This window comes from Halopseudomonas sp., assembly GCF_041579695.1.
Lineage (GTDB): Bacteria > Pseudomonadota > Gammaproteobacteria > Pseudomonadales > Pseudomonadaceae > Halopseudomonas.
Window position 1 is genome coordinate 1 of sequence record NZ_JBFGFI010000012.1, and the last position, 53157, is coordinate 53157.

General features: G+C 60.0%; 44 protein-coding genes and 1 tRNA gene. 22 read left to right on the plus strand and 23 right to left on the minus strand.

All coding sequences use genetic code 11. The annotated features are described in order from the left end of the window. The first annotated feature begins 281 nt into the window (after positions 1–281). The 11 genes from dsbD (at position 282) to ABYA88_RS04590 (ending at position 14477) form a co-directional block, all read left to right on the plus strand. Positions 282–2072, plus strand: coding sequence for a protein-disulfide reductase DsbD (dsbD, locus tag ABYA88_RS04540; RefSeq protein WP_373185700.1), 1791 nt, complete (start codon positions 282–284; stop codon positions 2070–2072). A 135-nt stretch (positions 2073–2207) separates the two neighbouring features. Next, complete coding sequence (gene aroQ / locus ABYA88_RS04545) at positions 2208–2660, plus strand: type II 3-dehydroquinate dehydratase (protein ID WP_373185701.1); 453 nt, start codon at positions 2208–2210, stop codon at positions 2658–2660. A gap of 24 nt (positions 2661–2684) precedes the next feature. Continuing rightward, positions 2685–3143: an acetyl-CoA carboxylase biotin carboxyl carrier protein gene (gene accB / locus ABYA88_RS04550; RefSeq protein ID WP_373185702.1), complete on the plus strand. Its 459-nt coding sequence runs from the start codon at positions 2685–2687 to the stop codon at positions 3141–3143. A 19-nt stretch (positions 3144–3162) separates the two neighbouring features. Further along, a complete protein-coding gene (gene accC / locus ABYA88_RS04555) occupies positions 3163–4503 on the plus strand; it encodes an acetyl-CoA carboxylase biotin carboxylase subunit (RefSeq protein WP_373185703.1) in 1341 nt (446 codons plus the stop codon). A gap of 131 nt (positions 4504–4634) precedes the next feature. Further along, a complete protein-coding gene (gene prmA / locus ABYA88_RS04560) occupies positions 4635–5522 on the plus strand; it encodes a 50S ribosomal protein L11 methyltransferase (protein ID WP_373185704.1) in 888 nt (295 codons plus the stop codon). Positions 5523–5582: 60 nt separating this feature from the next. Next, positions 5583–6977, plus strand: coding sequence for a DUF3426 domain-containing protein (locus ABYA88_RS04565; RefSeq protein ID WP_373185705.1), 1395 nt, complete (start codon positions 5583–5585; stop codon positions 6975–6977). A 186-nt stretch (positions 6978–7163) separates the two neighbouring features. Then, the gene (gene dusB / locus ABYA88_RS04570) at positions 7164–8162 is read left to right on the plus strand and encodes a tRNA dihydrouridine synthase DusB (protein ID WP_373185706.1); all 999 of its coding nucleotides are present in this window, start codon (positions 7164–7166) and stop codon (positions 8160–8162) included. After that, complete coding sequence (gene fis / locus ABYA88_RS04575; protein WP_373185707.1) at positions 8159–8485, plus strand: DNA-binding transcriptional regulator Fis; 327 nt, start codon at positions 8159–8161, stop codon at positions 8483–8485. Before dusB ends, fis begins: the two co-directional genes overlap by 4 nt. Before the next feature lie 87 nt (positions 8486–8572). After that, on the plus strand, positions 8573–10180 hold the full coding sequence (purH, locus tag ABYA88_RS04580; RefSeq protein ID WP_373185708.1) for a bifunctional phosphoribosylaminoimidazolecarboxamide formyltransferase/IMP cyclohydrolase: 1608 nt from the start codon (positions 8573–8575) through the stop codon (positions 10178–10180). Between the two features lie 101 nt (positions 10181–10281). After that, the gene (purD, locus tag ABYA88_RS04585) at positions 10282–11571 is read left to right on the plus strand and encodes a phosphoribosylamine--glycine ligase (RefSeq protein ID WP_373185709.1); all 1290 of its coding nucleotides are present in this window, start codon (positions 10282–10284) and stop codon (positions 11569–11571) included. Between the two features lie 164 nt (positions 11572–11735). Next, the gene (locus ABYA88_RS04590; protein ID WP_373185710.1) at positions 11736–14477 is read left to right on the plus strand and encodes a response regulator; all 2742 of its coding nucleotides are present in this window, start codon (positions 11736–11738) and stop codon (positions 14475–14477) included. Between the two features lie 12 nt (positions 14478–14489). Here the strand turns inward: ABYA88_RS04590 and ABYA88_RS04595 are convergent, their stop codons facing one another. The 8 genes from ABYA88_RS04595 to rnr all read right to left on the minus strand — a co-directional run bounded on the left by ABYA88_RS04595 (position 14490) and on the right by rnr (position 23881). Further along, positions 14490–16730: a YgiQ family radical SAM protein gene (locus ABYA88_RS04595; RefSeq protein WP_373185751.1), complete on the minus strand. Its 2241-nt coding sequence runs from the start codon at positions 16728–16730 to the stop codon at positions 14490–14492. A 14-nt stretch (positions 16731–16744) separates the two neighbouring features. Then, positions 16745–18136, minus strand: coding sequence for a replicative DNA helicase (dnaB, locus tag ABYA88_RS04600; protein ID WP_373185753.1), 1392 nt, complete (start codon positions 18134–18136; stop codon positions 16745–16747). Between the two features lie 204 nt (positions 18137–18340). Next, complete coding sequence (gene rplI / locus ABYA88_RS04605; RefSeq protein WP_373185711.1) at positions 18341–18787, minus strand: 50S ribosomal protein L9; 447 nt, start codon at positions 18785–18787, stop codon at positions 18341–18343. Positions 18788–18805: 18 nt separating this feature from the next. After that, on the minus strand, positions 18806–19705 hold the full coding sequence (locus ABYA88_RS04610) for a hypothetical protein (RefSeq protein WP_373185712.1): 900 nt from the start codon (positions 19703–19705) through the stop codon (positions 18806–18808). Positions 19706–19743: 38 nt separating this feature from the next. Continuing rightward, entirely contained in the window at positions 19744–19974 is a 231-nt protein-coding gene (gene rpsR / locus ABYA88_RS04615; protein ID WP_373185713.1) for a 30S ribosomal protein S18, read from the minus strand. Positions 19975–20015: 41 nt separating this feature from the next. Beyond that, complete coding sequence (gene rpsF / locus ABYA88_RS04620; protein WP_373185714.1) at positions 20016–20450, minus strand: 30S ribosomal protein S6; 435 nt, start codon at positions 20448–20450, stop codon at positions 20016–20018. Positions 20451–20592: 142 nt separating this feature from the next. Continuing rightward, the gene (gene rlmB, locus ABYA88_RS04625; protein WP_373185716.1) at positions 20593–21339 is read right to left on the minus strand and encodes a 23S rRNA (guanosine(2251)-2'-O)-methyltransferase RlmB; all 747 of its coding nucleotides are present in this window, start codon (positions 21337–21339) and stop codon (positions 20593–20595) included. A gap of 19 nt (positions 21340–21358) precedes the next feature. Beyond that, positions 21359–23881, minus strand: a complete 2523-nt coding sequence (gene rnr, locus ABYA88_RS04630) for a ribonuclease R (protein WP_373185718.1) — start codon at positions 23879–23881, stop codon at positions 21359–21361. A 208-nt stretch (positions 23882–24089) separates the two neighbouring features. Here rnr and ABYA88_RS04635 point away from each other — a divergent pair. The 6 genes from ABYA88_RS04635 to ABYA88_RS04660 all read left to right on the plus strand — a co-directional run bounded on the left by ABYA88_RS04635 (position 24090) and on the right by ABYA88_RS04660 (position 32459). Then, positions 24090–24176: transfer RNA gene (locus ABYA88_RS04635), tRNA-Leu, on the plus strand. Positions 24177–24549: 373 nt separating this feature from the next. Next, positions 24550–24900: a cation transporting ATPase C-terminal domain-containing protein gene (locus tag ABYA88_RS04640; RefSeq protein ID WP_373185720.1), complete on the plus strand. Its 351-nt coding sequence runs from the start codon at positions 24550–24552 to the stop codon at positions 24898–24900. Next, positions 24897–26510 carry a trehalose-phosphatase gene (gene otsB, locus ABYA88_RS04645; protein WP_373185721.1) on the plus strand — a complete coding sequence of 538 codons (1614 nt, stop codon included), beginning with the start codon at positions 24897–24899 and terminating at the stop codon, positions 26508–26510. The genes ABYA88_RS04640 and otsB overlap by 4 nt, the downstream gene beginning before the upstream one ends. Next, positions 26507–29056, plus strand: a complete 2550-nt coding sequence (locus ABYA88_RS04650) for a glycoside hydrolase family 65 protein (protein WP_373185722.1) — start codon at positions 26507–26509, stop codon at positions 29054–29056. The genes otsB and ABYA88_RS04650 overlap by 4 nt, the downstream gene beginning before the upstream one ends. Further along, complete coding sequence (ppsA, locus tag ABYA88_RS04655) at positions 29053–31455, plus strand: phosphoenolpyruvate synthase (RefSeq protein WP_373185724.1); 2403 nt, start codon at positions 29053–29055, stop codon at positions 31453–31455. Before ABYA88_RS04650 ends, ppsA begins: the two co-directional genes overlap by 4 nt. Continuing rightward, positions 31452–32459 carry a hydroxyacid dehydrogenase gene (locus ABYA88_RS04660; protein WP_373185726.1) on the plus strand — a complete coding sequence of 336 codons (1008 nt, stop codon included), beginning with the start codon at positions 31452–31454 and terminating at the stop codon, positions 32457–32459. Before ppsA ends, ABYA88_RS04660 begins: the two co-directional genes overlap by 4 nt. Positions 32460–32491: 32 nt before the next feature. Here the strand turns inward: ABYA88_RS04660 and ABYA88_RS04665 are convergent, their stop codons facing one another. The 12 genes from ABYA88_RS04665 to ABYA88_RS04720 all read right to left on the minus strand — a co-directional run bounded on the left by ABYA88_RS04665 (position 32492) and on the right by ABYA88_RS04720 (position 45569). Continuing rightward, positions 32492–33787, minus strand: coding sequence for an adenylosuccinate synthase (locus ABYA88_RS04665; RefSeq protein ID WP_373185728.1), 1296 nt, complete (start codon positions 33785–33787; stop codon positions 32492–32494). Between the two features lie 48 nt (positions 33788–33835). Continuing rightward, a complete protein-coding gene (locus tag ABYA88_RS04670) occupies positions 33836–35032 on the minus strand; it encodes an ATP phosphoribosyltransferase regulatory subunit (protein ID WP_373185755.1) in 1197 nt (398 codons plus the stop codon). Positions 35033–35083: 51 nt separating this feature from the next. Then, complete coding sequence (locus ABYA88_RS04675) at positions 35084–35269, minus strand: DUF2065 domain-containing protein (RefSeq protein WP_373185730.1); 186 nt, start codon at positions 35267–35269, stop codon at positions 35084–35086. Positions 35270–35419: 150 nt separating this feature from the next. After that, entirely contained in the window at positions 35420–36292 is an 873-nt protein-coding gene (gene hflC / locus ABYA88_RS04680; protein ID WP_373185731.1) for a protease modulator HflC, read from the minus strand. Next, entirely contained in the window at positions 36292–37476 is a 1185-nt protein-coding gene (gene hflK, locus ABYA88_RS04685) for an FtsH protease activity modulator HflK (protein ID WP_373185733.1), read from the minus strand. Before hflK ends, hflC begins: the two co-directional genes overlap by 1 nt. A 110-nt stretch (positions 37477–37586) precedes the next feature. Then, entirely contained in the window at positions 37587–38888 is a 1302-nt protein-coding gene (gene hflX, locus ABYA88_RS04690; protein WP_373185734.1) for a ribosome rescue GTPase HflX, read from the minus strand. 17 nt (positions 38889–38905) lie between these two features. Then, on the minus strand, positions 38906–39160 hold the full coding sequence (gene hfq / locus ABYA88_RS04695) for an RNA chaperone Hfq (protein WP_373185736.1): 255 nt from the start codon (positions 39158–39160) through the stop codon (positions 38906–38908). A gap of 137 nt (positions 39161–39297) precedes the next feature. Beyond that, positions 39298–40269, minus strand: a complete 972-nt coding sequence (miaA, locus tag ABYA88_RS04700; protein ID WP_373185738.1) for a tRNA (adenosine(37)-N6)-dimethylallyltransferase MiaA — start codon at positions 40267–40269, stop codon at positions 39298–39300. A 21-nt stretch (positions 40270–40290) separates the two neighbouring features. Further along, positions 40291–42171 (minus strand): DNA mismatch repair endonuclease MutL, encoded by a 1881-nt coding sequence (mutL, locus tag ABYA88_RS04705; protein WP_373185740.1) that lies wholly within the window; start codon positions 42169–42171, stop codon positions 40291–40293. Position 42172: 1 nt separating this feature from the next. After that, positions 42173–43534, minus strand: a complete 1362-nt coding sequence (locus ABYA88_RS04710) for an N-acetylmuramoyl-L-alanine amidase (protein ID WP_373185756.1) — start codon at positions 43532–43534, stop codon at positions 42173–42175. Between the two features lie 59 nt (positions 43535–43593). Next, complete coding sequence (tsaE, locus tag ABYA88_RS04715; RefSeq protein WP_373185741.1) at positions 43594–44070, minus strand: tRNA (adenosine(37)-N6)-threonylcarbamoyltransferase complex ATPase subunit type 1 TsaE; 477 nt, start codon at positions 44068–44070, stop codon at positions 43594–43596. Continuing rightward, positions 44067–45569 (minus strand): NAD(P)H-hydrate dehydratase, encoded by a 1503-nt coding sequence (locus ABYA88_RS04720; protein WP_373185758.1) that lies wholly within the window; start codon positions 45567–45569, stop codon positions 44067–44069. Before ABYA88_RS04720 ends, tsaE begins: the two co-directional genes overlap by 4 nt. Positions 45570–45649: 80 nt before the next feature. Here ABYA88_RS04720 and queG point away from each other — a divergent pair, with 80 nt between their 5' ends. Then, positions 45650–46717, plus strand: a complete 1068-nt coding sequence (queG, locus tag ABYA88_RS04725) for a tRNA epoxyqueuosine(34) reductase QueG (protein ID WP_373185742.1) — start codon at positions 45650–45652, stop codon at positions 46715–46717. Between the two features lie 9 nt (positions 46718–46726). On the opposite strand, the gene orn is transcribed toward queG, so the two are convergent. Next, the gene (orn, locus tag ABYA88_RS04730) at positions 46727–47269 is read right to left on the minus strand and encodes an oligoribonuclease (protein WP_373185743.1); all 543 of its coding nucleotides are present in this window, start codon (positions 47267–47269) and stop codon (positions 46727–46729) included. A gap of 83 nt (positions 47270–47352) precedes the next feature. Between orn and rsgA the strand changes: the two genes are divergently transcribed. Then, positions 47353–48384: a small ribosomal subunit biogenesis GTPase RsgA gene (gene rsgA, locus ABYA88_RS04735; RefSeq protein WP_373185745.1), complete on the plus strand. Its 1032-nt coding sequence runs from the start codon at positions 47353–47355 to the stop codon at positions 48382–48384. 13 nt (positions 48385–48397) lie between these two features. On the opposite strand, the gene motB is transcribed toward rsgA, so the two are convergent. Then, complete coding sequence (gene motB, locus ABYA88_RS04740; RefSeq protein WP_373185746.1) at positions 48398–49459, minus strand: flagellar motor protein MotB; 1062 nt, start codon at positions 49457–49459, stop codon at positions 48398–48400. 3 nt (positions 49460–49462) lie between these two features. Then, a complete protein-coding gene (motA, locus tag ABYA88_RS04745; RefSeq protein WP_373185747.1) occupies positions 49463–50317 on the minus strand; it encodes a flagellar motor stator protein MotA in 855 nt (284 codons plus the stop codon). Positions 50318–50433: 116 nt separating this feature from the next. On the opposite strand from motA, the gene ABYA88_RS04750 reads away from it, so the two are divergent. From ABYA88_RS04750 to ABYA88_RS04760, 3 genes are all read left to right on the plus strand, one after another. Next, positions 50434–52029, plus strand: coding sequence for a hypothetical protein (locus ABYA88_RS04750; RefSeq protein WP_373185748.1), 1596 nt, complete (start codon positions 50434–50436; stop codon positions 52027–52029). Positions 52030–52068: 39 nt separating this feature from the next. Further along, complete coding sequence (locus ABYA88_RS04755) at positions 52069–52878, plus strand: rhodanese-like domain-containing protein (RefSeq protein WP_373185749.1); 810 nt, start codon at positions 52069–52071, stop codon at positions 52876–52878. A gap of 9 nt (positions 52879–52887) precedes the next feature. Then, positions 52888–53157: phosphatidylserine decarboxylase (locus ABYA88_RS04760; RefSeq protein ID WP_373185750.1), on the plus strand; the 270-nt coding region annotated here is incomplete at its 3' end.

Consider the following 53157-nt stretch of genomic DNA (forward strand, 5'->3'; position numbering starts at 1 on the left):
CGGTCGAGCCTCCAGTCGATTTGCTGCCGAACATGCCCTTTCCGAACTTCATTTGCTGACTCCTGTTAACAACTCGATCCCGAGCATAGCACTCCCATCCGCGAAGCACACTTCACCCGCGCGGGCTCAAAGGTGACAAAAAGCGTACTGAATGAAGAACGGCCTCCTACAGAAGAGACAATCCCCCGCGCAAATGGTGCCCATGACACTTTGTCACTCGGCAAGGGCTCTCTCAGCGATTATGATGGTGCACCCTTATATGCCAACCGGGATCAATCAACTTGCTCTTACGTCTGTTTTTGCTGCTCTGCCTGTGCGTGCCTGGCCTGGTCGCGGGAGGTCTGCTCGACAACTCCTCCACAGGAGGCCCCGGCCTGCTCCAGGGCAGCGCCAGCCAGACCAACTTCCTGCAGGTCAACGATGCATTTCGCCCCGGCGTGGTGGGACTATCGGAGCAGGAAATCCGTGTACGATTCGAGATAGTGCCGGAATATTACCTTTACCGTCATAGGCTCGGCTTTAAGCTCACCGGCGATGGCGCCAGCGTGACGGATGTTTCGTTGCCCGCGGGCCAGAATCGTCACGATGAGTTTTTCGGCGACGTGGAGGTCTACTACGACCGTCTCGAGATAGCGTTGGTTTTCGAGGGCAGCCTGACACCGCAGCAACAGTTGCAGGTGGATTTTCAGGGCTGCGCCGATGCCGGGCTCTGCTACCCCCCGGAAACAGTGATTCTGCCCCTGCCGGGCAGCTCGCCCGCAGCCAGCGGGGAAGCTGACGCCCGCGCGGATGCGCCCCCCACCCAGGGGGCAACTCTGGCACTGCTGCTGTTTTTCCTCGCCGGCCTGGGGCTGACATTCACACCCTGCGTGCTACCCATGCTGCCGATTCTCAGCAGCCTGGTGGTTGGCCGCGCGGATATCGACCGCATGCGTGCGGTGGTGCTCGCGCTGAGCTACGTGCTGGGCATGGCGCTGACCTTCGCTGCCGTAGGCGCCCTGATTGGGCTGTTCGGCGCGGCAATGAACATTCAGGCCCGTCTGCAATCGCCCTGGGTGCTGGGAACCTTTGCGGTATTTTTCGTGATCTTCGCGCTGGCCATGTTCGGCCTGTTCGACCTGCGCCTCCCCGCTTTCCTGCGTGAACCCCTGGAACGCCTGGGCAGCCGCACCCGGGGCGGGTCGATCCCCGGCGCTGCAGTGATGGGAGCGCTCTCGACCCTGGTGGTGTCCCCCTGCATCTCCGCGCCGCTGGCTGGCGCTCTGGTTTACATCAGCACCACCGGAGATGCCGGCGGCGGCGCCCTGCGGCTATTCGCGCTGGCACTCGGCATGGGCGCACCCCTGCTTCTGGTGGCCGTCTTTGGCAATGCATTACTGCCCCGATCGGGGCCCTGGCTCGATACGGTCAAGCAACTGTTCGGCTTCGGCCTGCTCGGTGTAGCCATCTGGCTGCTTGAGCGCCTGCTTCCAGGGCCGATCAGCCTGGCCCTATGGGCTGTTCTCGCAGCCGGCCTGGCGGTGCAGCTTGGATTGTTCGAGCGCGCCAGCCAGAGTGTCGCCAGCAAGCTCGCCCGCATCGTGGCTTTACTCGCTGCGATTTACGCTGCCGTGTCTCTAGCCGGGGCTCTGGCTGGCGGCTCCGATCCGCTGCGTCCGCTCGCTCCGCTGACCACAGCGGGGCAGGCCCGGACCGCATCCAGCGAAGGGTTCTTTACCGTCGTGGGGAGCCAGGCAGGCATCGACGCACAACTGGCCCGCGCATCAGAATTAAGCCGCCCCGCAGTGATCGAGCTGTATGCCGACTGGTGTATCAGCTGCAAGGTCATAGAACGCCGCGTCCTGCGCGATGAAACTGTGCGCGGACAGCTCGAGGACTTCGTTCGCATCAAGCTGGACCTGACCGACAACACCGCAGATCAGCGTCAATGGCTGACCGATAAAGGGCTGTTCGGACCTCCGGCATTTCTCTTCTATAGCCGCGAAGGCTCCGAGATCGCCGGTTTGCGCATTCAGGGCGAAATCGACCGGGACGGCTTTTTGCAACGACTCGCGTCAGTCCCCGACAAGTAATCTATACTCATCTGCGGCAATCATGCGGGCATCTGAGGGCAACCGAGCGATTCTGGACAGCTCGCGCAGTTTCCGGCAGACTTCCACCCATGACCTGACGGTCAGCTTTTTCTCACTGCCTGTGGATCGATAGTAATGGCAAGCATTCTGGTACTCAACGGACCCAATCTGAACCTCCTCGGTACCCGGGAGCCGGGGGTCTATGGCGTTGCCACCCTCGAGCAGATCATACAGACCCTGCGCGAACAGGCCGCCTCCAGGGGCCATCATCTGCTGAGCCTGCAAAGCAATGCCGAACACGAACTGATCGAGCGCATTCATTCAGCGCGGGATGAGGCAATCGATTTCATCCTTATCAACCCAGCGGCTTTTACCCATACCAGTGTCGCAATACGTGACGCATTGCTGGCGGTGAGCATCCCATTTATCGAAGTGCATCTATCCAACGTGCATAAACGCGAGTCCTTCCGCCATCATTCCTACTTTTCCGACGTAGCAGTAGGCGTGATCTGCGGGCTGGGCGCCAGGGGTTACCAACTGGCGCTGGATGCGGCGATACATTTGATTGAACAAACCGAACAAGACTAAAACTGCTCTGGAGTGCAAGCACCAATGGATATCCGCAAAGTAAAAAAACTGATCGAGCTTCTGGAAGAATCCGGTATCGACGAACTGGAGATACATGAAGGCGAAGAATCGGTAAGGATCAGCCGCCACAGCAAGCAGGCCGCACAACCACAATATTATCCGCAACCGGCTCCGGCACCCGCGGCAGCGCCCGTCGCAGCTCCGACCGCCCCCGCCTCGCTGGTCGAAACCCCGCCAGCAGAGCCGGCCGGACACCTGGTTCGTTCGCCCATGGTGGGCACGTTCTACCGCTCGCCCTCACCGGCAGCCGGATCCTTCGTCGAAGTGGGCCATAGCGTGAAGGCAGGCGACGTCCTGTGCATCGTCGAAGCGATGAAGATGATGAACCATATCGAAGCTGACAAAAGCGGCGTAGTTCAGGCCATCCTGGCGGACAACGGCCAGCCGGTGGAATTCGACCAACCCCTGTTCAGCATCGCCTGAGCCCGACCCGGAGCCAACGATGCAAAAAGTACTTATAGCCAACCGCGGTGAGATTGCCCTGCGCGTGATTCGCGCCTGCAAGGAGCTGGGGTTGAAGACCGTCGCCGTGCATTCCACGGCCGACCGTGAACTCATGCACCTGGCCCTTGCCGACGAAACCGTCTGTATCGGTCCGGCCAATGCCACGGAATCCTATCTGAACATTCCTGCGATCATCAGCGCCGCAGAAGTAACCGGTGCCGATGGGATACACCCGGGCTATGGTTTTCTCGCCGAAAACGCCGACTTCGCCGAGCAGATCGAGAATTCCGGCTTTACCTTTATCGGCCCGAGCGCTGAAGTAATCCGGCTGATGGGTGACAAAGTCTCTGCGATTGCCGCGATGATCGATGCCGGCGTACCCACCGTACCCGGTTCCGACGGCCCCTTGCCGGATGATGAGGCCGAATGCCTGGCGATTGGCCGCCGCGTAGGCTATCCGGTGATCATCAAGGCCTCCGGTGGCGGTGGCGGTCGAGGCATGCGCGTCGTCCATGAAGAAAGCGAACTGATCAAGTCGATCGCGCTGACCCGCACTGAAGCCGGTGCAGCTTTCGGCAATCCGGTCGTCTACCTGGAAAAATTCCTGACCAACCCGCGCCATGTCGAGGTCCAGATACTCTCCGACGGGCAAGGTCATGCAGTACATCTAGGGGACCGCGACTGCTCGCTGCAGCGCCGTCACCAGAAGATCATCGAGGAAGCACCTGCGCCCGGCATCGACGAGGAAGCCCGCGCGATGGTTCAGGCCCGTTGCGTCAAGGCCTGTATTGACCTGGGCTACCGCGGCGCCGGTACCTTCGAATTTCTCTACGAAAACGGTGAGTTCTTCTTCATCGAGATGAACACCCGGGTTCAGGTGGAGCATCCCGTCTCCGAAATGGTCACTGGGATCGACATCGTCAAGGAGCAGATCCTGGTTGCTTCCGGACAGCCGCTGAGCATCACCCAGGAGGACGTGGTCATCCGCGGTCACTCGATCGAATGCCGGATCAACGCCGAAGACCCGAAAACCTTCATGCCCAGTCCGGGCACCGTAACGTTCTTCCACGCCCCGGGCGGCAATGGCGTGCGCGTCGATTCGCATCTGTACAGTGGTTACAAGGTACCGCCAAACTACGATTCACTGGTCGGCAAGCTGATCACCTATGGGGCGACGCGCGATGAAGCACTGGCGCGCATGCGCAACGCCCTGGACGAATTGGTGGTGGACGGCATCAAAACCAATACGCCGCTGCATCGTGACCTGGTTCGCGACGCCGGGTTCTGCAAGGGCGGTGTGAACATCCACTACCTCGAGCACAAGCTGGGCATCGAATAGGCCGCAGTTGCAAGCTGCAAGCGTATTATCCGATTCTCGGGAGCGGCCAGTCCGCTCCCGAGTTTTTTCTACTGCCTGGAGCCTGCAGCTTGAGGCCCTCCAGCTGAAACCCGGTTTGCGAAGGAACACCCATGCCCTGGCTACAACTCCGGCTTGCCATTACCCCCGAGCAGGCCGATCCGCTGGAAAATACCCTGCTGGCGCTCGGCGCAGTATCAGTCACTTTCATGGACGCTGAAGACCAACCCATTTTCGAACCCGACCTGGGAACCACTCCGCTCTGGTCCCACACCCACCTTCTCGCCCTGTTCGAGGCTGATACCGACCGCGCTGCCCTACTGGGCTCCCTGCAGGGTCTATGGCCGGGCGAACTGCCAGCACACGAGATCGAAGAGATTGCCGATCAGGATTGGGAACGCAGCTGGATGGAACATTTTCAGCCCATGCGCTTCGGTCGGCGGCTATGGATCGTGCCCAGTTGGCACGCTGCGCCGGAGCCGGATGCAGTTAACCTGCTGCTCGACCCAGGCCTGGCATTCGGCACTGGAACGCACCCCACTACCGCGCTTTGCCTGGAGTGGCTGGATGCCCAGGATCTGCAGGGCAAGCTGCTGATCGACTTCGGCTGCGGTTCCGGCATCCTGGCCATCGCGGCGCTGTTGCTCGGGGTCAGCCAGGCGGTGGGGACTGATATCGATACACAGGCGCTCGAGGCCTCTCGCGACAATGCCCAGCGCAACCGGGTGGCCGATGAGAAGTTCAGGCTCTATCTACCTGAAGCTATGCCGCAGGAGCCGGGGGATGTACTGGTAGCAAACATCCTCGCCGGACCGCTGGTCACGCTGGCGCCGCAATTGACGAGGCTGGTGAAACCGGGCGGACTGATCGCGCTTTCTGGCATCCTCAGCGAACAGACCGCGGATATACTTGCAGCCTACCGCAGCGATTTTGACCTCGATCCGGTCGCGGAATGCGATGGCTGGATTCGAATCAGTGGCAGACGCCGCCTGGCGACCTGACCCGGTTCACGGCACAATGTCATTCTAGCTTTCACGACGGCAAAGGATCACCGGTCAACCATGAGCGAATCGCTGATAGCGCAATGCCCTTTCTGTCGGACGCGGTTCCGGCTGTCGCAGGAACACCTGCAGGCGGCAGCCGGCAACGTGCGCTGTGGCGCCTGCCTGAAAGTTTTCAACGCCAACCTTACGATCACCTCGCCAACCCCGGCACCTGAAGCTGCAGACGAGCCGTCTGCCAGACACTCTGCCGTGCCCTCCGGCGCTACCAAAGCGGATGAGAGCCGCGACACACTGATGATCCATGACGAAATGGATCTGGATAATCTCGATCTCGAGGCCCTGGGTCTGGATGAGTCGATCCTCGATGAGATCAACCCGGCTGGCCGTTCAACCGAATCCGCCGCCGGGGAGCGTCCCGATCAAGCCGAGTTCCGGCTGGTGACAGAACCGGAGGATGAGTCCGAGCCAGAAGTGCCGACCGAGTCCGGCGTCGAAGATGTCGCCCAGCCGGATCTCGATTCGTCCATGGACGCTCAGGACGAGGAGGCTGACCCTTGGGACAGACTGTATGAGTCCGACACAGATCAGGCTCCCTCCAACAGCGAGGCGCAGTCAGAATCAGGGCCTGTGCCCACAGAAAGGAGGGACGAAGAATTCGACCTTCACGAGGACTTTCTTGCGGCACCGATCGCACGGGACTTCGAACTGGAAGCGCCGCCGACAGAAAGCACAGCCAGCAGCGCCGCCGACAGCCCGCGCGCCAATGCTGCCGCACCAGAGCCAGACAGCGGCATCTTCCTGCGGGGCCGTGCTGCCGACCCCCATACGGACGACGAGCAGACTGACGCTCAAGAGCCGCCAGAGCAAATCGATGATCCACGGCGACGCCGCGAACCGCGACTCGGCGAGCTGGTCGATCTACCCGATCTGGCGGATGAACCCATCCTGCTGTACGAGCAGCCGCGAGCCCGACGCAGCCGCTACCGACCCTTGTGGGTTGCGCTGAGCATTCTCGCCCTGCTCGGGCTGCCCGCCCAGGCAATCTTTTACAACTTCAACACCCTGACCCACAACGAGCAGACCCGCCCCTATCTGGACCAGTTCTGCATCCTGGCCGGATGCGAGCTGCCGGCGCGGGTCAACATCGACCTGATCCGCAGCAGCAACCTTATGGTCCGCCCTCACCCGGAATACCCCAACGCGCTGGCGATTGATGTAATTCTGTACAACCGTGCCGAGTTTGCCCAGCCCTTCCCGGTGCTGCGCATGACGTTCAACAACACCCGGGGACGAGAGGTCCTCAGCAAGCGGTTTCGACCCGATGAGTATCTGGGCGGAGAGCTGGCAGGTGCTACCCTGATGCCACCCCAGACGCCCGTCCGCGTAGCGCTTGATATGCTCGATCCCGGGCCCGAGGCGGCCGGCTATCAGCTGGACTTTCTGAGCCCCTGAACCAGTCGGCAGGTCTGTACACAATTCGTCCAATCCAGTCTTTATATGGTCACCCGGAGCGGGTATGATTAGCGCCCTTTTCGCGCAAACATAATGCCGGTGCGTTACGGCAGCCCTCGGGTCGCCCGCGGAATGACCCCGGGATTGTTTGACCGGGCACACCATCAATGAGCCGACAGTACAGGGATGGACCATGCTGTGATTCGAATCGGACCCTACCAACTCGCCAGCCAGGTCATACTCGCGCCGATGGCGGGTGTTACCGATCTTCCTTTCCGGCAATTGTGCCGGAAGCTGGGAGCGGGCCTGGTGGTATCCGAGATGGTCACCAGTGATATCCGTCTGTGGAACAGCCGCAAATCGCGCAACCGGCTCGACCATCGAGGTGAAGACGAGCCCCGTTCGGTCCAGATCGCCGGTGGCGATCCGCAGATGATGGCCGAGGCCGCGCGCATGAACGAGCAACTGGGCGCCCAGATCATCGACATAAACATGGGCTGTCCGGCCAAGAAAGTCTGCAACAAGGCCGCCGGCTCTGCGCTGATGCGTGACGAGACGCTTGTCGCCGAAATACTCGAAGCGGTGGTCAACGCGGTGAACCTGCCAGTGACACTGAAGATACGTACCGGCTGGTGCGAAGCACAGCGTAATGGCCTGACCATAGCGCGCATCGCCGAAGAGTCGGGGATTCAGGCGCTGGCAGTGCATGGGCGCACGCGCAATCAGCTGTATACCGGCTTCGCCGAGTACGACACCATTGCCGCGATAAAACAACAGGCCGGCATCCCGATCTTCGCCAATGGCGATATCGACTCTCCGCAAAAAGCCCAGCAGGTTCTGCGTCATACTGGTGCCGACGCCGTGATGGTCGGCCGCGCGGCACAGGGGCGGCCGTGGATATTCAACGAGATCAACCACTACCTGGAGCGTGGCGAACTGCTTCCGCCCCCGCCCCTGGAATGGCAACAGAAAACCCTGATTGAACACCTGCATGCCCTGCATCGCTTCTATGGCGAGCACCAGGGTGTGCGCATAGCCCGCAAGCATGTGGGGTGGTACCTGCAGACCCTGCCGGGTGCCGGAGACTTCCGCCGCACTTTCAATCGTCTCGAGTGTCCGGCGCAGCAACACCAGAACATACAGACCTTTTTTACCCGCTTGCTGGAAGGAGACCTTGCGGCATGACCCTATTGAATGCATCAGTGATGACTGGACCTGAAACCGTGAGCGACGTACCTGAAGACACCGCCTTTATTGAGCCGGACAAGCTCAGCCAGAGCAGCCGCACACTGCGCAACAGCGTCGAACAGGCTTTGCAGAATTATTTCGAGCACCTTGACGGCCAGGATGTTACCGACGTCTACAACATGGTGCTTTGCGAGGTCGAGGCACCGCTGCTTGAGAGCGTGATGGAACACGTCAAGGGCAATCAGACCCGCGCCTCCGAGATCCTCGGCCTCAACCGGGGCACGCTACGCAAGAAACTCAAGCAGTACGGGCTCCTCTGAAGCAAACTGCTGCAGCTGGAAAGGGCATGCCGGCCAGAGCGCCGGATGCCCGGCTCTGATTATCAATAGACCACAACTGGAAAACCCATGACCGACCAAACCAACCGCCTGCCGGTTCGTCGCGCGCTGATCAGCGTTTCCGACAAGACCGGAATCGTTGATTTCGCCCGCGAACTGAGCGCCCAGGGCGTCGAGATTCTTTCGACTGGCGGCACCTTCAAGCTTCTGCGTGAACAGGGTCTCGACGCCACCGAAGTGGCCGATTACACAGGCTTTCCGGAGATGATGGACGGCCGTGTAAAGACCCTGCACCCGAAGATCCACGGCGGCATTCTCGGCCGGCGCGATATCGACGGCGAGATAATGCAGCAGCACGGCATCCAGCCGATCGATATGGTCGTGGTCAACCTCTACCCTTTTGCCGCTACCGTCGCCAAGCCGGGCTGCAGCCTGCCTGATGCAATCGAGAACATCGATATCGGTGGACCGACCATGGTCCGTTCTGCCGCGAAGAACCACAAGGATGTTGCCATCGTTGTCAGCTCAAGCGATTACACCGACATCGTCGCAGCGCTGAAAGCCGGCGGCCTGACCTACGCACAACGTTTTGAGCTGGCGTTAAAGGCGTTTGAACATACTGCATCGTACGACGGCATGATCGCCAACTATCTGGGCACTATAGATCGGCAGGCAGATAACCTGACTACCGACAATCGCTGTGCATTTCCGCGCACGTTCAACCGCCAGTTCATCAAGGCGCAGGACATGCGCTACGGAGAGAATCCGCATCAGGCCGCCGCCTTCTATCGGGAAGCCGAGCCTGCCGATGCCTGTATCGCAACCGCGGTGCAGCTGCAGGGCAAGGAGCTCTCCTTTAATAACGTGGCCGATACCGACGCTGCGCTGGAATGCGTGAAAAGCTTCAGCAAACCTGCCTGCGTCATCGTCAAGCACGCCAACCCGTGCGGCGTCGCGGTGGTACCGGATGCCGAGGGAGGGATCCGTCAGGCCTACGAGCTGGCCTATGCTACCGACTCCGAGTCGGCCTTTGGCGGCATCATCGCATTTAACCGCGAGCTGGACACAGAGACGGCCAGGGCAATCGTCGAGCGCCAGTTCGTCGAGGTAATCATCGCTCCACGCATCAGCGCCGGCGCCCGCGAAGTAGTCAGCGCCAAGGCCAATGTGCGCCTGCTCGAGTGCGGCGAATGGAACGCCCAGCCGCAGGCCGACTGGGATTTCAAGCGCGTCAACGGCGGCTTGTTGGTGCAGAGTCGGGATATCGGCATGATTACCGCCGAGGATCTGAAGGTAGTCACACGGCGCGCGCCGACCGAGCAAGAGATCAACGATCTGGTGTTCGCCTGGAAAGTTGCCAAGTTCGTCAAGTCCAACGCCATTGTCTATGCCAGCCAGCGTCAGACCGTAGGTATCGGCGCCGGCCAGATGAGCCGGGTCAATTCGGCGCGTATCGCCGCGATCAAGGCCGAACACGCGGGTCTGCAGGTCAAGGGCGCAGTAATGGCCTCAGATGCCTTCTTCCCCTTCCGTGACGGCATCGAGAACGCCGCAGCGAACGGCATCAGCGCGGTGATTCAGCCCGGCGGCTCAATGCGCGATGCTGAAGTAATTGCGGCCGCCGACGAAGCCGGTATGGCCATGGTATTTACCGGCATGCGCCATTTCAGGCACTAACAACGAGCGGCAAGCCACCAGCTGCAAGCCACAAGCACCGACCACAGGATCTGCTTGAAACTTGTCAATTGGCGTTTGCCGCTCTCCCCTGGGAGAGACCCATGAATATTCTGATTATCGGTAGTGGTGGACGTGAACACGCCCTGGCCTGGAAAGCGGCTCAGGACCCTCGCGTGGAGACCGTATTCGTGGCGCCGGGTAATGCCGGCACAGCCACCGAAGGGAAGTGCAAGAACGTTGACATTGACGTTCTCGAGCTGGAGCGGCTTGCCGATTTCGCTGCCGAGAATGTCGCGCTGACCATCGTCGGGCCCGAGGCGCCATTGGTGGCCGGCGTGGTGGATCTGTTTCGCCAGCGCGACCTCAAGTGTTTCGGTCCTACCGCAGGGGCGGCCCAACTTGAGGGCTCCAAGGCTTTCACCAAGGACTTTCTGGCGCGCCACCGGATTCCTACCGCTGATTACGAGAACTTCACCGAGGTCGAGGCTGCGCTGGCTTACCTGAAACGCAAGGGCGCGCCAATCGTGATCAAGGCGGACGGTCTGGCTGCTGGCAAGGGCGTTATTGTCGCCATGACCCTGGCCGAAGCGGAAGACGCGGTACGCGACATGCTGTCAGGCAATGCCTTTGGCGAAGCCGGCTCGCGTGTAGTGATCGAGGACTTTCTCGACGGCGAGGAAGCCAGTTTCATTGTCATGGTTGATGGTGAGCATGTATTGCCCATGGCAACCAGCCAGGACCACAAGAGGGTCGGCGATGGTGATACCGGACCAAATACCGGCGGCATGGGGGCCTACTCGCCCGCGCCGGTCGTCACACCGGCCGTGCACCAGCGGGTCATGGACGAAGTAATCTGGCCGACGGTCCGCGGCATGGCTGCCGAGGGCAACGTCTACACCGGATTCCTCTATGCTGGCCTGATGATAGATCCCGATGGGGCGCCACGGGTGATCGAGTTCAACTGTCGGTTCGGTGATCCCGAAACCCAGCCGATCATGCTGCGGCTGCAATCCAGCCTGGTTGCGCTGATCGAGTCCGCATTGCAGGGGCAACTCGACAAGAGCGAAGCCGAGTGGGATCCGCGACCCAGCCTTGGCGTGGTCCTGGCCGCAGGCGGCTACCCGGGCAACTATGCCAAAGGCGCGGTAATCAATGGCCTGGAAGATGCGGGCAAGCTGGATGGCAAGATATTCCACGCAGGAACGGCGCTGGCCGACGGCAGGATTGTCACCAGTGGCGGCCGGGTCCTGTGCGCGACGGCGCTGGGCGAGGACGTCCAGCAGGCACAGGAAAACGCCTATCTGCTGGCGAAAAAGGCCAGCTGGGAGGGCAGCTTCTACCGCACCGATATCGGTTATCGTGCCATAGCGCGCGAACAGCAGAATGACTGACAACGGACCTGCCACCGGTTGATGCTGACCCGGCGGCAGGCGCTGGCCTGCTTAGCCAGCAACGAGGCTGGCGGACCCATGCCGACCGGGCTGGCCTTGAGCTATACTTACTACTCGCAGACACAACCTGCCTACCGATCGCCCATGGATAGGACGCAATCATTTTGAAGCAGACGAGCTGGTTTCTTGCCCTTCTCGCGGCTCTGGTCATGGCCATGGCCAGTTGGGTCGGCGCAAACGAGACCGGTGATCCCACTTACAACATCTTTGTCGACACCAGCGGCCAGCTATCGCTCGACGACGTCGCTTCCAGCCGCTACGCGCATCGCTTTGCGCCCCGTGCGCCGGGCCTCCTGCGCTTACCTGCCGAAGGGGCACTCTGGCTGCAAATCCCCTTACAGGGCGGCTACGCCCGGCAACTACTGGTGGAAAACCCCCTGATTCCGCGGGCCGAGCTATACCTGCTACGCAATGAAAACCTGATAGCCCGGAAGCTCGCCGGTGCCGGCGTACCCGAGGCTACAGATACATTGCCCTATCCCGGCTATGCATTCCTGCTGGACACCACCGACAGCGGTGATTATCAGGCCTATCTGCGCCTGCGCAGCGATTTCCCACTGACCACTCTGGTCGAGGTGGCCAGCGTTCAGGAAGCAGCCACCAGACAGAGCGCCAGCCAGGCCTTGCAGGGCATCCTGGTAGGCCTGCTGCTCGCGCTGGCACTACACGGTCTGCTGCATGGCGTAGTCAGCCGCGACCCCTTTCATCTGTTACTCGCGCTTGCTGCGCTGACACTCGGCGCCAGTGCACTCAGCGGCATAAGCTGGATCGTCACGGCCTTCCCAGCTCTTCGCGGGCATACCTCGGCGCTGCTGCAACTTGCCGCCTATCCGATCATGGCTCTCATCCTTCTCAGCCTTCTGCCCCGGGAAAGCCTGCGTAGCAAAGGCGGCGTATCCCAAAGCCTGATGCTGGCAGCGGCTGCGATGGGACTGGTCATCCTCGTCGCCGCGTTGGACGTAAGCCTGCTCAACCTGGCTACAAACACATTACGGCTGGCCTTACCGCTACTGACTGCACTGTTGATGCTGTTTCTATGGCTACGACACCAGCCTGTGGAGAAATCGTTTCTGTTAGCAATCGTATTCATGTTTGCCAGCTTCATTGTCGAGTACCGACCTGCCGCCCACCCCCTTGGCGACAGCACAGTGGTATTTCTGCTCTGGCTAGCACTGGTCGGCTTCGCCTGGGGTATGCACACGCGTCTGCAGCGTCGTATAGCCCAACGTGCGGCTCGTCGAGAGGTCAGCGCTGCGCGGCAGACTGAACAGCGCACCAAAGCGGAATTCCTTGCCCGTATAAGCCATGAGATTCGCACGCCGATGAACGGCGTGCTGGGCATGTCGGAGTTGCTGCTCGATACCGCACTGTCAGCTAAACAACGGGACTATGTACAGACAATTCATGGCTCGGGCAGCGATCTGCTGAATCTGATAAACGAGATTCTGGACATGTCCCGGCTCGAATCAGGGGAAATGATTCTCGAGCAGGTCCAGTTCGATCTCCATGGCCTGATCAATGACTGCATGGAAACCATGCGCAGCCGCGCCGGCAATCAGCATGTCGAACTCATCAGTTACGTTCACCCCGAAGTGCCCCGCACGATAGAGAGCGACCCTACCAGGCTGAGGCAAATATTGACCAACCTGCTGAACAATTCCCTGCGTCTGACTACCGAGGGGGAAATACTGCTGGTCGTGCGACTGGAGAATAACGAACAGGGCGCACTACTGCGTTTTGCAGTACAGGATACCGGCAGCGAAATACCGGACCAGGCCCGTGAATCACTGCTGAAAACATCCATGGACACTGCCCGATTGCTTGAGCAGGCGGACCACACCGGCCATATTGGCCTACTCATCGCCAGCCAGCTGGTACGCATGCTGGGCGGTAAAATCGGCATAAAATATGCCTCCGAGCAGGGGAATTCGGTATGGTTCACGCTGGCGGTGCAGTCTCCGTCTGTCAGCTCGGACCTGCTGTCTGAGGGGCGCTTTCTGATCGACCGGCGTACATTGATCGTTGATGACAACGCAACTTGCCGAAAAGTGCTGCAAAACCAGTGCAATGCCTGGGGCATGCATGCCGAGACGGTAGCCAGTGGGAAGGAAGCACTCGCACTGCTGCGCACCCAGGCCCACCTGGGCAATCCCTTCGAGATCCTGCTGGTAGATCAGGTCATGCCTGGAATGAGCGGACTGGAACTTGCCAGCCGGATCAAGGACGACCCCGCTATTGGTAACAGCTTATTGATCATCATGCTGACGGGTATCAGTCAGGCACCCAGCCGGGTCATATCACGGGCCGCTGGCGTGCGCCGCATACTCAGCAAGCCCGTGGCCGGCTATACCCTGCGCACCACCCTTGCAGACGAGTGGCAGCAACATGTCGGCGCGCTGGAACAGAAACCGGACAGCCTGGCGGAAAGCCCGGATGAATCATCAACCGATGGCTTCCGAGTTCTGATTGCCGAAGACAACAGCATATCCACCAAAGTAATCCGGGGGATGCTGGGCAAGCTGGGACTCCAGGCAACAGCGGTACAGAATGGTCGCGAAGCTGTCGAAGCGGTGAAGAGCGGACAGTACGACCTGGTGTTGATGGATTGTGAAATGCCTGAACTGGATGGATTCGACGCTGCACAGCTGATTCGCGAATGGGAAAAGAGCCGTGGTCGCGAACCACTGCCGATCATCGCGCTGACCGCGCACATTCTCCCCGAGCACCGCGAGCGGTCGCGGCGTGCCGGGATGAATGCGCATATCGCCAAACCGGTCGAGCTCGCGCAACTGCGCGAACAGATCGACTACTGGGTCGGGCGCAAGCAGAAGAAAACACCCGACTGACCGGCCCTCCCCTCAGGATCTCCGAGCGGATGCCCTAGGAGCAGATCGGCCCGGCTTCTTGCCTCCCGGCTTCTTGCGGGCGCCACTGTCGCGTGGCGGCAAACCGTTATGCTGTGTCAGCAGAACACCCGGTTTGGCCTTCGCACCCTGGGGCGTCGAGTTCTTGCGCCGGGCACTGGCGTAGCCCTCAACTGCTGGCTGGAACGTCGGTATCAGATGCTGCTTGCTATTACCGATCAGATCCGATCGACCCATTTCCTTCAGCGCCTCGCGCAGCAGGGGCCAGTTCTTCGGGTCGTGATAACGCAGGAACGATTTGTGCAGCCGACGCTGGCGTTCGCCCTTAACGCTGGCTACACCATCGCTCTTGTAGGTGACGCGTCGCAGCGGGTTCTTGCCCGAGTGGTACATCGCCGTGGCGGTAGCCATCGGTGAGGGATAGAAAGCCTGCACCTGATCGGCGCGGAAATCGTTGGTCTTGAGCCAGAGCGCCAGATTCATCATGTCTTCATCCGAGGTGCCCGGATGAGCTGCGATGAAATACGGAATCAGATACTGCTTCTTGCCCGCCTCCTTGGTGTATTTCTCGAACAGACGCTTGAAGGTATCGTAGGTACCGATGCCGGGCTTCATCATCCGGCTAAGCGGTCCTTGCTCGGTGTGTTCCGGAGCGATCTTCAGGTAGCCGCCGACGTGATGGGTGACCAACTCCTTGACGTACTCCGGCGACTCGACCGCCAGGTCATAGCGCAGACCGGAGGCAATCAACACCTTTTTCACGCCGGGCAGTTCACGCGCCTTGCGGTACAGACCAATCAACGACGAATGATCGGTATTCAGATTCTCACAGATTCCCGGATAGACGCAGGAGGGTTTACGGCAGGCGGCCTCGATCTCGGGACTCTTGCAGGCGATGCGGTACATGTTGGCAGTCGGCCCGCCCAGGTCGGAGATCACGCCGGTAAAGCCTGGGACCTTGTCACGGATCTCTTCGATTTCTCGGATGATCGAGTCATGGGAACGGTTCTGGATGATGCGCCCCTCATGCTCGGTAATCGAGCAGAAGGTGCAGCCACCAAAACAGCCACGCATGATGTTCACCGAAAAACGGATCATCTCATATGCGGGAATCTTCGCATCGCCATACGCCGGGTGCGGAACACGGGCATAGGGCAGGCCGAATACGTAATCCATTTCCTCGGTGGTCAGCGGAATAGGCGGCGGGTTGAACCACACATCCTTCTCTGCGTGGCGCTGAACCAGAGCACGGGCGTTGCCGGGATTGGTCTCCAGATGCAGTACGCGGTTGGCGTGGGCGTAAAGCACCGGGTCACTTTTCACCTTCTCGTAGGATGGCAAACGGATAACCGTCTTGTCCCGCTCCAGTCGCGGATGCGGTAGCAGATGAACCACCTGAACGCCGTCCGCGGTTACCTCCTGGACGCCGTCTTCGGACGGCCCCTTGGCCTGTTCCACGGCGCAGGCGCTGGTGTCCTGGGTATTCACGTAGGGATTTATGATCTTGTCGACTTTGCCGGGGCGATCAATACGTGTCGAATCCAGCTCGAACCAGCCCTGTGGCGTGTCACGGCGCATGAAAGCGGTACCGCGTATATCGGTGATCGACTGGATGTCTTCGCCGCGGCTCAGGCGCTGGGCGATCTCGACGACAGCACGCTCGGCGTTGCCGTACAGCAGGATGTCTGCCTTGGCATCGAGCAGCAGGGAGTGACGTACCTTGTCCTGCCAGTAGTCGTAATGCGCTATACGGCGCAGCGAGGCTTCGATCCCGCCGAGCACCACCGGCACGTCTTTGAAGGCTTCGCGGCAACGCTGGCTATACACCAAACTGGCTCGATCCGGCCGACTGCCCGCCTTTCCGCCAGGTGTATAAGCATCGTCGGAGCGGATCTTGCGATCGGCCGTGTAGCGGTTGATCATCGAATCCATGTTGCCCGCGGCCACGCCGAAGAACAGGTTCGGCTTGCCCAGCTGCGTGAAAGCGTCCTTGCTCTGCCAGTCTGGCTGGCTGATGATGCCAACCCGGAATCCCTGCGCCTCGAGCAGCCTGCCGATGATCGCCATCCCGAATGAGGGGTGGTCCACGTAAGCGTCGCCGGTCACGATAATGATGTCGCAGCTGTCCCAGCCGAGCAGGTCCATCTCGTCCCGGCTCATTGGCAGAAAAGGTGCTGCACCAAAACATTCGGCCCAGTACTTGGGATAATCGAATAGCGGCCTGGCGGCCGGCATGCTGACGGACATGGTTACTCCATATCCCCGTAGCCAGCGTAGGAGCCGGGTGCGAGGTTTTCGAAACGGGTGAATTTGCCCAGAAAGGCCAGTCGGATATTACCGATCGGGCCGTTCCGCTGCTTGCCGATGATGATTTCGGCGATACCCTGATCCTGAGTATCCGGATGGTAAACTTCATCCCGGTAAACGAACATGATCACGTCCGCATCCTGCTCGATCGCGCCCGATTCACGGAGGTCCGAGTTAATGGGTCGTTTGTTCGGTCGCTGCTCAAGGGAACGGTTGAGCTGCGACAGCGCCACTACCGGGGCATTGAATTCCTTGGCCAAGGCCTTCAGCGAGCGGGAAATCTCGGAAATTTCGTTGGTGCGGTTTTCCGAGGAGCCGCCGATCTGCATCAACTGCAGATAATCGATCATGATCATGCCGATTTCGCCGTGCTCGCGCACTACGCGACGCGCCCGCGCGCGCATCTCCATCGGCGAGAGGCCGGCCGTGTCATCAATGAACAGCTTGCGGTCATTCAGCAGATTCACCGCTGAGGTAAGCCGCGGCCAGTCATCGTCATCCAACCGACCGGCGCGCACCTTGCTCTGATCGATGCGCCCCAGGGATGACAGCATACGCATGACCAGGGAGTCCCCTGGCATCTCGAGAGAGAACACCAGCACGGCCTTGTCATAACGCAAGACCACATTCTCCACCAGGTTCATCGCAAAGGTGGTTTTACCCATCGAGGGGCGGCCGGCAATGATGACCAGATCGGCCGGTTGCAAACCCGAGGTCATTTCGTCCAGGTCAGCAAACCCGGTGGACAGCCCGGTGATCGCACCATCGCTGTTGAACAGTGTATCGATCCGGTCGATGGCCTTGGTCAGAAGGTTGTTCACCGACTCGGGACCACCGGTTTTCGGCCGGCTTTCGGCAATCGCGAAAATCTGCCGCTCGGCCTCATCCAGAATCGCATTGGCCTGCTTGCCCTTGGGGTTAAAGGCACTATCGGCAATATCCGAACTGGTACTGATCAGCTTACGCAGCGTGGAACGCTCACGGATGATCGTCGTGTAGGCGCTGATATTGGCGACTGATGGCGTATTTTTGGCCAACTGCCCCAGATAGGCCAGGCCGCCGACCTGATCAATCAGGCCCTCGCGGTCTAGCTCTTCGGCCAGTGTAACCACATCGAAGGGCTGATTGCGCGACGCCAGGCTTGCCAGGGCACGAAAAATCAACCGGTGGTCGTGCCGGTAGAAATCGGCCTCACTGAGCAGCTCCACCACCCGTTCCCAGGTCGTGTTTTCCAGCATCACGCCACCCAGCACAGCCTGCTCGGCTTCGATCGAATGCGGCGGAATCTTCAGCGCAGAGGCCTGCAGATCAAGTTCCGTGTTGTCGGTGTACATGGGTTCGCTCATCGATACAGGCTCGGCACTTGCTCACTATTCGACCAGGACACCCCGAAGCAGAAATAACCGGGGAACAAAAACAGCAACACGGCGCCTGTCAATGACAGGCGCCGTGCTGAACAGTCTAAACCCAAAGGCCAGCGAACTCATCCCGCTACGCCTTAGGCGTTACGGAAATCATTCAGGTGCCGGCCGCCAGGCTCAACCGTTGACTACGACCAGTTTGACGCTGGCTTCTACATCTGAATGCAGGTGCAGCGCGACGTCGTATTCACCGACATTGCGCAGCGGGCCTTCAGGCAGACGTACTTCGCTCTTCTCGACCGGTACACCGGCAGCAGTCACCGCGTCAGCGATGTCGCGGGTACCGATGGAGCCGAACAGCTTGCCTTCTTCACCGGCGTTGGCAGTGATGGTCACTGTCAGGTCGACCAGCTTGGCAGCACGAGTTTCAGCTTCAGCTTTCTTCTCGTCAGCAATACGCTCCAGTTCGGCGCGACGTGCTTCAAAGGCTTCCAGATTGGAATCGGTAGCCGGAGTAGCCTTGCCGAAAGGCAGCAAGAAATTGCGTGCATAACCAGCGCTGACTGCAACCTTGTCACCAAGGCCACCCAGGTTCGCGATCTTTTCGAGCAGGATAACTTCCATTGCAATAACCTCTTGTATTCAGTCTTGGCCGTTCGGATCGTCATCGTCACGGGGGCCCGGGGCCGGCGCAAGACGGGAACGAAAGTCGAACAGGCTATCTATAAATGCCAACAACATAATCAGGGGATACACAAACTGAGCGGCAAGAACGAATACCACATAGAGTATCACCAACCAAACAGCGCCGAACTTCTTGATCCCGACGATGCCATGTATCAATGCCAACCCAGCGATCATCAGCGGTAAGCTGGTTATCGGTGCGAGCAACGCGACCTGACCAAACTGCGGGCCAAACAGCGTTACCAGTAGCAGGATACCGGCGACAACCGGCGACAATCGTATGCGGTGAAACTCCTCACGGAATCCACCCGGATTGTATAGCCGTGCCTGCCACGAGCGCCCCACCATGATACTTACCAGCACCATCAGCGAATGCACAGTGCCCATCAGTCCGGCCAGCACAGGCACCAGCAAAGCCTCGATACGGGCCATACCGGCCTCGTCGACTGAGCCGCCCATGTCCGCGAGCAGCTGTGGCAACCGCTCCTGGATCTGTGATGCCAACGCCAGCAAAGGCTCGTTCAGCACAGTCAGCAGCAGCAGCGCATAACCCAGGCCGAGTGGGACCGAGGCCAGCAGCACCGCTGCCCAGTCGCTACGACTGTGCAGCAGCGTTGCCAGCGCCACGCTGCCACCTATCACCAGTAGCGGCGTGAGATCGCCAACCCAAGCCCAGGCAATGGCCGGCAGAATACCCCAGGCCAGTACCGGCAACGCCTCGCTTATGCCGCGCCTGAGCACGACAAGAGCAAGGGCAGCGGCGCTGACCCAGAACAACAGCGGTATGGCCGCGGCAAGGGCTACTACAAGAGTAGCCTGCCTGCGACCGCGCATGATGTATTCAGCCAACCCACGCATGCCGGTTAGATTTCCCTGATTACGGAATTATTTGCCTATCAGCGACTATGACTGTCGGTAAACGGCAGCAGAGCCAGGTAACGGGCGCGCTTGATGGCAACACCCAGCTGACGCTGGTAACGAGCCTTGGTCCCGGTGATACGGCTGGGAACAATCTTGCCGGTCTCGGTAACGTAAGCCTTCAGAGTGGTGAGATCCTTGTAATCGATCTCTTTAACGCCTTCAGCGGTGAAGCGGCAGAACTTTCTGCGACGGAAAAAACGTGCCATGGCAGCGTCTCCTTGAATACTGGAATTGGGACCGGGATGACTTACTCGTCGTCGCCGTCGTTGTCGTTGTCGTTGTCGCTAGAGCGCTCGGTATCGGAATCGCTCTCGTCACCTTCAGGACGCTCGCGACGCTCGCGACGCTCACCACGACCGGTATCTTCGGGCTTGAGCATGTCGGACTGTTCGGTGATGGCTTCGTCACGACGGATGACCATGTTACGGATAACGGCATCGTTGTAACGGAAGTTCTCGGTCAGCTCTTCCAGTGCCTTGGCGCTGCACTCGACGTTAATCATGATGTAGTGAGCTTTGTGGATCTTGTCGATCGGATAGGCCAGTTGACGACGGCCCCAATCTTCCAGACGGTGAATCTTGCCGCCGTCCTCTTCGATCAGCTTGGTGTAACGCTCGACCATACCGCCGACCTGTTCGCTCTGGTCCGGATGAACCAGGAATACGATTTCGTAATGACGCATTAGTGCTCCTTACGGGTTGTAGCCAGCCACCCAACATGGTCTGGCAAGGAGTAGAACTCTAGTTTGGGGCGCACATTCTATGGGAGAGGTGGGGAAGCTGCAAGCTTTTACGGGAAGCAGGAAGCTTTAAGCTGGCTGTTGGCTAGGATTTCTGCGTTCTCTGCCGTACCGCTTCGAAAAGACAGATTCCGCTGGCGACGGATACGTTCAGACTGGATACCGCGCCTGCCATCGGCAACTTGGCCAGATAATCGCAGTGCTCTCGGGTAAGGCGGCGCATACCGCTGCCCTCTGCGCCCATGACGATTACGCTCGGCACCTTGAGGTCGACCTGGTAAATCAGCTGCTGGGCCTCCCCCGCCGCGCCTGTCACCCATAGCCCGCGCTGCTGCAGCTGCTTGAGCGTACGGGCAAGATTGGTGACTGCAACCAGCGGAACAGTCTCAGCCGCACCACAGGCGACCTTGCGCACCACCGGTGTCAGGCTTGCCGACCTGTCGCGCGGAATTATCACCGCATGGGCGCCAGCGGCGTCGGCGCTACGCAGACAGGCGCCCAGATTATGCGGGTCAGTGACGCCGTCGAGCACCAGCAGCAAGGCTGGCGCCTCCAGGCCATCCAGCAACCGATCGAGCATTTCCTCGGACCACATCTGACTGGCAGACACCTCGGCGACTGCGCCCTGGTGTACCCCCTCGACCAGTTTATCCATGTCCTCCGGGGGAAGACGCTGAATGGATACCCCGATACCCTCGGCCAGATCGGCGAGGGTCTGGGCGCGAGCGTCCAGACGCCCGCGTGTCAGCATCAGCCGCCTGACCCTCTTGGGCGAACGCTCGAGCATCGCCTGAACTGCATGCACACCAAATACGTATTCGCTATCGCTCATGATTGCAGAGTCACTCGCCTCAGGCCCTGGGCTTGCGCGGCGCACGCGGGGCGCGGGGCGCCCTGGGTGCTCGCGAGCCTGAACCAGCAGGGGACTTTTCCCCCGGCTTCTTGCTAGCCGGGGGCTTGGCCCCGCCCTTGGAACGCGGCGCTCGGCCCTGCCGGGGCGCACCTGCACCGGCCTTTTTCGAACCCTCAATCAGGTCCTTGCGTGCGGCGCGACTGGCTTCAACGTCTGTGCGCTGATTCTCCGGCTGAGTCTTGTCCATCTCGAAATCGATCTTGCGCTCGTCGAGATCCACCCTGGCGATCACCACGCGGACGGTATCGCCGAGCCGGAAACTCCGACCCGAGCGCTCACCGACCAGGCGATGATGCACCTGATCAAAGTTATAGTAATCGGCGGGCAGCGCGGTGATATGCACCAGACCTTCGATGTAGATGTCCTTGAGCTCGATAAACAGGCCGAAACCGGTGACCGAAGTGACCAGGCCGTCGAAACTCTCACCTACCCGGTCCTGCATGAATTCGCACTTGAGCCAACTGACAACATCTCGTGTCGCCTCATCGGCCCGACGCTCATTCTGCGAGCACTGCTCACCCAGGCGCTCCAGAGCAGGCATATCGTAAGGATAGATAGCCGCCTTGGGGATGGTGCCAGCACCGGCGCGCTTGACCAGATCGGTGTTGCGCCGCGAACGGATGACGCTGCGAATCGCCCGATGGGTAAGCAGGTCTGGATAGCGCCGGATCGGCGAGGTGAAGTGCGTATAAGCTTCGTAATTGAGACCAAAGTGGCCTGCATTGTGCGGGCTGTAGACCGCCTGACTGAGCGACCGCAACATCACGGTCTGGATCAGCTGAGCATCCGGACGCCCCTGCACCTTGCGTAGCACCTCGGCGTAATCCTCGGGTGTCGGATCGCCCTTCTTGCGCGTCAGTGAAATGCCCAACGCATTGAGAAATTCGCGCAGACGCTCGACCTTCTCCGGCTTGGGACCGTCGTGCACGCGGTACAGACCTGGAAGCTCCAGATCCCCGAGGAATCGCGCAGTGGCAACGTTGGCTGCCAGCATGCACTCCTCGACAATCTTGTGCGCGTCGTTACGCGTGGTCGGACGGATCTCGGATATTTTGCGGTTCTCGCCGAACACAATGCGTGTTTCGGTAGTCTCGAAATCGATCGCACCACGCCCCTGCCGCGCCTTGGCCAGCGCCTTGTAAAGATCATACAGATCCTTCAGTGCAGGCAGCACCTCGGCATATTGCTGCGACAGCGCGATACCTTCCTGACTGCGCGGGTGCTCGAGCATGCTCGACACCTTGTTATAGGTCAGTCGAGCGTGGGAGTGAATCACGCCCTCGCAAAATTCGTAGGAGGTCAGCTCGCCACTCTTGGACAGCGTCATTTCGCAGACCAGTGCCAGACGGTCAACCTGAGGCATCAGCGAGCAGAGGCCGTTGGAGATCGCCTCCGGCAGCATCGGCACTACTTCGCTGGGGAAATAGACCGAAGTACCCCGCAGCTCTGCTTCCTCGTCCAGCGCCGAACCGACCGGCACGTAGTGGGATACATCGGCGATTGCCACATACAGCTTCCAGCCACCAGCGAACAGACGCCAGCCGCTGGCTTTCTGCGGCTCGCAATAAAGCGCGTCGTCGAAGTCGCGGGCATCTTCACCGTCAATCGTGACCAGCGGCAGGTGCCTGAGATCGATTCGTTTGAGCTTGTCCTTTTCCTCGACCTGATCCTTGAGCTTGGCAGCCTCGTCCAGCACTGCCTGGGGCCATACGCTGGGAATATCGTAACTGCGCAGCGCCACTTCAATTTCGACGCCCGGCGCCATGTAATCGCCAACCACCTCGACAACCTCGCCCTGGGCCTGGCGATGAATATTTGGCCACTGGGTAATCTTTACCTCGACGAATTGGCCGGGCTCGGCATCGTGCTCGCAGCCAGGCTGGATAAGCACTTCGTGGTTGATTTTAGCGTTGTCGGCAACCACATAGGCAATGCCGTTCTCCCGATAATAGCGGCCGACCAGAACTTCATGGGCGCGCTCGAGCACTTCGACAACAGTGCCTTCGCTGCGGCCACGGCGGTCGACGCCAGTCACGCGGCCGAGCACCTTGTCGCCATCGAATACCAGGCGCATCTGTGCCGGGCTGAGGAACAGGTCATCACCACCGCCTTCTGGCACCAGGAAACCGAAACCGTCGCGGTGGCCCTGGACCCGGCCCTTGATCAGATCGAGTTTGTCGACCGGCGCATAGGCGCCCCGGCGCGTATAGATCAGCTGGCCATCGCGCTCCATCGCACGCAGCCGGCGCCGCAGGGCTTCAATGCCCTCCTCACCGGAGATACCCAGCTCGTCCTGCAGCTGCGCCCGGGTAGCTGGCGCACCACGGTCTTCGAGAAGCTTGAGGATCAGCTCGCGACTGGGGATGGGATTTTCGTATTTCTGGGCTTCGCGTGTCGCTTCTGGATCTATTGCGGTCCAGTCGACTGATGATGCGGAAGTACGTTCAGAGTTGCTCGGCACAGCCGAGTCTTTTGATATTGATTTTTTCGTCATAGTCTTCTATTGAACCGCGAATTGGCTTTCCATGCACCTGTTTCCGACAAATACGGTTTTTTTTTACCAGGGGGTTTACAACCCGGTGGGCGCTACGTATTATTCGCGCCGTCAACACGACAACGGTTGCAACGCGAAACGCCAGTTTCAGCATAGCATCCAGATTGACTGAAATGCCCAGGTGGTGAAATTGGTAGACACGCCAGCTTCAGGTGCTGGTGGCCGCAAGGCCGTGGAAGTTCGAGTCTTCTCCTGGGCACCATTTCAGAACTGCAATCAGAACTACCAAAAGTCCGGAACTGCCTGGACACCTTCTTCGCTGCAACTCTCGCAGCCGCAACGCGCAACCCACTCAAGCCTAATCGCCCAAGAAACTTGGTTAATGGCCTGTCTTTGCCCGCCAGGGCTATCTTCAATACGATACAGCCTCACCACAAGCCCCACTGGGCCTGCTGGCTAGCTGTTCGCCAGGCCATGATTGCTGGCCAACTGACAACGCTCCCTGCTGAATCTGCCCTTTGGCCGCCCTTCCCGCAAACCGGTATTGCACTTGAACCTGAGACCAGCCGCTGTGTCGGATGACTTTGTAAGGACATCCTTCCGAGTCAGCGTCACGCTATTGGCAGGGGCAGTTTATGGGTCAATCCGATACCAATCAGAATACAGAAACAGATAACCGCGCCTGGCACGCCTTGCCAGCCGGGGAAATGGCCAGCGGCAACAAGGTGGTGTTGGTGGCGATCGGCTGCTGCCACGCGTTGCCGTTGCTGTTTGTCTATGCACCGTTCATGAACCAGCTATTCGATACCGAACCACTTGATGCTACGGCCTGGCTCTACTGCATCGGGATGGCGCTGAGTCTGTTTTTGGTAATCGAGATTGAAAAGATCGGGGTACGCAGACTGTTGTCGGGACGCAGGCAGAAAACAGCTAGCAAGCATCATGAGGTGGGTAGCGATAGCGCAAAGGGTAAGGAGGCAAGATGACCGCGAGCGCAGATACCGGGAACACTACCGAGCTGATGGCAGGACCTGATGCCGTGCTGTTTGATATGGACGGCGTAATAACCGATACAGCATCGGCCCATGCCGGTGCGTGGCAGCGGCTGTTCAATGAGTTCCTGAACGCGCGCGCCGAGCGGCTGGGCGATCCATTCGAACCCTTCGATCCGCTTCGCGAATATCGTCAGTTCGTGGATGGCAAGCCCCGTATGGATGGCGTCAGAAGCTTTCTGGAATCACGCGGCATTGAGCTGGCCTACGGCCATCAGGACGATGCTCCCGATCTTGAGACCGTGTGTGGCCTTGGCAATCGCAAGGACCAGTATTTCAATGCATGGCTTGAGGAAAACCAGGTGATTGTGTACCCGGGAACACTCACCCTGCTCGAAGACTTGCGCGCCGCCGGAATCAAAATCGCAGTATTTTCGGCCAGCCGTAACGCCGAAACGGTACTGCGTTATGCCGGCGTACTCGACCGGTTCGATGCCAAGGTGGACGGTGTTGATGCAGCGGAGCTGGGCTTGCCCGGCAAGCCGGACCCAGCGATGCTGCTGGAAGCGGCTCGGCGCCTGGACGCTGATCCAGAGCGCAGCGTCGTGGTCGAGGACGCCATAGCTGGCGTCGCGGCCGGAGCACGGGGCGGTTTCGGCCTGGTGATCGGCGTGGCGCGCGGCGACTATGCCGACGACCTGAAGGCGGCCGGCGCTGATATGGTCGTGCATGACCTGAGCGAGACCTGCTTTACTCGTGGCGAAGGCCTGAAGGTCAAGACACTGGCGAATCTACCAAGCGTATGGGACCGACAGGACGAAATCCACCAGCGCATGGCAGGCAAAGCCCTGGCCGTGTTTCTCGATTATGACGGCACTCTGACGCCCATCGTCAAGGACCATACCAAAGCCCTGCTCGCCGAAGACATGCGCGCCGCCATTGCAGCGCTTGCCAGTACATGTGCGGTCATCATTGTCAGCGGCCGTGATCTTACCCGACTGCAGGAGCTGGTCGGCCTCGATCACCTCTGGTACGCCGGCAGCCACGGTTTCGACATCGCCGGCCCACAGGCGTCGGGAATACATCTGCAGCAGGGAACCGAGTTTCTTAGCGAGCTCGACAAAGTGGAGCATGCGCTGCAAGAGCGGCTGGTCGACATCAAGGACCACTCGGTGGAACGCAAGAGATTCTCGATTGCCGTCCATTATCGGCAGGTCGCGGATGACAATGTCAGCGAGCTGCGGCCAATCATAGACCGCACGCTTGACGAGCATCCTTTGCTGCGCCTGGGTTACGGCAAGAAAGTGTTCGAAATCCGGCCCGACATCGAGTGGAACAAGGGCGCGGCGGTGCTCTGGCTGTTACAGCGTCTGGGTGGAGAGCATCCCGGCCTGACCCCCGTGTACGTCGGTGACGACATCACCGACGAGGATGCCTTCCAGGTACTCGCGGGACGCGGGCTGTGCATTGCGGTACGGCACGAGGAATCACGCCAGAGCGCGGCGGACTATACGGTAGCTGATACCCGGGATGTGAAACGCCTGCTCGATATGCTGACAGCGCTCGCCAACAGCACGGCAACCGGACAGGAGGCGCAGCCATGACACACCGTACGGACAAGTCTCTGAATAACCCGTCGCCCCCCCTGCAACAGCCTGCGCAGGGGCAAACGCATGCCGGGGCTTGGTCCTTTGTTCACGAGGATTACCTGCCCGGGAAGGAAGGCCTGCGCGAAGCGCTCTTCGCCTTGGGGAACGGCTATTTTGTTACCCGTGGCGTCGCACCGGACTGCCAGATGGACGACGTGCACTATCCCGGAACCTATCTCGCAGGGGGTTACAACCGCTTGACCAGCGAAATCGCCGGACGCCAGGTCGAGAATGAAGAACTGGTCAATTTCCCGAACTGGTTGCCGCTTACTTTCCGGATCGACCAAGGTGCCTGGTTTCGGCTGGACGACGTCGAGTTACTGTCATTCCGCCAGGAACTGGACCTGCGCCACGGCATACTGCGCCGCGAGCTGAGGTTCCGCGATGCGGAAGGCCATATCACCCGCTGGAAAGAACGTCGTCTGGTCAGCATGGCCGACAAGCACCTGGCCGGATTGAGCGTCGAGCTCAATGCAGAGAACTGGACCGGGGAGCTGACGGTGCGCAGCGCTCTCGACGGCAGCGTGATTAATTGCGGGGTGGCTCGCTATCGCGATCTGGCAGCTCGCCACCTGGACGCTCTCAAGCTGGATCAGCCTGCCGCAGACACTCTATTACTAGGCTGCCGGACGAATCAGTCCGGCCTTGGCGTCGTCCAGGCAGCGCGCACTCGACTGTATCGCAATGGCACACGGATCGAAGCCGGTCGTGATACCCAGATGCAGGAAAGACAGATCGCCCACGAGATCTTCTGCCGCATGGATGAGGACTCGCCCGTCGTGATCGAGAAAATCGCTGCCTTGTTCTCCTCACGCGACTGGGCCATATCCGAACCCGGGCTAGCAGCTCTCCGGACGCTCGAGCTGGCCGGACGCTTTGACACTTTGCTCGCCAGCCACGCATTTGCCTGGAAACAGCTATGGGAGATGTGCGACATCGAGATCGAAGACTGTGCAGCGCCGGCAACCGAGCTCAAGCTGCGGATCCACATGTTTCATCTTTTACAAACTGCATCCAGACACACCATTGACCTTGATACCGGCATCCCCGCCCGCGGCTGGCACGGCGAAGCCTACCGCGGGCACATCTTCTGGGATGAGCTGTTTATCTTCCCCTTCCTGAGTCTGCGTATGCCGATGCTCACACGTGCGCTGCTGCGATATCGCCACAGACGTCTGCCCGAAGCTCGCCGGGCGGCGCGGGCAGCCGGTTTCCGCGGCGCGATGTACCCCTGGCAGAGCGGCAGTGACGGTAGAGAGGAGACTCAGCGGTTGCACCTGAATCCGAAATCCGGGCGCTGGCTCCCCGACACAAGCCACCTGCAGCGTCACGTCAATGCGGCAATCGCCTACAACATCTGGCAGTACCACCAGGCTTCCGATGACGGCGAGTTCCTCTATAGCTACGGGGCGGAAATGATGCTGGAAATCGCACGTTTCTGGGCAAGTGCGGCCATCTACAATTCCGCGATAGACCGTTACGAGATCAAGGGTGTGATGGGACCGGACGAGTACCATACCGCTTACCCCGATGCAGACCCGGAAAAGGCCACAGGCATCGATAACAATGCCTATACCAACATCATGGCCGCCTGGGTGTTGACCCGCGCCCGGGATGTTATCGAACTTCTGCCGGGAATGCGCGGCAACCAGTTATGCGAACGCCTCGGGCTGAGCCCTGACGAAATCGACGACTGGCACAGGATCGCCTGCAAGCTCCGGGTGCCGATGAATGCCGACGGCATCATCAGCCAATTCGAAGGCTACGACGATCTGGAAGAGCTGGACTGGGACCACTACCGGGAAAAATACAGTGATATCCATCGTCTCGACCGCATTCTGGAGGCCGAGGGCGACACGCCGAATCGGTACAAACTCTCCAAGCAGGCCGATGTGCTGATGCTGTTCTACCTGTTTTCGGCGGATGAGCTGTCACTGCTGTTCGAACAGCTGGGTTACCCGTTCGACCATGACACCATACCGAAAAATGTGGACTACTACCTGGCCCGGACATCGCACGGCTCCACGCTCAGCCAGGTCGTGCATTCATGGGTGCTGGCGCGGTCAGATCGTCCCCGTTCATGGCACCTCTTCTGCCAGGCCCTCGATAGCGATATTGCCGACATCCAGAATGGCACCACGCCGGAAGGCATACATGTGGGCGCCATGGCCGGCACCATCGATCTGATCCAACGCTGCTATCTGGGCATCGAGATGCGCGCCAACGTCCTGCATTTTGATCCGGCGCTACCCAACGACCTGCAGCGCACTCGGGTGAGATTGCATTACCGCCGACAGAACCTCGACGTCGACGTCAATCACGATGTCCTGCGCATTCGTAGCGGGTCACTAACGACCAGTCCGATCACGATCGCCTATCGCGGCCACTATCGCGACCTTGCCCCCGGCAACGAGTGTGAATTCCAACTGCTCAAGCCGCAGGAGCGTAATCGCGACGAAAACCGCGCCGCGCCGCCCTCGACACAGGAATTCGCTCCATGACCAAGCAAACATCACTGGTACGTTGGCTTGAGGACCTACGCCGCACGGACACCGCCCTCGTTGGCGGCAAGAATTCCTCCCTAGGGGAGATGATCAGCGCGTTGCAGGCGTCGGGAGTGCGCGTGCCTGGTGGATTTGCCACTACCGCCGACGCCTATTGGCATTTCATAGAGGAAAACGAACTGGCTGCACCCCTCGCAGAGAAACTCGATGCCCTAAAGCAGGATCGGAGCAACCTGGCCGTAATCGGCAAGGCTGTACGCAAGATGATCCTTGACGCGGATTTTCCGCCGCCGCTGGCCGAGGCCATACTGCGTTCCTATCGTGAGATGCCACATCAAGGACGCCACTCGCTAGCCAGCGTCGCCGTGCGCAGCAGCGCGACCGCAGAGGACCTGCCGGAAGCCAGTTTCGCCGGACAACTCGAAACTTTCCTGAATATCCGTGGCGACGATGCCTTGCTCGAGGCTTGCAAGAAATGTTTCGCCTCGCTGTTCACTGATCGCGCGATCATCTATCGGGAAAATCACGGCTTTGAACACATGAAGGTCGCACTGTCGGTGGGCATCCAGGAGATGGTGCGCTCGGACAAGGCCGGATCTGGCGTCATGTTCTCGATTGACACCGAGAGTGGCTTTCCTCGCTCCGTGCTGATCGATGCCGCCTGGGGATTGGGCGAAACCGTGGTACAGGGCATGGTGGAACCCGACGAATATCTGGTGTTCAAGCCGTTGCTCGATAATCCTTCGCTGCGACCAATTATCACCAAAACGCTGGGAGCCAAGGCAACCAAGATCGTCTACGCGACCGGCAATACGACTTCCCGGACAGTGAATACGACGCGCAAGGAGCGCCAATCGTTCGTTCTGAGCGATGACGAAGTACTGCAGCTGGCCCGCTGGGCCTGCACCATCGAGTCACATTACGGCCAGCCCATGGATATGGAATGGGCGAAGGATGGCCAGTCCAAAGAGCTGTATATCGTGCAAGCGCGGCCCGAAACGGTTCAATCGCGACGCAAGGCGGGTACGCTCCGAAGTTACCATCTCAGGCAAAAAGGCCGTCAGTTGGTTAGCGGCCAGGCGATCGGCGACTCCATCGCATCGGGCAAGGTGCGTCGTTTGCAGAGCGCCAAGGAAATCGATCAGCTCGAGGAGGGTGACGTGCTGGTAACCGGTACAACCGATCCGGACTGGGTACCGATCATGAAGAAGGCTTCGGCGATCGTCACTGACCACGGGGGGCGTACCAGTCATGCAGCGATCGTCAGCAGGGAGCTGGGGCTGACCGCTATCGTGGGCGCGGGTGATGCGACCGGGAAGCTGAACGATGGTCAGGAAATCACCGTCTCCTGTGCCGAAGGATCGGAGGGTCGAGTCTATGAGGGAATCCTGGATTTCGACGTGCGGGAAATCGACACCGCGGATATTCCCAAGACGCGTACCCATATCATGCTGAATCTAGCGAATCCATCGGCCGCCCTGCGCTGGTGGGGCCTGCCTGCCGACGGAGTGGGCTTGGCCCGCATGGAGTTCATCATTGGCAACCAGATCAAGATTCATCCGATGGCACTTGTTCATTTCGATACGCTCTCGGACAGGAAGGCCCGGCGCCAGATCACCTCGCTTACCAGTGTGTATGCCGACAAATGTGAATACTTCGTCGACTCTCTCGCCCGTGGCATGGCCAGTATTGCCGCTGCCCGCCACCCTGATCCTGTGATTGTGCGCATGAGCGATTTCAAAACCAACGAGTATGCGGACCTGATCGGTGGCGCCGAGTTCGAGCCAAAGGAAGAAAACCCGATGCTCGGCTGGCGCGGTGCAAGCCGCTATTACAGTGAGGACTACCGCGAGGGTTTCGCGCTGGAATGTCGCGCCGTACGGCGCGCCCGCGAGGAAATCGGCCTGGAAAACATTGTGATCATGATTCCTTTCTGCAGGACCATTACTGAAGCGGACAATGTGCTCAAGGTACTGGCCGAGAACGGCCTTGTGCGCGGCCGCGACGGTCTGAAGGTGTTCGTAATGGCAGAGTTGCCGGCCAATGTATTCCTCGCCGAGGAATTCGCCGCGCGCTTCGATGGTTTTTCCATCGGCTCCAACGACCTGACCCAGTTGGTGCTGGGCATTGATCGTGATAGTGGGCGGCTCAGCGCGCTATTCGACGAGCAGGACCCGGCGGTGAAATCTGCGATCTCGACCCTGCTTGCCCGGGCACGCGAAAGTGGCGTTCATACGGGTCTGTGTGGCCAGGCACCCAGCGACCACCCCGAGTTTGCCGCTTTCCTTGTGCAACATGGCATCGACAGCATCTCAGTAAGTCCCGACAGCTTTCTCAAGGTCAAATCCATTGTCGCAGAAGCCGAAAAACAAACGCATCGGGGAAACAAACCATGAGAATCGCCATATTCGAAATCGAGCCCTGGGAACATGCGGCCTTTGAAGGCCTGGAACAGGATCATGAGATCCGCTATCACCAAATACCGCTCGACAAGGCCACCGTGTCTGAAGTTGCCGATGCGGAGATCATTTCGGTTTTCATTTATTCGCGGCTCGATCGCGACTTGCTCAAACGATTCGAACGGCTCCGGCTAATAGCGACGCGCTCAACAGGTGTGGACCACATTGATATCGAACATTGTGAAGAGCGTGGGATTGCTGTGGCAAACGTGCCAACCTACGGTGGTCACGTGGTTGCTGAACATACCTTCGCGCTGCTGCTTGCAATATCCCACCAACTCGTCGCTGCGGTTGATCGCACCCGTCGAGGCGACTTCTCCCTGAAGGGTTTGAGCGGATTTGATCTGCACGGTCGCACCATCGGTATCGTGGGCACAGGCGATATCGGCAGCAACGTGGCGCGCATTGCACGCGGCTTCGGCATGCAGGTGCTGGCCTACGACATCGATCCGCGACCACAGCTGGCCGATGAAACCGGACTCACTTATGTTGATCTCCAGGAACTTCTCTCGCGCTCGGACGTGGTCTCGCTGCATGTGCCAGCGAATCGAACCACCGAGAAGATGATATCGCATGAGCAGTTTGCCGCGATGAAAAACGGTACAGTACTGATCAATACTGCGCGTGGCGCGGTGGTCGACACCGAGGCGCTCCTCAGAGCTCTTGCAGAGGGTCGCCTGGCCGCTGCCGGTCTCGATGTTTTGCCGGAAGAACCCGTCTTACGTGAAGAAACAGAGCTCCTGCGAACCTACTTTCAGGAAAAGCACAAGCTCGATATGCTACTCGCCGATCATATTCTGCTGCGTATGCGCAATGTCATTGTCACACCGCACAGTGCATTCAATACCCGCGATGCGGTTCAGCGAATACTCGACACAACCCGGGGCAACATCGACAGCTACCTTAGCGGCAAACCGAAAAACCTGGTCAAAAACCCCTAAAAAAAGGCGCCATATAGGCGCCTTTTCTGCTCTCAATCCTGGAAAATTTTTCGCAGGATAATAGTCTCGTTGCGGTCTGGCCCGGTGGAGATGATATCCACCGGCGCAGCGACCAGTTCCTCGATACGCCGAATGTAAGCCCGGGCATTTTCCGGCAGCTCCTCGAGTGTCTGGATACCCAGGGTAGATTCACTCCAGCCAGGCACTTCCTCGTATACCGGATCAAGCCCCAGATAGCTGTCGGCATCACTCGGCACTTCGATGACCGCACCGGCCTCATTGCGATATCCGACACAGATGCGGATGACATCCAGACCATCGAGCACATCCAGCTTGGTCAGGCACAGACCACTGATGCTGTTCACTTCCATTGCCCGGCGCAGAATGACTGCATCGAACCAGCCACAGCGACGCGCGCGACCGGTAGTGGATCCGAACTCGTGCCCGCGCTCGGCAAGGCGCGCGCCCACATCATCGAAAAGCTCGGTTGGAAAGGGCCCTGAGCCAACGCGGGTGGTGTAAGCCTTGGTGATGCCCAGTACATAATCCAGATATAGCGGACCGAAACCCGAACCGGTGGCCGTGCCGCCAGCCGTGGTGTTGGAGCTGGTGACGTACGGATAAGTGCCGTGATCGATATCCAGTAGCGAGCCCTGGGCACCCTCGAACATGATGTTGGCGCCCTGCCGGCGCAACTCATGCAAGCGCGCGGTGACATCGGTCATCAGCGGTCGCAGCCATTCGGCGTAGCCCATGGCCTCGTCCAGTGTTTTCTGGAAGTGGACGGGCTTAACCTTGTAGTAATGCTGCAGAGAAAAGTTGTGATACTCCAGAACATCGCCCAGCTTCGCGGCAAAACGCTCTGGGTTGAACAGGTCTGCCACGCGCAAGCCTCGACGTGAGACCTTGTCTTCGTAGGCGGGACCGATGCCTCTGCCGGTGGTACCGATCTTGGCTTCACCGCGTGCCTTTTCCCGCGCCTGATCAAGCGCTACGTGGTATGGCAGGATCAACGGGCAGGCCGGGCTGATGCGCAGGCGCTCACGCACCGGCACGCCCTTGGCTTCAAGCTCCTTGAGCTCCTTCATCAGCGCCTCAGGAGACAGAACCACACCATTACCGATGAAACAGGTGACGTTTTCGCGCAGGATACCTGACGGAATCAGGTGCAATACGGTTTTTTCACCATCGATAACCAGTGTGTGGCCGGCGTTATGCCCACCCTGATAACGTACAACGGCGGCGACCTGATCGGTCAGCAGATCCACGATCTTGCCTTTGCCTTCATCGCCCCATTGGGTACCGAGGATGACTACATTCTTGCCCATTTCAGCTCTCGCCTCATTCGAATTTGGACGGCCTGCACAGCCGTTGAATCAGTTGTTCAGCTTATTGACCTGCCACGCACCACCCTGCCAGCGCAGAATACGGTCGCAACCATGCTCGCCTGCATCGGCATCCATCTGCCCCGGCAGCGCAACTATTACCCGCTCACCCTGGCGACGCAGCCGCATTACTTCCGCCTGCAGACCGGGCTCGTTGGCATAAGCCGCCCATATGGCCCTGGAGCGAACCACTCCGGCAATGCTGCCGCGCTCCACCAGCAGACGCAGGTCGGTGGAGAAACCCGTCGCCGGGCGCGCGCGACCGAAATCCGAACCAATATCATCGTAGCGGCCACCCTGGGCGATGCTCTGCCCCATGCCCGGAATATAGGCAGAAAACACGACACCGGTATGGTAGTGATAGCCGCGCAGTTCACCCAGATCGAAATACAGCGGCACGTCCGGATACTGACGCGCGAGGGTTTGGGCGATTTCCGCCAGATCGTCCAGCGCCGCCATGACCGACTCCGGCGCACCGTCCAGCAGCACATGGGCTCGTTCCAGCACTTCGACGCCGCCAGACAGCTCGGCCAGACTGCAGAGCATTGCGGCCAACGAAGACTGGCTCTGGCCCAGCGGCTCGGCAATCGCCCTTACCTCGTCGACCGCCTTGCGCTGCAGGGCATCGAATAGTGCCTGCTCGACTTTCTCATCCAGCCCTGCAGCCTGCGCCAGCCCGCGGTAGATGCCCACATGGCCGATATCCAGATGAGCACCGTACACCTCGCAGCTAGCTAGCGTTTCCAGCATCAGGGTGATGATTTCGATGTCGCTGGCGCTGGACGCATCACCATACAGCTCGGCACCCAGCTGGATCACGCTGCGCGCCGTAGACAATGCGCGTGGACGGGTATGCATCACGCTGCCGCAGTAGCAGAGACGGCTCGGTCCTTCCGCGCCCAGGGTGTGGGCGTCGATGCGTGCGACCTGGGGGGTGATATCGGCGCGCACGCCAAGCATGCGTCCAGAAAGCTGATCGACCATCTTGAAGGTCTGCAACTCCAGATCATGACCCGCCCCGGTCAACAGCGACTCTACATATTCGATATGCGGGGTGATGACCAGGTCATATCCCCAGGAAGAAAACAGATCCAGCAGTTGCCGGCGAGCGGCTTCGATGAGTGCGGCCTCTTCGGGCAGCACTTCCTCGATACCCTCGGGCAACAGCCAGCTATCGACAGTTGGCATTTTCACAACCTTTCCTACGCAGTGAATACAAATGGACTGTAGCGCGTGTCATCAGCGCACCAGGTAAAGCAGCAGAGTACCCGTCACCATGCTGCCAAATCCGATGATCCTCAACTGACGGTCGCTGACCTGGGTGACGCTGGCCAGCATGCGCTTCCAGCGGCCGGGCGCCAGAAAGGGCATCAACCCCTCGATGACCAACACAAGACAGAGCGCGGTTGCCAGACTTTGCCACATTGACTGCATCCCCTGTCCCGGCCAGAACTCATCCAGCCCCAAAGAGGTGGATGACGGTCACAAAAAAGCCGGGACGACCCGGCTGCGCGATTGTAACACGTTTTTCCGCGCTCACACCCGCAAAGGAAGCAGGCGTGAGCGACGGTTTCCCTAGGGCGCGCTGCCCCCTTGGAGATAGCGGAAAAAATCGCTATCGGGATCAAGCACGAGGACATCCGACTTGCTGGCAAAGCTCTCGCGATAGGCCTGCAGGCTTCGGTAGAACGAATAGAACTCCGCATCCTTGTTGTAAGCATCAGCGTAAATGGCTGCCGCCTGAGCGTCGCCATCACCTCGAACCTCCTCGGCTTCACGGAAGGCTTCAGCCAGAATTACCCGCTGCTGACGATCCGCGTCGGCGCGTATACCTTCGGCAAGCTCGTTACCCTTGGCCCGGTGCTCCCGCGCCTCACGCTCCCGCTCACTGCTCATCCGCTCGAACACACTGCGGTTAACTTCGCTCGGCAGATCGATCGCCTTGACTCGCACGTCAAGCACCTCGATACCCAGCTCGCGCCGTGCGCTCTCGTCAAGCAAAGTAGTGATATCTGCCATAAGCTGATCGCGCTCACCGGACACCACTTCGTTCAATGAACGACGTGCAACTTCGTTCCGCAGGCCCGACTCGAGCTGGCGAGCGAGACGATCCTCAGCAAGTGCACGCACACCCGAGGTGGCGGTATAAAAACGCTCCACATCAGCAATGCGCCATTTCGCGTAGGAATCGACCATCAACGCCTTTTTCTCCAGCGTCAGGTAGCGCTGGGTGGCGGTATCCAACGTAAGCAAGCGCCCGTCAAACAGGCGCGCATCTTGCACAAACGGCAGTTTCAAATGAAGACCTGGTTGTACGTCAGTCCTTACTACCTTGCCGAACTGCAGCACAATACCGCGCTGAATCTCGCTGACGACGAAGAAACTCTGCCAGCCGACCGCGACGACGATCAGAGCCAGAATCAGGCCGAAAATTGTCTTGTTGCTCATTAACGAGTCTCCCTTGAGCGCGCATCACGCGGCGGATTCTGGGGCTGGCGGTTAGCCGCCTCGTTGGCCATCGACCCGCCCGACGCTGCAGATGAGGCCGATCTGGAATTGCCGTCCTGCTGCATGAGTTTATCCAGGGGCAGGTAAAGGAGGTTGTTGTTACCTTCGCCTCCAGATACCAGAATCTTGCTGGTATTGGTCATGACATCCTGCAATGTCTCGATGTACATGCGCTCGCGCATGACCTCGGGCGACAGCTGGTACTGGGCGACCAGCTGGTTGAAGCGCTGAGCTTCACCATCTGCCCTGGCAACGACCTCGTCGCGATAACCATTGGCTTCCTCCAGCAGTCGCTGGGCCTTGCCTCTCGCCTCGGGAATAACGCCATTGGCATAGGACTCGGCCTGGTTGCGGACCCGAACCTCGTCCTCACGCGCCCGGATGACGTCGTCAAACGCATCCTGGACCGCAGTCGGGGGTTGAGCGCTTTCAATGTTCACGCCAACCACCGTGATACCCGTATTATAGGTATCCAGATAGCGCTGCAGCCTTTCCGTGGTTTCGACCGCCATTTGCGCACGACCTTCGGTCAGCACCTGGTGCATGGGAGTTGACCCGACTACGTGGCGCAAAGCGCTCTCTGTAGCGTGACGCAGGCTGGTTTCCGGATCTTCGACCTCAAGAATGAAGTTTTCCAGATTGGATATCCGGTACTGGATTGCTACGGGCACCTCGACGATGTTCTCGTCCTGGGTGAGCATCTGCCCCTGCTGTCGGTACGAACGAACCTGGGTAACGTTGCGCTGGAATTTCTTCTCGAACGGCGGATAGTAGAGATGCAGGCCTGATTCGACCGTACGGTGGTATTCGCCGAAGCGCAGGACAATCGCCTGTTCCTGCTCATCTACAGTGTAAACGGCAGCGAACAGCCAGATAGCCACAATAACCAGGGCGACAATACCCAGTATGGCTTTTGGGAATCCCTGCCCAGACCCGGTGCCACGTCCACCGCTCTTGTCGCCACCGCCTTTCTTGCCACCAAACATGCCATTGAGACTGTCCTGCAGCTTGCGTAGCGCTTCGTCCAGATCCGGCGGGCCTTGCTTGCCCCCGCGGTTACCGTTATTGCCACCACTACCCCAAGGGTCTTGATTCTTGCCACCACCAGGCTCATTCCAGGCCATAGCCTTCTCCGTTATTCGTAAACTGGTTTGCGAGAGGGCTATGCAGCCATTTCGCTTATCTGATCAAGAGTACAGCATACCGCGCTCGGCGGGCGAATCGTACGGCGCCTTTATTGCAGCGCATGTTCTTCGATAAACGCATCCACTTGCCAGCCTTCGCGCTTGAGTAGGCGGTTCAGGTCGCTGCGCTGCAGCCGGAGATCCAGCTGTTGTCGGCCGTCCTCGGCGATACTTTCGCCGACCACCGCGCCAATCTCGTAAAACTGCGCACGCAGTCGCGCCTCGGCCGGATCGAGCACCACGGATTCCTGGATAACATCCACTGACAGAAGTTCGGACATGGCCTGCGCGAGAAGATCCAGGCCACCACCGTCCTGGGCGGACAGCCAGACGCGCACGGCTACGCCCTGCTCGTCTCGCTGAATATGGGGCTCAACACCGTCCAGCAGATCGACCTTGTTATAGATCTCGAGCATCGGCAGATTTGCTGCGCCAATTTCACCCAGCACTTTCATTACCTGCTCGATATGCGATGTCCGCTCTGGATCGGCTGCATCAACCACGTGCAGCAACAGGTCGGCCTGACTGGACTCCTCAAGCGTCGCCCGAAAAGCTTCCACCAGTTTGTGCGGCAGATGGCGGATAAAACCAACCGTATCCGCGAGAATCGTAGGGCCGATATCCTCCAGCTCGATACGCCGTAGGGTCGGGTCGAGGGTTGCGAACAGCTGATTGGCTGCATAGACTTCGGAAGTCGTCAGCGTATTGAACAGCGTGGATTTGCCGGCATTGGTATAACCGACAAGAGAAACTACCGGGATCTCGGCACGTCGACGGGCACGCCTTGCCTGCTCGCGCTGGCTGCGCACTTTTTCCAGACGTCGGGTAATCTGCTTTATTCGCTCGCGCAGCAACCGGCGGTCGGTCTCGAGCTGGGTTTCACCCGGACCGCGCAGGCCGATACCACCCTTCTGACGCTCGAGGTGAGTCCAGCCACGTACCAGGCGGGTACTGAGATGGTCAAGCTGGGCCAGTTCGACCTGCAGCTTACCCTCATGGGTGCGGGCCCGCTGCGCGAAAATATCCAGGATCAGACCGGTGCGATCTATCACGCGACACTTGAGTTCGCCCTCCAGATTGCGCTCCTGACTGGGCGTAAGCACATGATTGAAGATGACCAGGTCTCCCTGATGCTCTTCTACCAGCGCCTGCAACTCTTCTACTTTGCCACTGCCGACGAGAAAACGCGGGCTGGGCTGGTGCCGATTGACGGTCAGAAACGCAACAATCTCCGCGCCGGCCGAGTTGGCCAGCTCGATGAATTCCTGAGGATCCTCCCGGGTGCGTTCATCGGTACCTTCGAGATGAACGAGTATCGCTCGCTCACCCCCTTCATGGCGCTCAAAGAACAATCAAGCCTCCGGACAAATCAAGGATTTTCCAACTCGCCCTCTTCACTGCTGCCCTGAACAGGCAAGCGTACCGGCCGACCCGGCACCACAGTGGAAATGGCATGTTTGTAGACCATCTGGCTGACTGTGTTTTTCAGCAGGATGACGAACTGGTCGAATGATTCGATCTGGCCCTGCAACTTGATGCCATTGACCAGATAGATGGATACCGGAACACGTTCCTTGCGCAGAACGTTCAGGTAAGGGTCTTGTAATGAATGCCCTTTTGACATTGCCTTACTCCTTATGGGAACCGTATTTTTATGCATTTATACAATGCGTTATCGCCGCCGGGTCCCTTATCCATCGGACGAGGCGGCGCAATTGCCAACATGACCAGCCAAAGCAAGACCAGCGAATCACTCCTGCCTTATATGGTGATTCGCTCCAGATGTTTCAAGGCCTGATCAAATCTGTTCGGATCCAGGCTGTCAAACCAGTCAATCTCTGCCTGCCAACCGCGCAACCAGGTCATTTGCCGCTTGGCCAACTGCCTGGTCGCTATGACTCCCCGTTCGACCGCCTCGTCGAGCGAGAGTTTCCCGTCGAAATAGTCCCATAACTGCCGGTAGCCGACCGCCCGCACTGAAGGCAGCGCCGGATGCAGGTCGGAGCGGGCATGCAGTGCTTCGACCTCGCCAAGAAACCCCTGCTGCATCATTGTCCGGAAACGAGTGGCAATACGCTCATGGAGGACACTTCGCTCACATGGCGCAATGGACATATAGTGCATAGTATAAGGCAAAAACGACGCGCCGGAGTCTTCCGCCTGCGCTTTTTCTGTGCTTTGCCTGCGATGCCATTCGGTCAGGCTTATACCTGTCAGCAGGTATACCTCAAGAGCCCGCTGCAGGCGCTGGGGATCGTTCGGGTGGATGCGCCTGGCAGCTTGCGGGTCAGCATCTGCCAGACGAGCGTGCACTCCCTCCCAGCCCTCGCTGGCGGCCATTGACTCGATCTGCTTGCGAACCGCGGGATCTGCAGCCGGCATCGGCGCCAGACCTTCGGCCAGGGCGCGAAAGTAAAGCATCGTGCCACCCACCAGCAGCGGAATTCGGCCGCGGGCAGTGATCTCGCTGACCAGTTGAAGCGCATCGGCACGAAAAAGCGCCGCGGAGTAGGCCTCGGCCGGATCGAGGATGTCGACCAGATGGTGCGGGTAGCGCGCCAGGGTCTCTGTGTCCGGCTTGGCGGTGCCAATGTCCATACCCTGGTATACCAACGCCGAATCCACACTCACCAGCTCACAGGGAAATCGATCAGCCAGGTACATGGCCAGGTCGGTCTTTCCGGAGGCGGTCGGCCCCATCAGGCAGATGACCGGGGGCAAGGTAGCCGCCATCAGTCAACCACCGGAAACAGGTCAGCGGCCACGCAGGAACAGCTTATCAAGGTCCGGCATACTCATTCGCGTCCAGGTCGGGCGGCCGTGATTGCACTGCGCGCTTCGCTCGGTGCGCTCCATGTCGCGCAGAAGACCATTCATTTCGGCAAGCGTGAGGCGCCGGTTGGCCCGTATCGAACCGTGGCAGGCCATGGTCGAGAGCAGTTCGTTACGGTGCGCCTCGATACGGTCGCTGGTACCGTATTCAAGCAGATCGCTCAGTACGTCGCGCACCAGCTGCACTGCGTCAGCCTGGCGCAGCAGCGCCGGAATCTCGCGAATGCCCAGGGTTTCGGGCCCCATGCGCTGCACTTCGAACCCCAGCCGGGAGAACCACTGCGCATGCTCTTCAGCGCAATCCACTTCGCGCTGGCTCAACGCGACAGATTCGGGAACCAGCAGCGGCTGCCCACGCAGACCTTCTTCATCCATTGCCTGCTTGAGCCGTTCGTAGGTAATTCGCTCATGGGCGGCATGCATGTCGACCACGATCAGTCCTTCGGCGTTCTCCGCCAGAATGTATACCCCATGCAGCTGCGCGAGTGCATAGCCCATGGGCGGCACATCATGCTCAGCGTCCCTGGCCGGCGCGGACAGCGCCGCACCAGACCCAGCCGGCGTTGATACCTCGGCAGGGGCGCTGACGCCATAAAGCCCGGGGAAAGCCTCGAGGGTGCCGGCCAGCTCGCGGGGCGAGGGACGGTCCGGCACAGAGCCGGGAACTGACCAGCCCGCAGCTGGCTCGTGCAGCGGCATGCGCTCCTGGCCGGAAAAAACGCCAGCAGACTGGCCCCCCGCTCCGGGCATGCTGACCGCTGGCGCTGCGGAATACGCTTCCCCCTGCGGGCGGTCACCAGGACGCTGGTCGGCCAGCGCGCGGTGCAGCGTACTGAACAGAAAATCATGCACCATCCGACCATCGCGAAAACGCACCTCGTGCTTGGTCGGATGCACATTGACGTCCACCACTGCAGGATCGACCTCGAGAAAGAGCACGAAGGTCGGGTGGCGACCATGAAAGAGTACATCGCGGTAAGCCTGTCGCACCGCGTGCACCACCAGCTTGTCCCTGATCATGCGCCCGTTGACGAAAAAGTATTGAAGATCAGCCTGACTGCGCGAAAAAGTCGGCAGGCCTACCCAGCCCCATAGCCGCAGACCACTGCGCTCGCTGTCGATCGACAGTGACTGCTCGACGAACGCCGGGCCGCAGACAGCGGCAACGCGCCGACGCGACTCCATTTCCCCGTGCGCCGGGCGCAGGCTGAATATGGTGCGCCCGTTGTGCCGCAGCGTGAATGCCACATCGAAACGTGAGAGCGCCAAACGCTTGACCACTTCTTCCAGATGGCCGAACTCGGTCTTCTCGGTGCGCAGGAACTTGCGACGGGCGGGGGTGTTGAAGAATAGATCGCGCACCTCGACGGTGGTGCCCTGGGGATGGGCCGCCGGCTGCATGCTTGGCGCCATGTCACGGCCTTCGGTCTCAACCGCCCAGGCCTGATCCGCCCCCTTGGCACAGGATGTCAGAGTCAGCCTGGACACCGAGCTGACCGACGCCAGCGCCTCCCCACGAAAACCCAGCGTGATGACCTTTTCCAGGTCGTCAAGGTCGCGAATCTTGCTGGTGGCATGCCGTGACAATGCCAGCGGCAGGTCATCCTGCACGATACCGTCGCCGTCGTCGCGGACCCTGAGAAGCTTGACACCCCCCTGCTCCACTTCAATGTCGATGCGGCCGGCTCCAGCATCCAGAGCGTTCTCGAGCAACTCCTTGATTACCGAAGCGGGGCGCTCCACCACCTCACCCGCTGCGATCTGGTTGGCCAGACGCGGGCTGAGCAATTCTATTCGCGACATATCAGGGCTCATTCTTGACCAGCATGTTGCCGACCGGAACTTTCAGGATCTGACCTACGCGGATCTGGTCGTTTCCCAGACCATTGGACTGGCGCAATCTGGCCAGACTGACATCAAAGCGAGCGGCAATCAGCGACAACGTATCGCCGCGCACCACTTGGTACTGGTGGGGGCGCGCTGCCTGCAGTTTACCGTCGGCTTTCAGAGCGGCGATACGGGTGCCCGGCGGCGGGTTACGGTGAAAATAATCCCTGATACCCGAGTGCATCGCCCGAGCGAGGGCCTGCTGGTGGTCGCGTGTGACCAGCTTGCGCGCTTCACCCGGATTGGAGATAAAACCCGTTTCGACCAAAATCGACGGAATGTCCGGCGATTTGAGCACCATGAAACCCGCCTGCTCGACCCGGCGCTTGTGCAATGGTGTCATGCCTCCGACCGCCGACAGTACCTGCTGACCCACGTCGAGACTGGCTGACAGTGTCGCAGTCATGGACAAATCGAGCAGCACACTGGCCAGAACCTGATCCTTGTTGCCCAGGCTTACCCCGCCTACCCCACCGATCAGGTCGGAACGGTTCTCGCGGTCAGCCAGAAACCGCGCGGTCTCCGAGGTTGCGCCGCTATCCGAGAGTGCAAACACTGATGCTCCAAAGGCACTGGCGCGGGTGAACGCATCGGCATGCACGGAAACGAAAAGATCGGCACTGTGCTTGCGCGCAATCTCGGTCCGCTTGCGCAGCGGTATGAAGTAGTCACCAGTGCGGACCAGCACCGCCTCGAAGCCCGGCTCGGCATCGACCAGCTTTTTCAGCTCGCGAGAGATCGCCAGCACGACCTCCTTTTCCCGCACACCCCCGGGACCGATAGCCCCGGGATCTTCACCACCGTGGCCCGCGTCGATTGCGACCTTGATATTACGCCCCCCCCCCGGGCTCGATGACCGAGCGGGCTTTTGCGGCAGCGGCGAAGCGTTTGGCGGTGCCGGCGCGGTCAGCGTCTCGCGTGGCTCGGCATGGTCGTACAGATCGATAACCAGGCGATGCCCATATTGCTGGTTGGGCGGCAGCGCAAAGCTCTTGGGATTGACCTGACGGGAAAGATCCAGCACCACCCGCAGGTCGGTTTCGTCCCTGGGGGCAGAACGCACACCAGTTAGCGGCGTATCACTGAGCGGCAGACCGGAAACATCGGCAGAAAACCGCGCACCGCTGATATCGATAACCAGTCGCTCGGGATTGGACAGACTGAACAGACTGTGATCAGCCGGCCCGGAAAGATCGAACACCAACCGTGTGTTATCCGGCGCTCGCCAAAGCCTCACATTCTGGATATCAGCTGCCTGCGCCAGGCCGGCAACCAGCATAAACAGGCCCGCAATCAGCAAGCCAGCGGTCGCGTAGCCTTTATTTCTGCCATTCAAGATCACGTCTGTGCATCATCCTGTGTTTGTAGTTGTCGGCATGCTGTCTGGCCATGCGCATTGTGCCCTTCAACCACGAGCCGGCGCCCGGTCTCCGTGGCAGTAATGGTAATAGTCATGTCCGGGCTTGGCAAAACCCCCGCGCCCTTTTCCGGCCATTCAACCAGACACAGGCTGTCGGCTGAAAAATAATCCCGGATACCCAGGAATTCGAGTTCTTCCGGATCCAGAAGACGATACAGGTCAAAGTGATAGATAGCCCGACCATTCAGCTCATACGGCTCAACCAGCGTGAAAGTCGGGCTCTTGACCGCACCCGCATGCCCCTGGGCGCGGATAAGCCCGCGGCTGAGCGTGGTCTTGCCCGCGCCCAGGTCACCCTGCAGATAGATTACGCCACGGGCCTGCATCGCGCGACCAATGGCCGCACCAGCGGCCTCCATGGCACGATCTCCCTCGGCAAGTATGACTTGAATCATTTCGGATCCCGTATATTGAGCAATCGACGAATGGACATCATCAGGTCAGTGGCAAGCAGGCCGCGCTCATCCCCTGCGGCCGCGCTATCACCTGCCAGGGCATGAATCAGTGTGGCGTAGCGGGCCGCAGTGCCCGCCGGGACTTTTTGCGCCAGCATCGCACCGCACAGGCCGGACAGCACATCGCCCATACCTGCCGTGGCCATACCCGGATTACCTGCGGTGCACAGCGCGAAAGGTTCGCCTTGCGGCTCACCACCGCCCACCAGGCTGCCAACACCCTTGAGCACTACCGCGCACTGATAGCGTTGAATCAGGCGTTCCAGGGCGCCCACGCGATCGGCCTGGATCTGCGCAGCGGAGCATCCCAGCAGCCGCCCCGCCTCGGCGGGATGCGGCGTGATGATACAGTTTTCACCCAGCTCGATGCCATTGGCAAAACGCTCGGCGATGATATTCAACGCATCAGCGTCCAGCACCTTGGGCAGGTCGCTGCCCAGGACCAGATCCATCACCTGTTGGCCCCACTCCCCTTTCCCCAGTCCCGGACCGATGATCAGTACGCTGGCGCGCTGGACCAGCTCACCAATCGCGCCCGGATCGTCTGCGGCATGAGCCATGACTTCCGGACAGCGGGTCAGCAACGGTGCAATATGGGCGCTGCGTGTCGCCGCACTGACCCTGCCCGCGCCGCTGCGCAGGGCTGTCTCGGCTGCAAGCAAAACGGCCCCACCCATACCCAGATCGCCACCGATGACCAGCGCATGACCAAACAGACCTTTGTGCGCTCCCCGCGGGCGTGTTGGTAACGTGCCTGACCAATCGTCCAGGCGCAACTGCTGGGCGACAGCCTCAGGCAGCTGCCCGGGTAGATCGGCCAGAGGGGCAAAGTGCAAGTCGCCGGCATGATCGGGACCCTGACCGGTGAGCAGACCGATCTTGAGCGTAATAAAGGTAACGGTCATGTCGGCCCTGACCGCATCACCCAGTATCGCACCACTGTCAGCGTGCAAACCGCTGGGCAGATCGACGGCGACGACAGGTAACCCGCTATTGTTGATGGCTCTGATGGCGCCTGCATAGGGCTCGCGAACATCTGTATCAATGCCGGTGCCCAGCATGGCGTCGAGTATCACGCCCTGTAGCAATTCACCCTCCTGCCACTGCTCTGGCGTGATGCCCGCAGCCATGGCAACCTGACAAGCCCACTGGGCGTCGCCGCTCAGCTTCTCGGGTGACGAGACGGCCAGCACACGCACTCTCCAGCCTGCCATGTGCGCAAGTCTGGCCACCAGATAACCATCACCGGCGTTGTTGCCACCACCGCACAGCACGGTGAGTTCCCCGGCGCGCGACCAGCGTCCCTGCACTTGCTCCCAGAGTGCTTCGGCTGCGCGCTGCATCAGCTCGCCACCGGCGATGCCGCCTTCGATAATGGCTGCATCAATTGCGCGGGTCTGCGCGGCGTTGTAGATCCGGGTTGGCAATGGGATGGTCATGGGCATGTTACCTCTGGCAATGTCTGGCACAATTGTAGGTTCTTATCAGCCGCCTCCCCAACTATTCAGACCGGATCAGCATGATCGACGCTACCGCCAACCCCGACCAGCTCGCCGAACGGATTCGCGAGCTGGGACAGGAACTGGGATTTCAGCAAGTGGGAATCAGCGCCGCGCACATCGGCGAGCATGAGGAGCGGCTGAACGACTGGCTGGACGCCGGCTACCAGGGCGAAATGCAGTGGATGGAAAGCCATGGCAGCAAGCGCACCCGTCCAGCCGAACTGGTTCCCGGTACCTGTCGAGTGATATCGGTGCGCATGGACTACCTGCCTGCGGACACGGCGATGGCAAAACGGCTGAAGCAGTCCGAGCATGCGTACATCTCCCGTTACGCCCTCGGCCGCGACTATCACAAACTGATGCGCCGCCGCCTGCAGCAACTGGCCGAGCGCATTCAGAGCCTGATCGGTCCGTTCGGCTACCGCGCCTTTGTCGACAGCGCACCCGTGATGGAGCGGGCACTGGCTACCCGCGCAGGCCTGGGGTGGATCGGCAAGAACACCATGCTGATCAATCCACGGGCCGGCAGCTACTTCTTTCTTGGCGAATTATTCACCGACCTGCCTTTGCCTGTGGATGCCCCACAGGAAAAAGAGCATTGCGGCAGTTGCACCGCGTGCCTGGAAACCTGCCCGACCGGCGCCTTTGTCGACGCCCACGTACTGGATGCCAGACGCTGCATCTCCTACCTGACCATCGAGTTGAAGGGGGCGATCCCGCCGGAATTGCGGCCGCTGATGGGCAACCGCGTGTTTGGCTGCGACGACTGCCAGATGGTCTGTCCGTGGAACAAGTTCGCCAAGCCAACTGGCGAGACCGACTTCAGCCCACGCCACCAGCTCGACCAGGCCACGCTGACCAGCCTGTTTCTATGGGACGAAGACACCTTCCTGCGCAACACCGAGGGCTCACCGATACGGCGGATAGGTCACGAACGCTGGCTGCGCAACCTGGCCGTCGGCCTGGGCAACGCGACCACCAGCATTCCGGTGATCGAAGCGCTCAGGGCCCGGGCCGAACACTCATCCGAGATGGTTCGCGAACACGTGCAATGGGCCCTGCAGCGCCACGGCGAGGCGCCCTGAGCTACCCGCTCAGAACTTGATAAAGTGCTCGCGGTAATACTTGAGCTCGGCTATCGAGTCGTAGATGTCATCCAGCGCCAGGTGACTACCCTGCTTCTTGAAACCACCCTTTAGCTCCGGCGCCCAGCGTGATGCAAGCTCCTTCAGGGTCGAGACGTCAAGATTGCGGTAATGGAAGTACTGCTCCAGCTCAGGCATGCCGCGGTGCAGAAAACGTCGGTCCTGACAGATACTGTTGCCGCACATGGGCGACTTGCGCGCAGGTACCCACTGCTGCAGAAAAGCCAGGGTCTGCGCCTGGGCCTGGGCGACGTCGATGCGGCTCTCGCGCACACGCTGGGTCAGGCCGGAACCGCCATGCTGACGGGTATTCCATTCATCCATACCATCGAGCATCGCGTCCGGCTGCTTGACTGCCATGACAGGCCCTTCCGCCAGCACATTGAGCTGCGCGTCGGTTACCACGGTGGCGATCTCAATGATCACATCGTTATCCGTGTCCAGACCGGTCATCTCCAGGTCGATCCAGATGAGGTTGTCGTCGTTGGTCATGCGCTCTCCTGCTGTCAGATGGTTGTGATCGAGTATACGCGGCGCATGCTACACTGGCGAAACTTCCGGAATCAGTGCAACACATGGCCAAGCGACACCTCACCCGGCGCCAGAGCTGGCGTATTCAGAAAATCCAGGACGAACGTACTGTTCGCGCCGGCCGCCGCGCCGACCAGGCCGAAGAAAGCCTGATCGGCGGCGACCTGGGGCCCGAACAACAAGGTCTGGTCATCGCCCACTTCGGCGTGCAGGTTGATGTCGAAGCGACCGAAGGCCCCGACAGCGGGCAGATTCGTCGCTGTCACCTGCGCGCCAACCTGCCAGCGATGGTCACCGGCGACCGGGTAATCTGGCGGGCGGACAATCAGGCCGGCGGCGTGATCGTCGCTCAGCTGCCGCGCGAGTCGGAACTCAACAGGCCCGATCACCGCGGCCAACTCAAGCCGGTCGCAGCCAATGTCGACCGGCTTGTGATCGTTTTTGCTCCGCTACCCACGCCCTATACCACGCTCATTGACCGTTACCTGGTCGCCGCTGAGCAGTCCGGGCTAAATCCGCTGCTGGTGCTCAACAAGGCCGACCTGCTGCGCGGCGGCGAATTTGCCGAGGTACGGACCTGGCTGGATGTGTATGCAAAGCTGGGCTATGAGGTACTGGAGCTGTCCGCCAGTTCGGGCGCGGGCCTGGACGAACTGCAGGCGGCACTGAAAGATCACATCAGTGTGTTCGTCGGCCAATCCGGGGTGGGCAAGTCATCGCTGATCAACGCACTACTGCCAGGCATCGATCTGCGCGTAGGGGCATTATCGGAATCCAGCGGACAGGGCACCCACACCACGACGACCGCCAAGCTGTTTCACTTTCCCGAGGGCGGCGACCTGATCGACTCGCCCGGCATTCGCGAGTTCGGGCTGACGCACATCAGCCACGAGGACCTGCTGGAAGGCTTTGTCGAATTCAGACCGTTTCTCGGCTACTGCAAATTCCGCGACTGCGCACACCTGCATGAACCCGGCTGCGCACTGCTTAACGCCGTGGAACGTGGCGACATATCAGCCAGCCGCATCAGCAGCTACCGGCAGATACTGTCCAGCATCGGGCCTCAGAGCTACTGATCCGGCGGCAGCGCTATTGATCGATCGGCTGCAGGTTGCCGCCATCATCAAAGAAGTTGGTCGATCTCTGCGCGGGGGCGACGGCATCACCTGCCGGCGCGCCTGCCAGGTCGTCACCCTCGTCACTTTCGTCAGTGCTCGGACCCGTTGAGGTGTCCGGCCGCGACTCAACCTCGCCCGGCACAGGCTCAGGACCAAGCTCTTCCACGCGATCACCGAGTCCTTCGAGGATCTGATCCTCGGCGCGCTTGTTCAGCACCACGATATCGATGCGTCGATTAATCGGATTAAACGGATCGGTGCGATCGAACAGCGCCGAATCGGCGAACCCTACCACCCGCGCGAGCTGGTTTTCCGGGTAACCCGCGGCAAGCAGAGTGCGCCGCGCGGCGTTCGCCCTTTCGGTAGACAGCTCCCAGTTACCATAACCGCCGCGACCGATGAAAGGCGCAGCGTCGGTATGGCCACCAATGCTGATTTTCTTCGGAACCACGGCAATGGTATCGCTGAGCGCCAGCAGGATTTCTTCGAAGTAGGGTTGCAGCTGCGGACTGCCGCTGGCGAACATCGGTCGGTTCTCGGCATCGACGATCTGGATGCGCAAGCCGTCCTGGGTGATCTCGAGCAGGATCTGATCCTTGAAGCGCTGCAATACCGGCTCGACGTCGATCTTGTTCTGCAGCTCCTGGAGCAACATATCCAGCTCAAGCCTTTCTACCTGCTCACTGACAACCTGCTCTGCCTGCTGCGAGGCAGACTCCGATTGCGTGTCGTCCGGAACCGGCGATTCGTCTTCCTTCACATCGCTGAGGGTACGGTCCGGCGCCACCGTAGGCGTGCCGCCCAGGTCGATGGCATAGGGACTGCCGCCCGCTTCAAAGCCGATGGGATCGTTGAAATAGCCGGATATCCGCTTCAACTCTTCCGGGGTTGCCGCCGTCAGCAGCCACATCACCAGAAAGAACGCCATCATCGCCACGGCGAAATCGGCGAAGGCAATCTTCCAGGCGCCGCCGTGATGCCCCCCAGCCTTGCGGGAGATACGCTTGACAATGATCGGCTGGTTATTGTCCACCGATCAACGTCCTTTTACCGAATCTTCCAGTTCGGTAAAGCTCGGCCGATGCTCCGGCAGCAGAGCCTTGCGGCCGAACTCGACTGCGAGCGCCGGAGGCAAGCCCTGGGCGCTGGCCACCAGGCACATCTTGATTGCCTCATAGGTATTGACTTCCTCGTGGGCCTCATGCTCCATCGCCGCAGCAAACGGGCCAACAAAACCATAGGCCGCCCAGATACCCAGGAAGGTACCTACCAGCGCGGTTGCCACTTTTTCACCAATCATCTTGTTGTCGGCATCGCCCAGAATACTCATGGTGATCACGATACCCAGCACCGCAGCGACAATACCAAAGGCCGGCAGACCGTCGGCAACCCGTGTGACCGCATGACTGGGACCTTCAAGCTCTTCGGTGAGGCTGGAAATCTCCACGTCGAACAGAGCCTCGAGTTCGTGCGGCGCCATATTGCCGGTCGACATGATCCGCAAATAGTCGCAGATGAACTCGATCATGTGTTTGTCTTTGATAATCGCCGGATACTTGCTGAATATGGGGCTCTCCGCCGGCTCCTCGATGTCGGCTTCGATCGACATCATGCCCTCGCGGCGGCTCTTGTTCAGCACTTCGTAAAGCACACCCAGCACGTCGAGATAAAAGGGCTTGCCGAACCGATGACCAAAGATGATTACCGGCACCTTGGCGAAAACCTTTTTCACCGTGGTCATGTTGTTGGCAACCAGGAATGCGCCAAACGCAGCCCCGCCAATGATCAGGATTTCGAACGGATGCCACAACGCGGCGAGCTTTCCGCCGGAGGCCATAAAGCCTCCCAGCACGCTGCAAAGCACTACCAGATAACCACCGATTTTCAGCATAAACCCATCAGATTCCTTGGAAGACACGAAACCGCCGTGCTACGGCAGCAAAACAGCCCTGTTCACGTTATAGTCTTGCGAGTAGCCACGACACTGATTGTAAAGCCGCAGACACTATGAGCACAGAACAAGAAAGCAAAAGCGCGGTAGAGGATGATATCGGCAGACTGCGTCAAAGTCTGAATGCCTTTGTGTTGCCAATTGAAAAAAAGCAGCAACTGGCGCTGTGCAGCCATCTCGAAAGCGAAATGTTGAACCTGTCTGAGCTGACTGCCAGGCTGCTTCACGTGCCCGCCGCGGCGCTGCAAGTATGCCGCGTGGCCGGCGAGGCAGGCCGCCGCAGGGATATAGACATCCTCACGCTGGAACACGCCTGCAACCTGCTCGGCACCCAGCGTCTGGCCAGCATCATAAAGGATCTGCCGGTTGTCGAAGCACAGGACATGCCCGCTGCCTACCGGCAACTGCTGAGCATCAGTGAACATGCGCTGACCCAGGCACAAGGTCTGTTCGCCAATCGAATGGCGCGCCTCTGGCACGAAGTGTCACTGGCCAGCCTGCTGTTTCTTGCCCCGTGCTGGGTACTGGTGTACCAGCGACCCGAGGTATTTGCCGAGTGGGAAGCCCGGCATCTGGAACACAAATCCTCAACAACCTCCTTCAGCCACTGGCTGCTGGACAGCGAAAATGTACTCGGCCTGGCACAGCAGTTGGCTGAAGACTGGTGGCTTCCGCCATGGATTCTGCAGGGCTACCGCTCCCTGGGCAGCAGCCGTAGAACCATGGTCCGGGCGCTGCACATCGCGCGCGACACCCAGCATCCCCAGGAACAGCAAGCCGCTCTGGATGCCGACCGCAGCCTGTATCGCTGGCTGACGCTGCCGGCCAACAGCCTGCTCATGGCCAATGGTCTGGCACTCGGCGCGCACCACGACTGGGACGCCAGGCATACCCGGCGCTGGCAGCAACTCACCGCACTCTATCTGGGGCAACAGGTTTCCGCGGTGCAGAGCGCCAGCCATGCCAATGCAGTCGACAGCGCCCGGACGCAATACGCGCACTACGGCGACTCGGTCTGGCTGCCGGCAGAAGCGCTCCTCTGGCCCTACGGATCGCGCAGACACCAGGGCCACTCGTCCCTCGCGCCATCAACGGCAGCGTCGCCGGATTGCTGCACCTCCAGCGCCACGCCCGCTGCCAACGCAACATTATGGCGGGAGAACTGCATCGCACTCTCTGCCCAGCCCGGCAATTTTACCGGTCTGAACGGGATCATCGAGACCGCTTTACAGGCCGTCACCGCGGGGCTGGGTATCGAGCAGGGCTGGGTAGCGCTGTATAACAGCCGTCAGCGCCAGCTGACCGTGCGCGCCGGCCTCGGCTTTGCCAACGACCGCGACCCAACAGGCGTCGCGCTGGGCGACTGCCGCAGCAGTGCCTGGGGTCGTTGGCTGCAAAGCAGGTCCAGTCACCAACTGGCTCCCGGCAGCATGCGCCGCGAGAGCGAACTGCTGCCAGCCAACCTGAACCAGCTGATTGGCGACGGTCCCGCTCGCCTGTTTCCCTTGCTTCACGCAGGGCAGGTGGTAGGACTGCTCGGCACCCAGGGCGCGACCGACCCCAGCCTGACTGATGATCGTCGTCGCCAGGCACTGGTCAAAACAGCGCAATGCCTGAACCGCGCGCTGATCAGCTTCATGCAAAAGCGCTGAGCCGGTACCATAGCCCCAACCTGATCGATGGAGACTCGCATGTCCGACCCGATGTTACCGTTACTAATCGAGCCCGAGGAGTTGCCAGCGAAACGCGAGCTGGCCTTGTTTCGTCTGGTAGATCTGAGTTCTGCGGAACAATATGCCGCCGCCCACATACCCGGCGCCGTGCACCTGGTCCCTGCCCGGACCACATCGGGTCCACCAGTACCTGGCCTGCTGCCCCCGCTTGAACAATTAGAGCAGATACTCGGTGAACTGGGCCATCATGCGGACCTCCATTACATCGTCTACGATGACGAAGGGGGCGGCTGGGCCGGCCGTTTCATCTGGCTGCTCGATTGCGTTGGGCATCAGCGCTACAGCTATATCAACGGCGGGCTGAAAGCCTGGATGCAAGCCGGATTCCTGACCGAACAGACTCCCAATACCGTGAAACCCACCACACCCGAACTGCGCATCGAGCATGATCCGAGCATCAGCCTGGACGAGCTGCGCGCCGGTCTCGACGATCCCGACCTGGTCATATGGGATGCCCGGTCACCCGCCGAATATCGCGGCGAGAAAGCCTTCTCGCGCAAAGGCGGACATATCCCCGGCGCAGTCAATTTCGAATGGACCGCCGGCATGGACGCGCAGCGCGGCCTGCGTCTGCGCTGCGATCTCGCCGGGCAGCTCGAGGCACTGGGCATTACCCCCGACAAACAGATCGTTACCCACTGCCAGACACACCACCGCTCCGGCTTTACCTATCTGGCCGCAAAAATTCTTGGTTACCCACGCGTCAGGGCCTACCCCGGCTCCTGGGCCGAGTGGGGCAACCACCCTGACACCCCCGTCGAATCCTGAGGAAACCCCATGCGCGATCGCCTGTTCATCATCATGCAGTACCTGCTCCCCCAGCACCTCCTCTCGAGGCTCGCCGGATGTGTCGCTGACTGCGGATGGCCCTGGCTGAAGAATGCCTTCATCAACTGGTTCGTAAAGCGCTACCAGGTAGATATGTCGGAAGCGGTCCAGGAAGAGCCGACCGCCTACGCCTGTTTCAACGACTTCTTCACCCGGGCTCTGAAAGACGGCGCGCGACCGATTGACCCGGCAGCGGACAGCGTCCTGTGTCCTGCCGAC

Excerpts from the sequence above, each read along its gene's own strand:
- aroQ (WP_373185701.1), top strand. The coding sequence starts at position 2,208 with ATGGCAAGCATTCTGGTACTCAACGGACCCAATCTGAACCTCCTCGGT.
- accB (WP_373185702.1), top strand. The coding sequence starts at position 2,685 with ATGGATATCCGCAAAGTAAAAAAACTGATCGAGCTTCTGGAAGAATCC.
- accC (WP_373185703.1), top strand. The coding sequence starts at position 3,163 with ATGCAAAAAGTACTTATAGCCAACCGCGGTGAGATTGCCCTGCGCGTG.
- prmA (WP_373185704.1), top strand. The coding sequence starts at position 4,635 with ATGCCCTGGCTACAACTCCGGCTTGCCATTACCCCCGAGCAGGCCGAT.
- ABYA88_RS04565 (WP_373185705.1), top strand. The coding sequence starts at position 5,583 with ATGAGCGAATCGCTGATAGCGCAATGCCCTTTCTGTCGGACGCGGTTC.
- dusB (WP_373185706.1), top strand. The coding sequence starts at position 7,164 with ATGGACCATGCTGTGATTCGAATCGGACCCTACCAACTCGCCAGCCAG.
- fis (WP_373185707.1), top strand. The coding sequence starts at position 8,159 with ATGACCCTATTGAATGCATCAGTGATGACTGGACCTGAAACCGTGAGC.
- purH (WP_373185708.1), top strand. The coding sequence starts at position 8,573 with ATGACCGACCAAACCAACCGCCTGCCGGTTCGTCGCGCGCTGATCAGC.
- purD (WP_373185709.1), top strand. The coding sequence starts at position 10,282 with ATGAATATTCTGATTATCGGTAGTGGTGGACGTGAACACGCCCTGGCC.
- ABYA88_RS04595 (WP_373185751.1), bottom strand. The coding sequence starts at position 16,730 with ATGCCGGCCGCCAGGCCGCTATTCGATTATCCCAAGTACTGGGCCGAA.
- dnaB (WP_373185753.1), bottom strand. The coding sequence starts at position 18,136 with ATGTACACCGACAACACGGAACTTGATCTGCAGGCCTCTGCGCTGAAG.
- rplI (WP_373185711.1), bottom strand. The coding sequence starts at position 18,787 with ATGGAAGTTATCCTGCTCGAAAAGATCGCGAACCTGGGTGGCCTTGGT.
- ABYA88_RS04610 (WP_373185712.1), bottom strand. The coding sequence starts at position 19,705 with ATGCGTGGGTTGGCTGAATACATCATGCGCGGTCGCAGGCAGGCTACT.
- rpsR (WP_373185713.1), bottom strand. The coding sequence starts at position 19,974 with ATGGCACGTTTTTTCCGTCGCAGAAAGTTCTGCCGCTTCACCGCTGAA.
- rpsF (WP_373185714.1), bottom strand. The coding sequence starts at position 20,450 with ATGCGTCATTACGAAATCGTATTCCTGGTTCATCCGGACCAGAGCGAA.
- rlmB (WP_373185716.1), bottom strand. The coding sequence starts at position 21,339 with ATGAGCGATAGCGAATACGTATTTGGTGTGCATGCAGTTCAGGCGATG.
- ABYA88_RS04640 (WP_373185720.1), top strand. The coding sequence starts at position 24,550 with ATGGGTCAATCCGATACCAATCAGAATACAGAAACAGATAACCGCGCC.
- otsB (WP_373185721.1), top strand. The coding sequence starts at position 24,897 with ATGACCGCGAGCGCAGATACCGGGAACACTACCGAGCTGATGGCAGGA.
- ABYA88_RS04650 (WP_373185722.1), top strand. The coding sequence starts at position 26,507 with ATGACACACCGTACGGACAAGTCTCTGAATAACCCGTCGCCCCCCCTG.
- ppsA (WP_373185724.1), top strand. The coding sequence starts at position 29,053 with ATGACCAAGCAAACATCACTGGTACGTTGGCTTGAGGACCTACGCCGC.
- ABYA88_RS04660 (WP_373185726.1), top strand. The coding sequence starts at position 31,452 with ATGAGAATCGCCATATTCGAAATCGAGCCCTGGGAACATGCGGCCTTT.
- ABYA88_RS04665 (WP_373185728.1), bottom strand. The coding sequence starts at position 33,787 with ATGGGCAAGAATGTAGTCATCCTCGGTACCCAATGGGGCGATGAAGGC.
- ABYA88_RS04670 (WP_373185755.1), bottom strand. The coding sequence starts at position 35,032 with ATGCCAACTGTCGATAGCTGGCTGTTGCCCGAGGGTATCGAGGAAGTG.
- ABYA88_RS04675 (WP_373185730.1), bottom strand. The coding sequence starts at position 35,269 with ATGTGGCAAAGTCTGGCAACCGCGCTCTGTCTTGTGTTGGTCATCGAG.
- hflC (WP_373185731.1), bottom strand. The coding sequence starts at position 36,292 with ATGAGCAACAAGACAATTTTCGGCCTGATTCTGGCTCTGATCGTCGTC.
- hflK (WP_373185733.1), bottom strand. The coding sequence starts at position 37,476 with ATGGCCTGGAATGAGCCTGGTGGTGGCAAGAATCAAGACCCTTGGGGT.
- hfq (WP_373185736.1), bottom strand. The coding sequence starts at position 39,160 with ATGTCAAAAGGGCATTCATTACAAGACCCTTACCTGAACGTTCTGCGC.
- miaA (WP_373185738.1), bottom strand. The coding sequence starts at position 40,269 with ATGGCGGCTACCTTGCCCCCGGTCATCTGCCTGATGGGGCCGACCGCC.
- mutL (WP_373185740.1), bottom strand. The coding sequence starts at position 42,171 with ATGTCGCGAATAGAATTGCTCAGCCCGCGTCTGGCCAACCAGATCGCA.
- ABYA88_RS04710 (WP_373185756.1), bottom strand. The coding sequence starts at position 43,534 with ATGCTGGTTGCCGGCCTGGCGCAGGCAGCTGATATCCAGAATGTGAGG.
- tsaE (WP_373185741.1), bottom strand. The coding sequence starts at position 44,070 with ATGATTCAAGTCATACTTGCCGAGGGAGATCGTGCCATGGAGGCCGCT.
- ABYA88_RS04720 (WP_373185758.1), bottom strand. The coding sequence starts at position 45,569 with ATGACCATCCCATTGCCAACCCGGATCTACAACGCCGCGCAGACCCGC.
- queG (WP_373185742.1), top strand. The coding sequence starts at position 45,650 with ATGATCGACGCTACCGCCAACCCCGACCAGCTCGCCGAACGGATTCGC.
- orn (WP_373185743.1), bottom strand. The coding sequence starts at position 47,269 with ATGACCAACGACGACAACCTCATCTGGATCGACCTGGAGATGACCGGT.
- rsgA (WP_373185745.1), top strand. The coding sequence starts at position 47,353 with ATGGCCAAGCGACACCTCACCCGGCGCCAGAGCTGGCGTATTCAGAAA.
- motA (WP_373185747.1), bottom strand. The coding sequence starts at position 50,317 with ATGCTGAAAATCGGTGGTTATCTGGTAGTGCTTTGCAGCGTGCTGGGA.
- ABYA88_RS04750 (WP_373185748.1), top strand. The coding sequence starts at position 50,434 with ATGAGCACAGAACAAGAAAGCAAAAGCGCGGTAGAGGATGATATCGGC.
- ABYA88_RS04755 (WP_373185749.1), top strand. The coding sequence starts at position 52,069 with ATGTCCGACCCGATGTTACCGTTACTAATCGAGCCCGAGGAGTTGCCA.